General features: G+C 40.2%; 52 protein-coding genes (1 of these 52 running past the window's edge). 31 read left to right on the plus strand and 21 right to left on the minus strand.

Translation table 11 applies throughout. The features are described 5' to 3' along the window. Window positions 1–257: 257 nt before the first annotated feature. Window positions 258–773, plus strand: a complete 516-nt coding sequence (locus FTU02_RS10810) for a pyridoxamine 5'-phosphate oxidase family protein (RefSeq protein WP_180157084.1) — start codon at window positions 258–260, stop codon at window positions 771–773. Between the two features lie 162 nt (window positions 774–935). Here FTU02_RS10810 and FTU02_RS10815 read toward each other — a convergent pair whose 3' ends face one another. From FTU02_RS10815 to FTU02_RS10825, 3 genes are all read right to left on the minus strand, one after another. Beyond that, a complete protein-coding gene (locus FTU02_RS10815; protein WP_180157087.1) occupies window positions 936–2,579 on the minus strand; it encodes an AMP-binding protein in 1,644 nt (547 codons plus the stop codon). 297 nt (window positions 2,580–2,876) lie between these two features. Continuing rightward, window positions 2,877–4,013 (minus strand): acyl-CoA dehydrogenase family protein, encoded by a 1,137-nt coding sequence (locus FTU02_RS10820; RefSeq protein ID WP_078193952.1) that lies wholly within the window; start codon window positions 4,011–4,013, stop codon window positions 2,877–2,879. Window positions 4,014–4,331: 318 nt separating this feature from the next. Continuing rightward, window positions 4,332–5,102 carry a 3-hydroxyacyl-CoA dehydrogenase gene (locus FTU02_RS10825; protein WP_180157089.1) on the minus strand — a complete coding sequence of 257 codons (771 nt, stop codon included), beginning with the start codon at window positions 5,100–5,102 and terminating at the stop codon, window positions 4,332–4,334. 141 nt (window positions 5,103–5,243) lie between these two features. Between FTU02_RS10825 and FTU02_RS10830 the strand changes: the two genes are divergently transcribed. The 4 genes from FTU02_RS10830 to FTU02_RS10845 all read left to right on the plus strand — a co-directional run bounded on the left by FTU02_RS10830 (window position 5,244) and on the right by FTU02_RS10845 (window position 8,947). Further along, window positions 5,244–6,278, plus strand: coding sequence for an AraC family transcriptional regulator (locus tag FTU02_RS10830; protein ID WP_180157091.1), 1,035 nt, complete (start codon window positions 5,244–5,246; stop codon window positions 6,276–6,278). 199 nt (window positions 6,279–6,477) lie between these two features. Beyond that, window positions 6,478–6,831, plus strand: a complete 354-nt coding sequence (locus FTU02_RS10835; protein ID WP_168377729.1) for a hypothetical protein — start codon at window positions 6,478–6,480, stop codon at window positions 6,829–6,831. Window positions 6,832–7,146: 315 nt separating this feature from the next. Then, window positions 7,147–8,115 carry an aliphatic sulfonate ABC transporter substrate-binding protein gene (locus FTU02_RS10840; RefSeq protein WP_180157093.1) on the plus strand — a complete coding sequence of 323 codons (969 nt, stop codon included), beginning with the start codon at window positions 7,147–7,149 and terminating at the stop codon, window positions 8,113–8,115. A 70-nt stretch (window positions 8,116–8,185) separates the two neighbouring features. Then, entirely contained in the window at window positions 8,186–8,947 is a 762-nt protein-coding gene (locus FTU02_RS10845) for an ABC transporter permease (RefSeq protein ID WP_372491147.1), read from the plus strand. Window positions 8,948–9,063: 116 nt separating this feature from the next. On the opposite strand, the gene prmC is transcribed toward FTU02_RS10845, so the two are convergent. Beyond that, window positions 9,064–9,882, minus strand: a complete 819-nt coding sequence (gene prmC / locus FTU02_RS10850; protein ID WP_180157095.1) for a peptide chain release factor N(5)-glutamine methyltransferase — start codon at window positions 9,880–9,882, stop codon at window positions 9,064–9,066. After that, window positions 9,882–10,970, minus strand: coding sequence for a peptide chain release factor 1 (gene prfA / locus FTU02_RS10855; RefSeq protein ID WP_078188570.1), 1,089 nt, complete (start codon window positions 10,968–10,970; stop codon window positions 9,882–9,884). The genes prmC and prfA overlap by 1 nt, the downstream gene beginning before the upstream one ends. A 367-nt stretch (window positions 10,971–11,337) precedes the next feature. Here prfA and FTU02_RS10860 point away from each other — a divergent pair, with 367 nt between their 5' ends. The 5 genes from FTU02_RS10860 to FTU02_RS10880 all read left to right on the plus strand — a co-directional run bounded on the left by FTU02_RS10860 (window position 11,338) and on the right by FTU02_RS10880 (window position 15,311). Next, the gene (locus FTU02_RS10860; RefSeq protein ID WP_078193959.1) at window positions 11,338–11,766 is read left to right on the plus strand and encodes a glycine zipper domain-containing protein; all 429 of its coding nucleotides are present in this window, start codon (window positions 11,338–11,340) and stop codon (window positions 11,764–11,766) included. Between the two features lie 289 nt (window positions 11,767–12,055). Next, complete coding sequence (locus FTU02_RS10865; protein ID WP_168377731.1) at window positions 12,056–12,583, plus strand: hypothetical protein; 528 nt, start codon at window positions 12,056–12,058, stop codon at window positions 12,581–12,583. A 178-nt stretch (window positions 12,584–12,761) separates the two neighbouring features. Beyond that, window positions 12,762–13,769, plus strand: a complete 1,008-nt coding sequence (locus FTU02_RS10870; RefSeq protein WP_180157097.1) for an LLM class flavin-dependent oxidoreductase — start codon at window positions 12,762–12,764, stop codon at window positions 13,767–13,769. 241 nt (window positions 13,770–14,010) lie between these two features. Beyond that, complete coding sequence (gene yiaA, locus FTU02_RS10875; protein WP_373684242.1) at window positions 14,011–14,475, plus strand: inner membrane protein YiaA; 465 nt, start codon at window positions 14,011–14,013, stop codon at window positions 14,473–14,475. Window positions 14,476–14,738: 263 nt separating this feature from the next. Further along, window positions 14,739–15,311, plus strand: a complete 573-nt coding sequence (locus tag FTU02_RS10880; RefSeq protein ID WP_180157099.1) for a flavoprotein — start codon at window positions 14,739–14,741, stop codon at window positions 15,309–15,311. 999 nt (window positions 15,312–16,310) lie between these two features. Here the strand turns inward: FTU02_RS10880 and FTU02_RS10885 are convergent. Continuing rightward, on the minus strand, window positions 16,311–17,147 hold the full coding sequence (locus tag FTU02_RS10885; RefSeq protein ID WP_168377735.1) for a pyruvate, water dikinase regulatory protein: 837 nt from the start codon (window positions 17,145–17,147) through the stop codon (window positions 16,311–16,313). Window positions 17,148–17,300: 153 nt separating this feature from the next. On the opposite strand from FTU02_RS10885, the gene ppsA reads away from it, so the two are divergent. The 12 genes from ppsA (at window position 17,301) to alr (ending at window position 30,148) form a co-directional block, all read left to right on the plus strand. Then, window positions 17,301–19,679 (plus strand): phosphoenolpyruvate synthase, encoded by a 2,379-nt coding sequence (gene ppsA / locus FTU02_RS10890; protein ID WP_180157101.1) that lies wholly within the window; start codon window positions 17,301–17,303, stop codon window positions 19,677–19,679. An 82-nt stretch (window positions 19,680–19,761) separates the two neighbouring features. Next, window positions 19,762–20,544, plus strand: a complete 783-nt coding sequence (locus FTU02_RS10895; RefSeq protein WP_078193966.1) for an RDD family protein — start codon at window positions 19,762–19,764, stop codon at window positions 20,542–20,544. A 301-nt stretch (window positions 20,545–20,845) separates the two neighbouring features. Next, the gene (gene cyoA / locus FTU02_RS10900) at window positions 20,846–21,913 is read left to right on the plus strand and encodes a ubiquinol oxidase subunit II (RefSeq protein ID WP_078193967.1); all 1,068 of its coding nucleotides are present in this window, start codon (window positions 20,846–20,848) and stop codon (window positions 21,911–21,913) included. A gap of 3 nt (window positions 21,914–21,916) precedes the next feature. Further along, window positions 21,917–23,905, plus strand: a complete 1,989-nt coding sequence (gene cyoB, locus FTU02_RS10905; RefSeq protein ID WP_078193968.1) for a cytochrome o ubiquinol oxidase subunit I — start codon at window positions 21,917–21,919, stop codon at window positions 23,903–23,905. Window positions 23,906–23,909: 4 nt separating this feature from the next. Further along, window positions 23,910–24,530 carry a cytochrome o ubiquinol oxidase subunit III gene (gene cyoC, locus FTU02_RS10910; RefSeq protein ID WP_078188581.1) on the plus strand — a complete coding sequence of 207 codons (621 nt, stop codon included), beginning with the start codon at window positions 23,910–23,912 and terminating at the stop codon, window positions 24,528–24,530. Next, window positions 24,530–24,856 carry a cytochrome o ubiquinol oxidase subunit IV gene (locus FTU02_RS10915; RefSeq protein ID WP_078188582.1) on the plus strand — a complete coding sequence of 109 codons (327 nt, stop codon included), beginning with the start codon at window positions 24,530–24,532 and terminating at the stop codon, window positions 24,854–24,856. Before cyoC ends, FTU02_RS10915 begins: the two co-directional genes overlap by 1 nt. A 10-nt stretch (window positions 24,857–24,866) precedes the next feature. Then, on the plus strand, window positions 24,867–25,745 hold the full coding sequence (gene cyoE, locus FTU02_RS10920; RefSeq protein WP_180157109.1) for a heme o synthase: 879 nt from the start codon (window positions 24,867–24,869) through the stop codon (window positions 25,743–25,745). Window positions 25,746–26,265: 520 nt separating this feature from the next. Continuing rightward, the gene (rpsF, locus tag FTU02_RS10925) at window positions 26,266–26,652 is read left to right on the plus strand and encodes a 30S ribosomal protein S6 (RefSeq protein WP_004696436.1); all 387 of its coding nucleotides are present in this window, start codon (window positions 26,266–26,268) and stop codon (window positions 26,650–26,652) included. Window positions 26,653–26,664: 12 nt separating this feature from the next. Next, a complete protein-coding gene (gene rpsR / locus FTU02_RS10930) occupies window positions 26,665–26,892 on the plus strand; it encodes a 30S ribosomal protein S18 (protein WP_004278792.1) in 228 nt (75 codons plus the stop codon). Between the two features lie 9 nt (window positions 26,893–26,901). Next, window positions 26,902–27,348, plus strand: a complete 447-nt coding sequence (rplI, locus tag FTU02_RS10935; RefSeq protein ID WP_078188585.1) for a 50S ribosomal protein L9 — start codon at window positions 26,902–26,904, stop codon at window positions 27,346–27,348. A gap of 238 nt (window positions 27,349–27,586) precedes the next feature. Then, window positions 27,587–29,026, plus strand: coding sequence for a replicative DNA helicase (dnaB, locus tag FTU02_RS10940; protein ID WP_180035272.1), 1,440 nt, complete (start codon window positions 27,587–27,589; stop codon window positions 29,024–29,026). Between the two features lie 48 nt (window positions 29,027–29,074). Further along, window positions 29,075–30,148: an alanine racemase gene (alr, locus tag FTU02_RS10945; RefSeq protein ID WP_180157111.1), complete on the plus strand. Its 1,074-nt coding sequence runs from the start codon at window positions 29,075–29,077 to the stop codon at window positions 30,146–30,148. 80 nt (window positions 30,149–30,228) lie between these two features. Here alr and FTU02_RS10950 read toward each other — a convergent pair whose 3' ends face one another. Genes FTU02_RS10950 through FTU02_RS10965 form a run of 4 tightly spaced genes read right to left on the minus strand, consistent with a single transcriptional unit; the run spans window position 30,229 to window position 33,929 of the window. After that, the gene (locus FTU02_RS10950; protein WP_180157112.1) at window positions 30,229–30,963 is read right to left on the minus strand and encodes a proteasome-type protease; all 735 of its coding nucleotides are present in this window, start codon (window positions 30,961–30,963) and stop codon (window positions 30,229–30,231) included. A 17-nt stretch (window positions 30,964–30,980) separates the two neighbouring features. After that, window positions 30,981–31,760 (minus strand): transglutaminase family protein, encoded by a 780-nt coding sequence (locus FTU02_RS10955; protein WP_180157113.1) that lies wholly within the window; start codon window positions 31,758–31,760, stop codon window positions 30,981–30,983. Then, window positions 31,757–32,359 carry a hypothetical protein gene (locus tag FTU02_RS10960; protein ID WP_180157114.1) on the minus strand — a complete coding sequence of 201 codons (603 nt, stop codon included), beginning with the start codon at window positions 32,357–32,359 and terminating at the stop codon, window positions 31,757–31,759. Before FTU02_RS10960 ends, FTU02_RS10955 begins: the two co-directional genes overlap by 4 nt. Window positions 32,360–32,381: 22 nt before the next feature. Beyond that, window positions 32,382–33,929, minus strand: a complete 1,548-nt coding sequence (locus FTU02_RS10965) for a circularly permuted type 2 ATP-grasp protein (protein ID WP_180157115.1) — start codon at window positions 33,927–33,929, stop codon at window positions 32,382–32,384. A gap of 260 nt (window positions 33,930–34,189) precedes the next feature. On the opposite strand from FTU02_RS10965, the gene FTU02_RS10970 reads away from it, so the two are divergent. After that, on the plus strand, window positions 34,190–35,188 hold the full coding sequence (locus FTU02_RS10970) for a YafY family protein (protein WP_180157116.1): 999 nt from the start codon (window positions 34,190–34,192) through the stop codon (window positions 35,186–35,188). A gap of 577 nt (window positions 35,189–35,765) precedes the next feature. After that, the gene (locus tag FTU02_RS10975) at window positions 35,766–37,436 is read left to right on the plus strand and encodes an FMN-binding glutamate synthase family protein (RefSeq protein ID WP_180035278.1); all 1,671 of its coding nucleotides are present in this window, start codon (window positions 35,766–35,768) and stop codon (window positions 37,434–37,436) included. 450 nt (window positions 37,437–37,886) lie between these two features. On the opposite strand, the gene FTU02_RS10980 is transcribed toward FTU02_RS10975, so the two are convergent. The 4 genes from FTU02_RS10980 to FTU02_RS10995 are packed head-to-tail and all read right to left on the minus strand — an operon-like array spanning window position 37,887 to window position 41,651. Then, window positions 37,887–38,930, minus strand: a complete 1,044-nt coding sequence (locus FTU02_RS10980) for an alpha/beta hydrolase (protein ID WP_111884274.1) — start codon at window positions 38,928–38,930, stop codon at window positions 37,887–37,889. Continuing rightward, the gene (locus tag FTU02_RS10985) at window positions 38,930–40,069 is read right to left on the minus strand and encodes a YdcF family protein (RefSeq protein ID WP_180157117.1); all 1,140 of its coding nucleotides are present in this window, start codon (window positions 40,067–40,069) and stop codon (window positions 38,930–38,932) included. Before FTU02_RS10985 ends, FTU02_RS10980 begins: the two co-directional genes overlap by 1 nt. Before the next feature lie 19 nt (window positions 40,070–40,088). Next, window positions 40,089–41,126, minus strand: a complete 1,038-nt coding sequence (murB, locus tag FTU02_RS10990) for a UDP-N-acetylmuramate dehydrogenase (protein WP_180102511.1) — start codon at window positions 41,124–41,126, stop codon at window positions 40,089–40,091. Window positions 41,127–41,135: 9 nt separating this feature from the next. Then, window positions 41,136–41,651, minus strand: a complete 516-nt coding sequence (locus FTU02_RS10995; protein ID WP_180084814.1) for a low molecular weight protein-tyrosine-phosphatase — start codon at window positions 41,649–41,651, stop codon at window positions 41,136–41,138. Window positions 41,652–41,769: 118 nt separating this feature from the next. On the opposite strand from FTU02_RS10995, the gene FTU02_RS11000 reads away from it, so the two are divergent. Together FTU02_RS11000 and FTU02_RS11005 are read left to right on the plus strand one after the other, a co-directional pair. Continuing rightward, window positions 41,770–42,930: an iron-containing alcohol dehydrogenase gene (locus tag FTU02_RS11000; RefSeq protein ID WP_180084813.1), complete on the plus strand. Its 1,161-nt coding sequence runs from the start codon at window positions 41,770–41,772 to the stop codon at window positions 42,928–42,930. 35 nt (window positions 42,931–42,965) lie between these two features. Continuing rightward, window positions 42,966–43,397 carry a thioesterase family protein gene (locus FTU02_RS11005; protein ID WP_180157118.1) on the plus strand — a complete coding sequence of 144 codons (432 nt, stop codon included), beginning with the start codon at window positions 42,966–42,968 and terminating at the stop codon, window positions 43,395–43,397. A 22-nt stretch (window positions 43,398–43,419) separates the two neighbouring features. Here the strand turns inward: FTU02_RS11005 and dnaX are convergent, their stop codons facing one another. The 5 genes from dnaX to FTU02_RS11030 form a co-directional block, all read right to left on the minus strand. Then, entirely contained in the window at window positions 43,420–45,639 is a 2,220-nt protein-coding gene (gene dnaX, locus FTU02_RS11010) for a DNA polymerase III subunit gamma/tau (RefSeq protein WP_180157120.1), read from the minus strand. 134 nt (window positions 45,640–45,773) lie between these two features. Beyond that, a complete protein-coding gene (locus tag FTU02_RS11015; RefSeq protein ID WP_180157121.1) occupies window positions 45,774–46,223 on the minus strand; it encodes a copper resistance protein NlpE N-terminal domain-containing protein in 450 nt (149 codons plus the stop codon). 84 nt (window positions 46,224–46,307) lie between these two features. Further along, entirely contained in the window at window positions 46,308–47,594 is a 1,287-nt protein-coding gene (locus FTU02_RS11020) for a serine hydrolase (RefSeq protein WP_180157122.1), read from the minus strand. A 75-nt stretch (window positions 47,595–47,669) separates the two neighbouring features. After that, a complete protein-coding gene (locus FTU02_RS11025) occupies window positions 47,670–48,524 on the minus strand; it encodes a MaoC/PaaZ C-terminal domain-containing protein (protein ID WP_180157123.1) in 855 nt (284 codons plus the stop codon). Window positions 48,525–48,692: 168 nt separating this feature from the next. Beyond that, window positions 48,693–50,084 (minus strand): 3-oxoacyl-ACP reductase, encoded by a 1,392-nt coding sequence (locus FTU02_RS11030; RefSeq protein WP_180007894.1) that lies wholly within the window; start codon window positions 50,082–50,084, stop codon window positions 48,693–48,695. Window positions 50,085–50,325: 241 nt separating this feature from the next. On the opposite strand from FTU02_RS11030, the gene FTU02_RS11035 reads away from it, so the two are divergent. Beyond that, entirely contained in the window at window positions 50,326–51,846 is a 1,521-nt protein-coding gene (locus FTU02_RS11035) for an acetyl-CoA C-acetyltransferase (protein ID WP_180157140.1), read from the plus strand. Window positions 51,847–51,901: 55 nt separating this feature from the next. On the opposite strand, the gene FTU02_RS11040 is transcribed toward FTU02_RS11035, so the two are convergent. Next, window positions 51,902–53,047 carry an OmpW family protein gene (locus tag FTU02_RS11040; RefSeq protein WP_180076981.1) on the minus strand — a complete coding sequence of 382 codons (1,146 nt, stop codon included), beginning with the start codon at window positions 53,045–53,047 and terminating at the stop codon, window positions 51,902–51,904. Window positions 53,048–53,251: 204 nt separating this feature from the next. Beyond that, window positions 53,252–53,677, minus strand: a complete 426-nt coding sequence (aceI, locus tag FTU02_RS11045) for a chlorhexidine efflux PACE transporter AceI (protein ID WP_078191799.1) — start codon at window positions 53,675–53,677, stop codon at window positions 53,252–53,254. 116 nt (window positions 53,678–53,793) lie between these two features. Here aceI and FTU02_RS11050 point away from each other — a divergent pair, with 116 nt between their 5' ends. The 4 genes from FTU02_RS11050 to FTU02_RS11065 form a co-directional block, all read left to right on the plus strand. Continuing rightward, on the plus strand, window positions 53,794–54,684 hold the full coding sequence (locus tag FTU02_RS11050) for a LysR family transcriptional regulator (protein ID WP_180157142.1): 891 nt from the start codon (window positions 53,794–53,796) through the stop codon (window positions 54,682–54,684). 89 nt (window positions 54,685–54,773) lie between these two features. After that, window positions 54,774–55,763 carry a transaldolase gene (gene tal / locus FTU02_RS11055; protein ID WP_180157144.1) on the plus strand — a complete coding sequence of 330 codons (990 nt, stop codon included), beginning with the start codon at window positions 54,774–54,776 and terminating at the stop codon, window positions 55,761–55,763. 73 nt (window positions 55,764–55,836) lie between these two features. Further along, complete coding sequence (gene leuE / locus FTU02_RS11060; protein WP_180026435.1) at window positions 55,837–56,487, plus strand: leucine efflux protein LeuE; 651 nt, start codon at window positions 55,837–55,839, stop codon at window positions 56,485–56,487. Between the two features lie 254 nt (window positions 56,488–56,741). Next, window positions 56,742–57,671, plus strand: partial view of a benzoate/H(+) symporter BenE family transporter gene (locus FTU02_RS11065; RefSeq protein WP_180157146.1) — the 5' portion only. Its footprint extends 240 nt past the window's final position; only the first 930 of its 1,170 coding nucleotides appear in the window; it begins with the start codon at window positions 56,742–56,744; the stop codon falls past the right edge of the window.

The following is a 57,671-nucleotide window of genomic DNA, read 5'->3' on the forward strand; positions in this document are numbered from 1 at the left end:
ACTGTGTTTCAGAAAGCTTCTTTGAATCGATATATTTCATCCGCAGATTATGCATGAATATTTAAAATTCTTCGGTACAAATAATCAGCAAGAGACTGTTCGTTTTTTGATTTATGAAAGAGGCTTAGTGAGAATTAAATTGCTGACATAATATGTTCGATAAACTTATGAGCTAACACACATTATTCAAATACTTTGTGCTCAGTCATATTTACCCCTTTATCCCCAAAGTAATTACTTAAAAGTGGAGAATAAAAATGTCACAAGAATACATTGAACAAGATCAACGACAAAAATTATGGAAACTCATTAAAGACGTGCGTTTCACCATGATTAGCCATGTCACTGACAAGCAAGAAATTCATTCTCAACCTATGACAATGCTTAATTCTGATAAGATGAATGAGCATGAAAATATCTATTTTCTTATGAAAGAAAACAATGACCTTGTAGAGGCAGTCAATGCAGGTCGTAATCATCTTGGATTAGCATTCGCTAAACCTTCAGACGATATTTATGTATCAATTAGTGCTCATGGAGAAATCAGTACAGATGCGGCCCTAATCGATAAATTATGGAATCCTTGGGCTGAAAACTGGTTCGATGGCAAGACTGATCCTACTGTTCGCGTTTTGATAGCTAATGCTATTAGTGCAGAATTCTGGAATGTCAAAGACAATAAAGTCACCCATTTATTCAAAGTTTTGAAGGGCAATTTAACGGGTAAAACTCAAGAACTTGATACTGAACATAATACCCTGAACTTAAAATAAATGATTTTATTGATTTGAATGAATGCTTTAATTTTAGGTTAATTTGGATTGTCCCACAGTTAGTCAAGTGCATATATGATCTCGAATGAATGGTTTCACCAGCTCAAACATCAATTTAAAAAAGGCTGCATCAAGCAGCCTTTTTTGTGTATATAAATTGACTCAACTGACCTTTTGAATTAATTGCGCTTTGGCCACTTCTTGTTGCTTCAATAAATTACGTTGGATTTTTCCACTCGATGTTTTAGGCAACCCATCTACAAATTCAATTTCTTTTGGATAAGCATGCTTGGATAAACGAGATCTTACATAGGCTTGTAGCTTATCCATGAGTTCTGAACTTGCTTGATATTGTGGTTTCAATACCACAAAAGCTTTGACCAATTCAGTTCGCTCAGGATCAGGCTTACCGACAACTGCTGATTCTAAAACCTCTTCACATTCTAATAATGTGCTTTCCACATCGAAAGGCCCTACACGATAGCCTGACGTTGTAATGACATCGTCTGCACGACCCACAAAATCAATACCCCCTTCTTCGTTTAAACGAACGGTATCACCGGTTAAATAGTAGTTCCCAACAAAGGCTTTACGGTTATTACCACCATAGCCTGTGAACCACATGAGTGGAGATTGCGACCAGTCTAATGCCAATGTTCCAATCCCACCACGTTCAATTTCTTGGTGGTCTTTATTGAGCACTGCGAAACGATGACCCGGTATAGCAAAACCGGCTGAACCCACTTTTTTGTAGTGTTCTAAAGCGTGATGATTTGCAATCACCATACCGAGTTCTGTTTGCCCATATTGGTCATAAATATTGACGTTTAAATCGTGATTAAACCATTGAATCACTTCGGGCGTTAGTGGCTCTCCTGCACTACTCACAACCCGTAAATGTGATTTTAGGGATTCATCAAATTTTTCTTTAAAACCAAAGAACATACGAAATGCCGTTGGTGAACCGGTCAAATTACTGACTTTATATTTTTTGATGACTTGAAGTGCATGATCAACACTAAAAGCCCGTTCATCCATAATAATGCTGTGTCCTAAACTTAATGGCCCTGCAATTCCATAGTACAAACCATAAGCCCAACCCGGATCTGCCAAATTCCAAAATGAATCTTCATCACGCAAATCAACCGCATGTGTCATATACCCTTTAAATGCCAATAACGCTTTGTGTGGCACAGGTACAGACTTGGCTAAACCGGTCGTTCCCGATGTAAACATCATTAAAAATTCATCGTCAAATGAACGGGGAACTGAGTTAAATGTGGCGTCATGCAATTGCAACTCTGACCAAAAGTCAGGATCTGTTTGAATTGCTTGATCGGCATGTACGTTTAAAATATGCGGTAAATCAATGTGATTAAGTTTTGATCGTTGCTCAGTATTGGTTACAATCAGCTTTGTTCCCGCAGTTTGCACCCGATGCTCAATCGCTTTGGACTCAAATGCCGTAAACAAAGGCTGATAAATTGCCCCTATACGCCATGTTGCCAATACGGTGATCAATAACTCTGCAGTACGGGGTAATAGACCTGCAATGCAATCACCTGCTTTTAGCCCAATGCGCTGATAATAATTTGCCAATTGTGCAGAAGCTAAATCTAATTGCTCAAAAGTCCATTGTTCAGATTCACCATTTTTACCTTCCCAGATCAGTGCAGTTCGATTTTGCCCAACATAGCGCCCACAACATTCATCATAAGCATTGATTGAACTTGGCGTACCGACCAATTGTTCTGCAACCATTTTTTCAAAATTAAAATCACGATATGCTTGTTCTAGTGTCTTCATGACGACAATTCCTATCCTGTTCTCTATGACTCAAAGTGCAAGACTTTGAGGTTTATTAATCTTGTTGTTGTACCGCTGCGTATCCGTGACGATTCCTTTGCCACATCCGCTTTTACTGCTTTTCTATACACCGATTGCAATGTCGGTTTTTTAGTTTTGAAACTTATACTTTGTTAAACAATCTATTATTAGACTGTCTATACCTAGATAACCATGTTTGGATGTGCCCTGCAATTTCCATAACCATCAATACCATTGCAGGGTTTGAACATCGACCAAAGTCTATTTTTTAATCAATCATCCTTTGGTGACTTCACGTGCAATCACCAGACGTTGAATGTCCGATGCACCTTCATAGATTTGGCTGACACGTACATCACGATAAATGCGTTCAACTGGGAAATCAGATACATAACCGTAGCCTCCATGGATTTGAATGGCATCTGAACACACCCGTTCAGCCATCGTCGATGCAAAAAGTTTCGCCATCGAGGCTTCTTTTAAGCATGGAAAACCTGCATCTTTTAACGTCGCTGCATGGAAAATTAACTGGCGTGCTGCCTCAATTTGGGTGGCCATATCCGCGAGGCGAAATGCCACGGCTTGATGCTGAACAATCTCCACCCCAAATGCCTTTCGTTCATTGGCATATTCAACGGCTGCATCTAATGCCGCACGGGCCATACCCACAGACTGCGCTGCAATACCAATTCGACCCGACTCCAAGTTCGATAAGGCAATTTTATAGCCTTCACCCTCTTGGCCTAAAAGACTATCCGCAGGAATACGACAGTCATCTAAAACTATAGTTGCTGTATCGGAACAATGCTGACCCATTTTGTCTTCTAATCGCGATACGATATAACCAGGTGCATCCGTTGGTACTAAAAAGCACGAAATCCCTTTTTTACCTGCAGATTTATCCGTTACCGCAAAAACCAAGGCTACTTGAGCATGTTTTCCTGTGGTAATAAATTGCTTGGTGCCATTTAACACCCACTCATCACCATCACGCTCCGCTTTACATTCCAATGCACTCGCATCTGAACCCACTTGTGGTTCTGTTAGGCAAAAACAACCTAACCATTCGCCTGTGGCTAATTTTTTTAAGTATTTTTCTTTTTGTGCTTCTGTACCATAACGCTGCGTAATGCCACATGGCAGTGAGTTTTGTACGCTGACAATCGTCGAAATCGCACCATCACCTGCAGCAATTTCTTCTAAGGCAACAACCAAAGACACATAGTCTAAACCTGCACCCCCCCATTCGTCCGAAACCGTCATGCCTAAAGCACCCAGCTCACCAAGTTCCTTTAGCTCTTGTGCAGGAAATGCTGCCGTTTTGTCACGCTCTGCTGCCGTCGGTTTCAGTTTTTCTTGCGAATAGCTTCGCATCATATCCTGAACCATTTTTTGTTCATCATTTAAAATCATGAGACTTCCTTTTCTAAATCTTTTATAGCGTGTATAGCTTTAAATTTTGGATAACTGCGGAATTAAAAATACTTTGGCTGTATAAAGCAAAGTTGGATACACGACGACGTCATTTGCAACTGTCTGAGGCAGGACGCCATTAATCTCTAATGATTCTGCGACCTATAAATCAATAAATGCTTGATGACAAATTTTGCAAATGACAATGGTTTTGGTTACTTTTGCCGAAACAAAAGTAACGCGATGAACTACTGTCAACGAAGTTATTCTCGATCAGACTCCGTCGTAGAAGCCTGAATAAGCAGTTTTAATAAATAACTATTTAGGCTGCATACGGATCGCGCCATCAAGACGTATCACTTCGCCATTGAGATAAGCATTTTCAAAAATATGTGTCACTAATTTTGCAAACTCTTGTGGTTTTGCTAAACGTGGTGGGAAAGGCACCATTTGCCCCAAAGCATCTTGTACATTTTGTGCTAAGCTTTTGAGCATCGGCGTTTCCATAATACCCGGAGCAATGGTCATCACACGGATTGATTCTCGTGCAAGCTCACGTGCAAGAGGTAATGTCATTGCAACCACTGCCCCTTTGGATGCTGCATAAGCCGACTGACCAATTTGACCATCAAAAGCCGCAACCGACGCCGTATTCACAATCACCCCACGCTCTTCTTCACCCGCTTTTAATTCATATTTAGCAATCAGTTGTGCCGCATAGCGCAGCATATTGAATGTACCTGAAACATTAATATTTAATACTTTTTGGAACATCGCTAAATCATGTAATCCGTCACGACCTAAAACTTTTGCAGAGGGTGCGATACCTGCGCAGTTCACTAAGCCATTAAGTTGACCAAATTCCACTTCAACTTGTGCAAAGAAAGCGCTTACCGCTTGTTCATCGGTAACATCCAATTGAACAAATTTCGCATGATCACCCAGTTGACGTTGCATTGCTTCGCCATGCTCATGATTCATATCCACAATAATCACTTTGGCACCCAAGCCAATCAGATGTGTTGCTGTCGCAGCGCCTAAACCCGATGCACCACCGGTCACGACGAAAACTTTTCCTTTAATGTCCATAGCATTTCCCTATTTATGATGTCTTGTTTTAAATTCGACTTAAGATGCAGAGTAAACAGAGAATTTATTCAGTACAATTTCCAAATGTTGCATCTTTTCTGATGTATTTGGACAATTCTGAACAAGGACCTATCCGCACATATGCCGAAGCATGGACTCGAATACAGCAAAGGGACGATTTCTATCGACTTGGTGCATGAAGCATTACACGATGCGCAAAAAAAGCACTTTGATATTTCTGCTATTTTGCATAAGTCTGGTATACCCTCAGAGTTACTGCTATCGCGTAAAACCAGAGTTTCTGTTTCTCAATATGCGGCTTTATGGACTCATCTTGCAGATGTGATGGATGATGAATTTTTTGGCATGGATCGGCATGCCATGCGACGTGGTAGTTTTAAGCTACTGTCGAAAATGGTCATGCACAACAGCACCTTGGGTGATGCACTCAAGCAAATCCTACAATTTTTAAATCTGGTTTTAGATGACTTGCATAGTGACTTAACCATTGAAGATCACTTCGCTTATATCGTGATCTATGACCAACAAGCGCCTAAACGCATGTTCAGCTATGCCACATATTTAATGCTTATCCATACGCTACTGTGCTGGCTAAGTGGTCAACGGATTTTATTAAACCAAATCCAATTTAAATGTGATGCACCTATTGATGATCACGACTACAAAGTTCGCTTCTGTGAAAATATTCATTACCAAGCCAGTCAAAACTACATACAGCTCGATGCCAGTTATTTAAGTCTACCAATCAAACAAAACACACGTTCGTGGTATCAATTCTTACAACAAACACCTGGAAACCTCTTGGTGCGCTTTAAAAACCCGTATGCACTTAGCAGCCAAATTCGTAAACAACTGTTAGACGTTTCTCCTGCTGAATGGTTAGAGTTTTATGAGTTGGCGGTCAAAATGAATATGTCGGAAGCCACGATGCATCGCCGTCTTAAAAGTGAAGGTGTGAGTTATCAACAACTCAAAAATGATATCCGACGAGATACCGCCATCGATTTTTTAACCCATACCGATAAAAGCTTGCAAGATATCAGTGAAGAACTGAATTTTCATGATCCGAGTGCTTTCCATCGGGCTTTTAAAAAATGGACAGGCGTCAGTCCCGGTGCGTATCGACAAAATAATGCGCCTGAATTCAAGGCCTAAAATTTGATATTCGCTATTTATAAATTGAATATTCATCTAATTAATAGAAAATCAATAACTTAAAAATATTCAATAAATAGACTGACCATTCATCCTTGAACGATTGCTACTTTAGTCTAATTAGGTTATTTTTCACTCAATTTAAAGCACTTTGCTTATTTTTTTCTAATTCTCCTGCATCTCCTTGAAAGGCTTTCCTATGCTTAAGATGATTGATGTTCTTGAACAACAACTTGTTCAAAACTTTTCAGATTCTCTTTTCACTCAGATTGACGCAATTGATGAACTGTTTCACGAACAGCTTAAAACTGTTGCAGATATCGATTTGCAAAATTTGATTTCACAATTTTTTAGCACTGAAAATGCAGTTGAAGTTGCTCATGCACTGGATATCCAAGCAGATGACATTGAAGCAATTCAAGCAGGTGCAAATCCAAAAGATGAAAATTTAGTCAATGCAACTGCAAAAATTATTGCTTACTGTCTTGCAGTAGAAACATCAGCTTTAGAACAAGTTGAAGTCTCCGATAGCTTACAAGACTACCCAATGTAAGTATTGATCGAATTTAAAAAAGCAGCGAAAGCTGCTTTTTTATTGGAAAGATTATTTTAAGCCTATATTCACTATAATTTTTGAATATTCATTACACTAAAATATCTAAGCATTTTTCATGCAAGCTTACACATTAATTTATATAACAATATTTCAGCATAATTAAATCCAATAAAGTATTTTTATATCAAATACTTATATTTGATTTACACACTTATCTCGTTTTCTATTATTCTTAGCATTTATTCTGTTTTGTTTCTGAAATATTTCCGTCGTATCTATGTGCTCATAATTCAACACTTGATTGTGAACGATATGACTTCCCTATTTAAAAACTCAAAACTGATTTTTTCTACGCTGACGTTCAGCCTATTCAGTAGCTCTATCTTTGCTGCTATTCCTTCGACACTTAAACTGGATTATGCCTACTATGCACCGACCAGTTTAGTGGTGAAGGAACAAAAACTCTTAGAAAAAGCATTACCCAAAACACAAATTAAATGGGTCTTTAGCCAAGGTAGTAATCGCTCACTCGAATATCTGAATAGTGGCAGTGTGGATTTTGCCTCAACGGCAGGACTTGCAGCCGTTTTGAGTCGTGCCAATGGCAGTCCGATTAAAACTGTATACATCCAGTCACAGCCTGAATGGACGGCATTGCTTGTGGCAAAAAACTCTCCGATTAAAAGTCTGAAAGACCTCAAAGGCAAAAAAATTGCAGCGACCAAAGGAACCGATCCCTTCATGTTTACTTTGCAGTCTTTGGAAACAGTCGGCCTCAATAAACGTGATGTGCAATTGGTACATTTACAACATCCTGATGGAAAAACAGCTTTAGAACGTGGTCAAGTCGATGCATGGGCGGGATTAGATCCACTCATGGCATCGGCACAGGTACAATCAGGCGCGCGTTTGCTTTATCGAAATGTGGGTTTTAACAGCTATAGCGTTTTAAGTACCAAACAACAATTTAGCCAGCAAAGTCCTGAAGCCGTTGAAGCTGTGATTAAAGCCTATGAACAAGCACGACAATGGGCCAAAGCCAATCCAGATAAATTAGCCGAATTATTAGCACGTGAGTCCAAGCTTCCATTGGCTGTTGCCAAGCTTCAGTTGAGTCGTACCAACTTTGATCAAAATATCCCAACAGCTAAACACATTGCGGCCTTAAAGAAATCTGGCACGATTTTGACTGAAGAAGATTTAGTTCGTAAAGGAACCAATGTCAATCAAGTCATTGACCAACTTTTTGAAGCACGTTATGCGAAAAAGGTTGTGAAATAACATGTCATCATCACTGACTCAACCCAAAATCGATACAGCGGTTTCGACCGCTTCCGATTCATCAAACCATATAAAACCCAAGTTGATCTTGATTTTAAAAGGTCTTGCTCTACCTGTGGTTTTATTGCTGCTATGTGAAATCTTGGTCAAAAATGGTGTTATCGAACCGTATCTACTCCCCGCTCCGAGTAGTCTTTGGCAGTCATTTATAGAGTTATCTGAAGGTGAACTTTGGCAGCATATCTGGACCAGTACTTGGCGGGTATTTTTAGGCTTTTTTATTGGTAGCGGACTTGCTCTGATTTTTGCACTCTTAGTCGGTTTGAACAAACAAGCCGAAGCATTTTTGGAACCTACATTTTCAGCAATTAAATCTATCCCCAGTTTGGCATGGATTCCCTTACTGCTCTTATGGTTAGGTATTGATGAATCATCAAAAATCACCCTCATTGCCATAGGTGCTTTTTTCCCGACCTATACCAATACCGTTGCAGCAATTCAAGGTGTAGACCGAAAACTCATTGAAGTTGCTCAAGTTTATCGTTTGAAATATTTCAGGCAGATTCGTGAGATTATTTTACCTGCAGCATCACCGGGTATACTTACAGGCTTACGCAATAGTTTAAGTTTGGCGTGGATGTTTATGATTGCAGCAGAGTTGATTGCAGCCACGCAAGGTATTGGCTATTTGCTCAGTGATGGTCGTGAAACCTCACGTCCAGATATCGTAATTATTGCCATTATTCTATTGGCGCTCTTAGGGAAAATCACCGATAGCCTGATGAAATATCTAGAACAATACCTATTGCGTTGGCGTGATGTGGTGAAGTAACGTATTTTTCCACACTTGCAAATGCACACATGCAAATATTCACATGTGAATTGAAAAAAAAATAAAATAAAGCGCATTCAATGCGCTTTATTTTTGACTATTTCTCTAACACCAAATCAGTGTTGCCACTGGCCTAAACTGACACGGTCATTGCCACCATAATCTTTTACAGTCCGAACATTTCGATACCCAGCTTGTAAGAACAAATGTCTGACTGCTTCCCCTTGGTCATAACCATGTTCGAGCACCACCCAACCATTCACGGTTAAATGTTTTTTGGCTTGAAGAATGATTTGTTCAAGATCAGCAAGCCCATGATTATCTGCAACCAAAGCACGTTCAGGCTCTGTTGCCAAATCCTTCATGTGTACATCATCAGCATCGATATACGGCGGATTTGACACAATTACATCAAAGAAAGCACGACCAAAGGGTTTCAACCAAGAACCTAAGACAAACTGCACATGTTCAAGATCATGCTTTTTGGCATTAAACTCAGCGACTTCCAATGTAGGTTCGTAAATATCTGAAGCCACAATTGACCAATCTGGACGTTCACTGGCTAATGATAACGCTACAGCACCAGTTCCTGTTCCTAAATCGACCACACGAGCATCTTCAGGAAGTTCTAAACGCAGTACAGTTTCAACAAGTACTTCCGTATCAGGACGTGGCACCAAAGTATCTTTAGTCACTTTTAAGTCTAGCGTCCAAAATGGCTGAGAACCTGTGACGTAAGCCAAAGGCTCACCTGCGGTAATACGTGTAAGACTTTCAACATACAGTTGTTCTTGCTCAGCTGTTAATTCTTGATCCTTTTTCATGATTAAATCAAAAGAATCTATCTTGGTGATATGCTCTAACAACCACGCATTTTCCTGACGTTCATAACTCTCAGGTTCACCACGATAGGCCAAAGCCTGTGCAATATTCATTAGCCACCATTCTGCTGTGCTAATAACGCCAACTGATCGGCTTGATATTCACGATGCAAACTATCTAGCAACTCAGTCAAATCACCTTCCATCACTGCATCCAACTTATACAGTGTTAGGTTAATACGATGATCAGTCATACGACCTTGTGGATAGTTATAGGTACGAATACGCTCAGAACGGTCACCAGAACCCACCAAGTCACGACGCATTTCAGACGTCGCGGCATCTGCCGCTGCGCGTTTGGCATTTTCTAAACGAGAAACCAACAGCGCCATCGCTTTGGCTTTGTTTTTATGCTGTGAACGTTCGTCCTGACATTCTACAACTGTACCCGTTGGAATATGGGTAATACGTACAGCAGAGTCAGTTTTGTTAATGTGCTGACCACCCGCACCAGATGCACGATAGGTATCAATACGTAATTCTGAAGGATTAATTTCAACACTGGTGTCTACATCAATTTCCGGCAAAATCGCAACAGTACATGCCGAAGTATGAACACGACCTTGTGACTCTGTTGCAGGAACACGCTGTACACGATGTGCACCACTTTCAAATTTCAAACGACCATATACGCCTTCACCATTGATGAGGCAAATCACTTCTTTATAACCGCCATGTTCGCCGTCATTTTCAGACAGCACTTCAATACGCCAACCTTGTGATTCAGCATATTTACTGTACATTCGATACAAGTCACCAGAGAAAATTGCAGCTTCATCACCACCTGTTCCGGCACGAATTTCTAAATAAGCAGAGTTCGCATCATTCGGATCTTTTGGAATCATCAGAATGTTTAAGTCTGCTTCAAGCTGACCGATCAAAGCTTTATTTTCTTTGATTTCCTCAACGGCCATCTCTTTAAAATCTGGATCCGTCATCATTACTTCAGCAGTCTCAATATCTTCTTCAGCTTGACGGTATTTTTTCCAAACTTCAGTGATTTCAGATAAATCACTATGCTCACGTGACAACTGACGGAAACGTTTGTTGTCTGAAATGACTTCTACATCTGCGAGTAATGCATTTAATTCTTCGTGACGGTCAGAGAGCTGATCTAATCGTAAACGTAACGATTCTTTCATTTTTCAAAAAATCTCAATACACAGGCTCTACCGCTAAACTTTCACGGATATGCCAAAATTCAAAATAATGGCGCTAGTGTACCGATAATGGGTCTGAAATGACATATATATTGTTTTTTGGCCTATCAATGACCCTAAATATCAAAGTGTGAACTTCATCACTCCTACCTTTCTCCACAAAGTCGTACAGATTTTCTGCATTCGACCATTTTTTTCACAATATTAATAAAACTTATACAAACTAGACACTCAAATCACCAAATAAAGAGAAAGCTCTCCATATTTATAGCGAATAGTTTTGTTACATTTACTGCCATCGAAATGATTAAGAAAAGTCCTCGCGTTTATGAAGGACATGGAGTGAACTATGAAACTGAATACTCTTTTAATGACAGCCACTCTAGCAACTGCTTCTATGTTCACTGTGTCTGCAAATGCAGATAGTACAACACGCGTTGCTGCAGCTAGTGCATTAGGTAGTGTTGCAGGTACTGCAATTGGTAAAAACATGGGCGGTAATACCGGCGCTACAATTGGTGCCGCTCTTGGTGGTGCTGGTGGTGCTGCGGTAGCAAGTAATAAACGCAACCGTACAGAATCTGCTATCGGCGGTGCTTTAGGTGGTGGTACAGGTTATACTGTTGGTAAAAGCATGGGCGGTACAAACGGTGGTTACATCGGCTCTGCACTAGGTGCTGCTGGTGGTGCTGCTCTAGGTAATAAAATCTCTAAAGATAAAGCTTACGACAAACACCAAGAACGTAAATACAAAAAACGTTACCGTCGTCGTCACTAATTCAAAATTAGTGAGTCCTTATTGAATAGTGAAAATAGCACCTTCGGGTGCTTTTTTTATGTATCGCCTTTTTTCAAATGATAAATACAACTTTATTTATTGCTCCTGATAAATATTTAGATTTGCCTTCCCTCCAACCAAGTCATCAATCATGTAGAAATAAAGTGCAAAATTTACATTGCAGCAACGGAACACGTATTTTATTTCACATCACGCTCCAAATATTCGCTATGTGTTTTCATATATTGATATCAACAGATAAACATCATGCTTCGTAAGGAGTTTAAAAATGAAAATTAATAAAATTCTATTCAGTGCAGCAATTGCCGCTTCAGCGCTTACTATGACTGCAACACATGCAGGTAATAGCACCAATACTGCATTAACATCTGCTTTAGGTGGTGTTGTTGGTGCAGCAATCGGTAACCAAGTTGGCGGCCAAACTGGCGCAATGATTGGTTCAGCTATTGGTGGCGGTGCAGGTGCTGCAGCATCGGCGAACAAACGTGACCGTAATGGTGCCATCATTGGTGGCGCACTTGGTGGCGCAGGTGGTTATACCGTAGGTAAAAACATGGGCGGCACAAACGGTGGTTATATCGGCGCTGCACTTGGTTCAGCAGGTGGTTCTGCACTAGGTAAAAAAGTGTCTGAAGACCGTCGCTATGATGACCGCTACAATGGTCGTTATGATGATCGCTATGACCGTCGTTATAACAACCGTGGCTATCGTACCAATAATTATAGCTACAACGACCGAGGCTACCGTGGAGACAATGGTCGTCACTTAGGTTGGTACAAAAACGGTAAACGTTAATCGATATATTTCAATGGAAAAAAATCAGCACCTTCGGGTGCTTTTTTGTATATAAAAAAAGTTTAGATATATCTAAAGTTGTCTTTTTACACCGCCCCACAACTATATCGAAATAATACGATATACATTCAGCTTTTTATATCGTATTATTTCGATATAAAGATCTCTGAGAGAAAACATGCGTACTCTAGCCGATACAAAATTTTCAATACTTGAACTCGCACCTGTTCGAGATGATAAAACCATCGAATTTTCACTCAAACATGCACTCCAGTTAGCACAGAAAGCAGAACAACTTGGCTATGAGCGTCTATGGTTAGCCGAACACCACAATATGGACGGCATCGCAAGTTCTGCAACTGCGGTTTTACTCGGTTATCTCTTAGCAAATACACAATCTATCAAGCTCGGTTCAGGCGGGATTATGTTGCCTAACCATGCGCCGTTGGTTGTCGCTGAACAATTTGGCACGCTTGAAACGCTATATCCTGGCCGCATTGAACTCGGCTTAGGTCGGGCACCAGGTACCGACCAAACCACCATGCGCGCTTTACGCCGTGGCCGTCAGGAAACCGAAGATCAATTTCCACAAGATGTCCTTGAGATATTGCAATACTTTAAAGCACCTGAGCCACAGCAGCGCATCATTGCTACACCGGGACAAAATACACATGTTCCTGTATGGCTTTTAGGTTCAAGTCTGTTCAGTGCACAACTCGCTGCACGTTTAGGTTTACCCTATTCTTTTGCTTCACATTTCGCACCACGCATGCTTGGACAAGCGATTCAGCTCTATCGTGAGAATTTCCAAGCATCCGAATATTTAGATCAACCTTATGTTTCTATGGGCGTACCAACGGTTGTCGCCGAAACAAATGAAGAAGCAGAATATCTGGCAACGAGTGCTTATCAACGGGTTTTAGGTTTAATGCGCGGTCAAAGTTTAAAACTCAAGGCTCCAGTCGACAGTATGCAAGGCTTATGGTCTGCTGCAGAAAAAATGTCTGTTGATAATTTCTACGCTATGGGACAAGTCGGTTCAAATGCAACCGTTCGAGCAGGTTTAGAAAACCTACTCACTAAATATGACGTTGATGAATTTATTTTCACCTGCGACATTTACGATACCGATAAGCGCATTGAAAATTTCGAACGTTTAATGCAAATCAAAAATGATCTGGCTTAAGATTCTCAACTTAATGATCTAATCCAAGCGTTTAATCCGTCTAAAGCCAGAATTGCGATTACGTCTTTTGTGGCTCTTTTAGACGGATACAACCGAGAACAATGCTTTGGCTAACATTTACTAAAGCTACACTTAAAAACCATCATTGCCTCAACGAAATAATTGCTTTACTCATTTTTATTGCTGTATAAATATTAAACATAAGCAAAACAAAGAGAAAAATAAGCAGATGAGCTAATATATTAATAAACCCACACCCGCATTTATCGCAGCAAGTTGGTGTGCACTGATCTTAGGTGCTGTGGTGTTTTGCATAGGTTTATTCAATGCAAATATGATGCTGAATGAAAAAGGCTTTTATCTCATTTTATTGCTCTATGGATTATTTTCATCGGTTTCATTACAAAAAATCATTCGTGACCGTTTAGAAGGAATGCATGTCACTGCAATCTACTTTGGACTGTGCTGGGCATCCGTCATTATTTGCCTCGTACTTCTTGCCATTGGCCTATGGAATGCTGAACTGGCATTAAGTGAAAAAGGTTTTTACATGATGGCTTTCCTAATGAGTTTGTTTGGTGCAGTTGCTGTACAAAAAAATATTCGTGATATGGACTATTTACGTACACATACCGACCAACCCGAACTTAAGCATTCAACCCCGAGTCAGCTTGACTATAGCTCACCAGATGATGAGCCACTTTAAACTTCGCCACATCTATAGATCTCAAAAGCCGTTCATGCAGGTCGCTCATTGTTTTATCGATCTGCTTGAGCGATACATGAACTTCAACGCATATAAAAATCAGTTCACTCCTAGAAATCTATAAATGACAAGGGCCAAGCAAATCAATTCTAGACAAATTGCATGACTCATCAGACTGAAAAAACGCTTTACCCCAACTGGCCCATCACAGAATATATTCCTATCTAAGACTCAACTAAAAAAAGAAAAGACAAGGAATAAATATGGCCAACAAGCAGGATGCAACCCACCATATTTTTAATAATCATCTAGAGGATTTTGAACACTTTCGTGGAACGATCATCAGTTCAGAACAGATCAAAGATTATGATTTTAAGAATCAAAAAATCGCCATTATTGGGATAGATCAGCATGTGGTGTCTGAACTGCATCATCTATGTCAGGTTGCAGATAACATCATGGTCTATCAAATCAAACCGCAATTTGTATTACCACGCACCGAACGTCTACTGAATAAATTAATCCAGCACCCACTGATTGCAAAAAATCGACGTTTGTTTAGCAATCGTATTAAGAGTATTTTGGCGATTCGGTTTTTAGAAGATCAAGTACCGAATCATTGGTTAAGACATTTACTCAGTCCAAATACCGCAATTCAAAATAAAACTTTTCTAAAATCTGATCATTATTATGCTGCATTACAGCAGCCCAACTGCATCTTAAACACTTGGCCGATTGCTAAAATTCAGAGTAATTCAATCACGGCTTTAGATGAACATACGTTTGAGTGTGATGTCATTGTGCGCAGCGAATCTAACCAGCCTAAAGAAACGTAATTACAATGAAATGATTTTCACATAACATTTACTATAATTTATCCGATTGATCAAAACTCACAACACCAAAAGCCATCTCTGGCGGCTTTTGGTAGCTCCCCTACTATATTGGATACTTTCATTCGATAAGGCTAAGGATTCTTAAAAATCCATAAATGAAAATAGCTTTAATCGTGCTACATGCTTTTTCAGCTCTCAGACTTAAATCATGCTTCCGACCTGCACCAGCAGCTACAGCGAGTTTATAGACGTGCAATTTTGAATAGTTATGATCAATTCTTCATGAAAATTTTATTTCAAACTAATAAATTTTCAGTCGCTTAATTTTGTCTTACACAACTCTTTTAATCCCTAACTATAAGTTAGAAAATTTATACCGATGCTCATGTTCAGCCAACATTTACTTATGTTCTAATCTATATTCAATAGGAAAATAACAGCTAAAAATCCAATTTTAATATTACTTCATATCAGCTTTTAAAGCCTGAATGTTATCAATTTGAATATTTTTCACTCACATCAATTAAATAAATGGTGCCATTTCTTTATATTTAGCACCCAAAAGCAACTGTTTGATTATTTTTTATTCTATTTTCTGCCTATTTTTTTAGCATTTAAATCAGTATTTTTGAAAAATTGATTAAATATTAAACCATATCAGCTAAATCTTGTATTTACACAACTCATATCAAGTGGATTATTCAGGCTTAATTCATAGATAAAAATACAGCAAAACACGGATTTTTATAAAAGATTTGTGCTGTCAATTTGGCCATATTTTATAAATTTTTAGGCAAAGAAATTTATCGAATTGGTACACAAATGAATGCAAAAATTGCTTAAAATTTAAGCCTAAATATTGAGGAAAATTTTCATCAATATCTTAAATATTTATCATTCATTAAAAGTATGACAAACCAGAAATTAATACTATTTTTATATAATTTATACGGTAATTTATTATTATCAGAAGAGCCACCAAAGTGGCTCAATTTACACTTAACCAATGCGACGCTTCAGTCCGGTCATTTGTAAAACACGTGTTGAAATTTCTTCAATCGACATTTCAGACACGTTTAAGTATTTGATTCCCTCAGAAATATAAATACCTTCAATCGCACGTAGTTCCATTTGGCACTGACTAAAACTTGCATAACGACTATTGGCCTTACGCTCTGAACGAATTGCTACAAGGCGCTCTGCATCAATCATCAAGCCAAACAACTTATGTTTGTGCTCACGTAAAACTGCAGGTAAACGGTTGTCATCCAAATCTTCTTCTGTCAAAGGATAATTAGCTACACGAATACCAAATTGCAAAGAGAGATAGATTGAAGTTGGTGTTTTACCCGAACGTGATACTCCAATTAAAATCAAATCTGCTTTATCATAATGACGAGTACGTGCCCCATCATCGTTATCTAAAGCAAAATGCACCGCATCAATACGTGCTTTATAAGACTCAGAATCTGTAACTGCATGGGTTTGACCGACTAAAGTCGTAGGAGCTGTACCCAACTCGTCCGACAATTTACTAATAAGCCCTTCAAAAACATCAAGATTTACTGCATCTGCCGTATTAATAATGTCACGCACATACGGGTCAACAAGGGTATCAAACACCAAAGGCTTTTGACCGTCTTGCTGCGCTCTAAGATTGATCTCTGCAACCACATTTGTAGCCGCTTCTTCAGAGGTAATATAAGGAATAATATGAATGTCAAAATCTACATGAGGGAACTGGGCTAACAGTGAGTGACCAAGCGTTTCTGCGGTAATCGCGGTACCATCCGAAACAAAGAAAACACTACGCTGAATCTGTTTACCTTCTGACATTAAAATTCTCCTCCAAAATTTGTCTTAGTGCTATATAATCTTTATAGTAAACCATCTTACATGACTGTCACTTAGTAAATTTAGAATGCTAAGTAATTTGTTATAATTTCATGCCAAGATAGTGATTAATACTGCAAAAGTGGAGTAACAACTTTGGAAGCGCGCGTAATTGGTCTAGAAAAATTAGGGAAACACGACGTAGAACTCGTGGGTGGTAAAAACTCATCATTAGGTGAAATGATCAGCCATCTCGCAAATGCTGGTGTATCTGTTCCTGGTGGTTTTGCTACTACAGCTCAAGCATATCGTGAATTCCTCGAGCAAAGTGGCCTGAACGCTAAAATTAACGCTGAACTTGCTGCACTTAATGTTGACGATGTAAATGCACTTGCTGAAACTGGTGCGAAAATCCGTCAATGGATTGTAGAGACTCCGCTGACTGCTGAACTTGAAAAAGAAATTCGTGAAGCTTTCACTGCTCTTTCAAACGGCAACCCTGAAATCGCGGTTGCCGTTCGTTCATCTGCAACCGCAGAAGACTTACCAGACGCTTCATTTGCCGGCCAACAAGAAACTTTCTTGAACATCCGCGGTATCGACAACATCCTTGTTGCGATTAAAGAAGTATTTGCTTCACTTTATAACGACCGCGCAATTTCTTACCGTGTACACCAAAACTTTGCACATGACGTCGTTGCGTTATCTGCAGGTGTTCAACGCATGGTTCGCTCTGAAACGGGTGCTGCTGGTGTAATGTTTACACTTGATACAGAATCTGGTTTCCGCGACGCAGTTTTCATCACAGCATCTTATGGCTTGGGTGAAATGGTTGTACAAGGTGCAGTTAACCCTGACGAATTCTATGTATCTAAACCACTTTTAAATGCAGGCAAACACGCTGTATTACGTCGCAACCTTGGTTCTAAACACCAAAAAATGATTTATGGTGAAGAAGGCGCTGCTGGTAAATCAGTGGTTGTTGTAGACGTTGAAAAAGCAGATCGTCAACAATTCGCTTTAAATGACCACGAACTTCAAGAACTTGCTAAACAAGCATTGATCATTGAAAACCATTACGGTTCAGCAATGGACATCGAATGGGCGAAAGATGGCGATGATGGCCAAATCTATATCGTTCAGGCACGTCCTGAAACTGTGAAGAGCCGCCAAAACGTGGGCACAATGGAACGCTACCTTCTTAAACAAAAAGGTAATGTTATTTGTGAAGGTCGTTCAATCGGTCAACGTATTGGTTCTGGTCGCGTTCGTATCGTGACTTCGATCAAAGAAATGGACAAAGTTCAAGACGGCGACGTACTTGTATCTGACATGACTGACCCAGATTGGGAACCAGTAATGAAACGTGCAGCTGCGATTGTCACTAACCGTGGTGGCCGTACTTGTCACGCTGCGATTATTGCACGTGAGCTTGGTGTTCCTGCAATCGTAGGTTGTGGTAATGCGACTGAAGTATTGACTGACGGTCAAGAAGTGACTGTTTCTTGTGCTGAAGGTGACACAGGCTTTATTTACGAAGGTGCTTTGGACTTTGAAATCCAACGTAATTCTATCGAATCTATGCCTAAACTTCCGTTCAAAATTATGATGAACGTAGGTAACCCTGACCGCGCATTTGACTTTGCTCAAATTCCTAACGAAGGTGTTGGTCTTGCTCGTCTTGAGTTCATCATCAACCGTATGATCGGCGTACATCCTAAAGCATTGCTTAATATTGACAGCCTACCACGTGAAACTCGTGCTGCTGTAATGTCACGTACTGCGGGTTATGCATCTCCTATCGAATTCTATGTTGAAAAACTAGTTGAAGGTATTTCTACACTTGCTGCAGCGTTTGCTGACAAACCAGTGATTGTTCGTATGTCTGACTTTAAGTCAAACGAATATGCAAACTTAATCGGTGGTAAGTTATACGAACCTGAAGAAGAAAACCCAATGCTTGGCTTCCGTGGTGCAAGCCGTTATGTGTCTGACAATTTCCGTGACTGCTTCGAACTTGAATGCCGCGCACTGAAAAAAGCACGTGACGAAATGGGCTTAACGAACATTCAAATCATGATTCCTTTCGTACGTACTGTTGCTGAAGCGAAACGTGTTATTGAATTGTTAGCACTTAACGGCCTCAAACGTGGTGAAAACGGTCTTAAAGTGATCATGATGTGTGAACTTCCAACTAACGCATTATTGGCTGAACAGTTCCTTGAACACTTCGACGGTTTCTCTATCGGTTCTAACGACTTAACTCAGTTAACACTCGGTCTAGACCGTGACTCTGGTATCGTTTCTCACCTATTTGATGAACGTGATCCAGCCGTTAAAGCACTTCTTTCTATGGCAATCCATGCTTGTCGTAAAGCTGGCAAATACGTAGGTATTTGTGGTCAAGGCCCTTCAGATCACCCTGACCTAGCTAAATGGTTAATGGAACAAGGCATTGAGTCTGTTTCGCTTAACCCAGACTCAGTATTAGACACTTGGTTCTTCCTTTCTGAAGAAAAAGCTCAACAAGCTTAATAAACTGTGTTAAAAAAAGACCCACATGTGGGTCTTTTTTTTTATTTATACTTTTACAGACGTTTTTTGAGATTTTAGTTTTATGCAGATTTACTTGGCACGAAATAACCAACAAGCTGGTCCCTATACCCTAGAACAACTTAACCAAATGCTCGCGAGCCAACAAGTGTTACTCACGGACTTGGTTTGGCACCAAGGTATGACCGAATGGAAAGCTTTGGGTGAACTCACTCAAGGTCAGTTGGTTTATATGCCTGCAGGATATATAGCACCGACAGCATTCGAATCAAATCAAACTACAACTACGCCATCAAATACCTACACACAACCTCAGGCTGTACAATTGCAAACTAGCCTAGCAAGTATTCCTAAACGTGTTTTGGCTAAGATCGTCGATTTACTGCTTTGGATACCGGCAACTTTTATCTTAACGGCATTTTTTAATCCAAGTGAAAAGACACAATTTGCCAATCTAAATGAACAGTTTATGCAAGCTGTGATGACCCCAAATGCTGACCCTAATGTTTTACAAGCACTACAAACACAAATGGTTGAGATGTTTCCCAACCAAGCTTGGATTGCAATGTTTGCTTACCTCTTCATTATGCTTTTCATTCAAGCGTATTTGATTGCTAAATCTGGTCAAAGTATTGGTAAAAAAATCACCAAAATTAAAATCGTAGATGCTGAAACCAGCCAACCTGTAAACCTCATGCGTGGCTTCACTTTACGTAGTGTTTTATTTATTTTTCTGAACTTTTTATCGATGCCTTTAAGCGCAATCATTGATTCCGTTTTTATTTTCGGCAAAAAGCGTCAAACTTTGCATGACAAGTTAGCAAAAACCAAGGTAATAAACCAATAACTTTCACTTTTATTGAGGGATGAATTTCTCATCCCTTTTTTGTGCATTACATTGAAATTAAAATAAAATTCAGATAAAAAAAACACAATCCCGACCAACAAAATAGGGTTTTAATACAGTCATTTAAAGCATCTTTATGTATAGCTTAGTTTGCCGATATCAGGCATAATGCCCTACAACGTAGCGGTGTCACATCATTGTGAACTTTTTTTCATATCTGAAAAATCACAATCATGCGACACTTTATTCGCTATCCCAATTTTAAAAATTAGGGAATGGGACTCTTCACCGAGGTTGTAAAATGAGACAAACAATTTTAGCTGTATTGTCTTTATCTGCGATCGCTGCACTCTTAACTGGGTGTGGTGGTGATATGGTACTTCTAAACTCAAAAGGTCCAGTTGCTGAAGGTCAGTCAAACCTCATGCTTACTGCGATCTACCTAATGTTGTTGGTAGTTATTCCATCAGCACTTATGGCTCTTTGGTTTGGTTGGAAATATCGCGCGTCAAATAAAGATGCAGACTATGCACCTACTTGGGCACACTCGACTGCAATTGAAGTTGTAGTTTGGGGTATTCCCGTAATTATTATCGCTATTTTAGCTTGGTTAACTTGGTGGGGTTCCCACAAGTATGACCCTTACCGTCCACTCGAGTCAGATAAAGCTCCTTTAACTGTTCAAGTTATTGCTGAACAATTTAAATGGATCTTCATCTACCCTGAACAAGGCATCGCGACTGTAAACGAGATCCGCTTCCCTGAGAAAACTCCTGTAAGCCTTCGTTTAACATCTAACTTCACAATGAACTCATTTTTCATTCCGGCGTTAGGTGGTCAGATTTATGCTATGGCAGGTATGCAAACTCACTTGAACTTATTAGCTGATGAAACTAGTCCTGCTGAAGGCTTCCGTGGTTTCTCTTCTAACTATTCAGGTTATGGCTTCTCACAAATGCGCTTCCGTGCACATGCTGTGACTGATGCTCAGTTTGCTGAATGGGTTTCTGCTGTTAAAGCTGGTAATGGTTCTTCAGTTAATCCTGAAGCGGTTCAAAAAACTGTTTTAGACCAAGCTGAATTTGCAACCTTACGTGACGGCAACCGTTCTAAACACCAGATCGAAGTTTTAGTTGCCAAAGCAACTACTCCTGAAGAGAAGGCTCTAGCTGAAGCAATGAAGCCTTACCCTACTAAGCCACACCCAGTGACTTACTATTCTTCAGTTGAACCTAAATTGTTCGAATCAGTGATTAACAAATACATGAGCAACTACCACGGTGCTGATCATACAGCTACTGTTGGACACGAAGCTGCTGCTTCTGAAGCTCATGCAGGCGTTGAACATGCGACTGTTGCAGGGGAATAAGACATGAGCTTATTAGGTAAGTTAGGACCAGATGCAATTCCACACGACCCAATCGTGTTGGTTACTGTTGCAATGATGATCCTTGGCGGTATCGCAATTGTTGCTGGTATCACCTACTTTAAAAAATGGGGCTACTTGTGGAACGAATGGTTCACATCTGTAGACCATAAAAAAATTGGTATCATGTATATCCTCGTGTCAATTGTCATGCTTGTGCGTGGTTTTGCCGATGCGATTATGATGCGTCTTCAACTGTTCCTTGCAAAAGGTGGCGGTGAAGGTTACTTACACCCAGAACACTATGACCAGATCTTTACTGCCCATGGCGTAATCATGATCTTCTTCGTAGCAATGGGTCTAGTTGTTGGTTTAATGAACGTTGCTGTACCACTTCAAATTGGTGCACGTGACGTAGCATTCCCATTATTAAACTCTCTTAGCTTCTGGTTATTCGCCGGCGCAGCGGGCTTAATGATGGCTTCTCTTGCAATTGGTGAATTCGCTGCAACAGGTTGGATGGCTTACCCTCCACTTTCTGGCATCGAATACTCTCCAGGTGTAGGTGTAGACTACTATATCTGGGCACTTCAGGTTTCTGGTCTAGGTACGCTTCTTACTGGTGTTAACTTCTTCGTTACCATCATCAAAATGCGTGCGCCTGGCATGAAACTTATGGACATGCCTATTTTCACTTGGACTGCATTAGTTACTGTAGTGCTTATCGTTGCAACATTCCCAGTTTTGACTGCGACTATTGCAATGCTTTCACTTGACCGTTACTTCGGCTTCCATTTCTTTACAAATGACATGGGTGGTAGCCCAATGTTGTATGTAAACTTGATTTGGACTTGGGGTCACCCGGAAGTTTACATCTTGGTATTACCAGCTTTTGGTATTTACTCAGAAGTTACTGCTGTGTTCTCACGCAAAGCGTTGTTCGGCTACAAATCTATGGTGTACGCAACTGTAGCAATTGGTGTTCTTTCACTAGTTGTATGGGTTCACCACTTCTTTACAATGGGTGCTGGTGCCAACGTTAACGCGTTCTTCGGTATCATGACCATGATCATTGCGATCCCTACTGGTGTGAAAATCTTCTCTTGGTTATTCACCATGTACAAGGGCCGCATCACCTATACAACTCCAATGCTTTGGACACTTGGCTTCCTTGTGACTTTCGGTATTGGTGGTTTAACAGGCGTATTAATGGCAGTTCCACCAGCGGACTTCTTAGTACACAACTCTTTATTCCTTATCGCTCACTTCCATAACGTAATTATTGGTGGTGTAGTGTTCGCAATGTTCGCGGGTATCATTTTCTACTGGCCAAAAATGTTTGGTTGGAAACTGAATGAAACTTGGGGTAAAGCAGCGTTCTGGTTCTGGTTCTTCGGTTTCTACTTTGCATTCATGCCACTTTATATCCTTGGTTTCATGGGTATGACTCGTCGTTTGAATACATATGACAACCCTGAATGGGATCCGTACTTAGCAATCGCTTTATTTGGTTCTGTATTAGTTGCTATCGGTATCTTCTGTTTTGTTATGCAAATCGTTGTTGGTTTCCTTCAACGCAAAGACAACATGGACGTTACTGGCGATATCTGGGATGGTCGTACTCTTGAGTGGGCTACTTCATCTCCTTCGCCATTCTATAACTTTGCTTATCTTCCAAAGATCAATGGTATTGATACTTTCTGGACTGACAAAGAAAATGGTGTTGCTTACGCTAAGCCAACTACATACGAAGACATCCATATGCCTACAAACCGTGCGGCAGGTTTCGTAATTGCAATGTTTATTACAGTTATGGGCTTCGCATTAATCTGGCATATCTGGTGGTTAGTCGTTGTAACTTTCATTGCTTCAATTATCAGCTTCATCGTTTCTTCTTTCACAAAGAAAGTGGACTACTATGTTCCAGCTGCAGAAGTTGAACGTATTGAAAATGAACGCTACGCGCTTCTTGAAAAACATTTGAAGAAGGACTAAGACAATGGCTGAAGTACTTCATCACGACAACCACGGACATGACGAACATCATCATCACGATGATACTGACATCACTGTCTTTGGTTTCTGGACTTACTTGATGAGTGACTTGGTTCTTTTCGGGACACTCTTCATCGCGTTCGCTGTATTAAGTAGCCACGTTCCAGTGGGTACGCCAAGTGCACAAGAGCTGTTTGGTGAATCTTTAGGTTTCGTTTTAACTGAAACTTTCGCCCTTCTTATCTCTTCTGTAACTTTTGGTTTTGCTGTTCTTGCAGCATACAAGAAAAATGTTGGTCAAGTTTTAACTTGGTTAGCAGTTACTTGGGTATTTGGTGCAGCCTTCATTGGCATGGAACTTTATGAGTTCAATCATTTAGTTCATGCTGGTCATGGCCCAAGCACAAGTGCGTTCTTATCTGCGTTCTTTACTTTAGTTGGTACGCACGGTATTCACGTAACTTCTGGTTTGGTATGGATGCTTGTGTTGATGTTCCAAATCAAGAAATATGGTTTGACACTTCCAAACACTCGTCGTCTTGCTTGCCTAAGCTTGTTCTGGCACTTCCTTGACATCGTTTGGATCTGCGTATTCAGCGTTGTTTACTTGATGGGAGTTATCTAATGAGTCACGATCATAACTCTGCTGGTGCAGCTCACGGTAACGTTAAACAATATACAATCGGATTTATCCTTTCTGTTCTACTTACCGTAATTCCATTCGGTATGGTAATGGCAGGTGGTTTTAGCCGCGGTCTATTGGTTGCCGTAATCGCGATTACTGCAGTTGCTCAGGTTCTTATTCAGTTAGTTTACTTCCTGCATATGAACTCTTCTTCAGAGCAACGCTGGAACGTGATTGCATTTGTTTATACAATCCTCACAATTGCTATCCTTTTAGTAGGTTCTGTGTGGATTATGAACTACCTTCACTTCAACATGATGATCTAAACTGGTCGTCATGCTGAAAAAGTATTTATTCCTGACTAAACCAGGAATTCTCTTTGGTAACTTTGTTACCGCTTTGGGTGGCTACTTTGTAGCTGCCCAAGGTTCTGTAGATTTCCTTCTGTTGCTTCTTACCCTCTTAGGCACCCTCTTTGTGGTCGCTTCTGGATGTGTAATCAATAACGTTATTGACCAAGACATCGACTCAAAAATGCAACGCACACAAAATCGTGCGATGGTTAAAAAATCAATTTCGATTCCTGTTGCTTTAGTTTTTGCTTTAGTTTTAGGTGTAATTGGTTTTAGCATTTTATGGTTCTGGGTAAATGCTTACGCTTTTCTTTTTGCTGTTATTGGTTTTGTCGTATACGTTGGTTTTTATAGCTTATGGACAAAACGAACAACAATCCATCAAACCATTATCGGCAGTCTTTCTGGCGCAGCGCCACCTGTAATCGGGTATACGGCTGTTGCAAACCAGTTTGATTTAGGTGCATTACTGATTTTTATTGGTTATGCATTTTGGCAAATGCCTCATTCTTGGGGAATTGCTGTTTACCGATTTGATGACTACAAAAATGCAGGTATTCCAATTTTACCTGTAGCTCGTTCAATTCACCGTACCAAAGTTGAGTCTTTGGTTTATGTGTTTTTGTTCTGCATGACCATGAATGGTTTATTCTTTTTTGGTTATGCAAATTGGATTTATATGATTGTCCTGAATGCCTTAAGTCTGTATTGGATTTATCTGACCATTCAAGGATTCAAAGCTGAAGATGATCAAATTTGGGCAAAACAATATTTCATGTTTTCAGTCAAATTGATCACAGTGATTAGTTTAATTTTTAGTTTTACTTCCACTGCTCCTCTAAAGCCAATTGTATTTTTTTAAAGAAGATAGAGTTTTACTCTATCTTTTTTTATTTCTAGGCATCTTCAATGCAAAGCAAAAAATTTAAAACGAAATACTACTATACACACTAAAACTGTTTTAACGCTGATTCTCCCAATATCTACCCATGTACAATAGATTTCAGACAAGTACAAAAATATTTCATATTCGTATTAGCATTCAAATCGATATCTACAATCAAATATGACAAAAGATCTTTAATTTAAATCAAATTTATATCATTACAACGTCTATATGATCGTAACTCATCAAATACAAGATAAGCTCCCCGCAATTAAAAACATATCTCCTATTTTACAATCTGCATCCGATTCTAGCTGTGTATTAAAGATAGTCATTAAACCACAAAATAATTAAGCCTTTTTAGGTGTATGCCTTGTATTTCAAACCTAAACGCTCTAAAATTCACGCTTCGCAAACTTTGCGACACAACTTTAGTTGTGACTCCTTGCTTCAATCAATTAATGATTGGGGCTGCCTAAACCGTAAGGAGCTGACAATGCGTCACTACGAAATCGTACTATTGGTACATCCAGACCAAAGCGATCAAGTTGTGGGTATGGTAGAACGTTACCTAACTCACATCAAAGAAGCTGAAGGTCAAATCCACCGTCTTGAAGACTGGGGCCGTCGTCAATTGGCTTACCCAATCAACAAGATCCACAAAGCTCACTACATTCTTATGAATGTTGAGTGTGGTCAAACTACTCTTGATGAGCTAGAAGAATTGTTCCGTTATAACGATGCAATCATTCGTAGCCTTATCATCCGTCGTGAAAACGCTATCACTGAAGAGTCACTATTGGCTAAGAGTGCTGAAGAAAAACGTGCGCGTAAAGCTCAACGTGAAGAAGCACAACAAGCTCAAGACTCTGCTGAAGCATAAGGAGAACATAACATGGCACGTTTTTACCGTCGTCGCAAGTTCTGCCGCTTTACAGCTGAGAACGTTACGTACATCGACTACAAAGATATCGACACTTTAAAACAGTACATCACTGAAAACGGCAAGATTGTTCCTAGCCGTATTACAGGTACTAAAGCTCGTTACCAACGTCAATTAGCGCTTGCTATCAAACAAGCTCGCTACTTGTCTTTGATCCCTTACACTGACAATCATAAGTGAGGTTGAGCTGTGGATATTATCTTATTACAACGCATTAAAAACCTTGGTAAATTAGGCGATAAAGTTTCAGTTAAAGCTGGTTACGGCCGTAACTTCCTTATCCCTCAAGGTAAAGCAGTTGCTGCTACTGAAGCTAACACTGCTGCATTTGAAGCTCGTCGTGCTGAACTTGAGAAACAAGAAGCTGAAGTATTAGCTGCTGCTCAAGCACGTGCTGACCAATTGAACGAAGTTAACATCGTGATCACTGCTAAAGCTGGTGACGAAGGTAAACTATTCGGTTCTATCGGTACTCGTGACATCGCTGACGCGTTAACTAATGCTGGTCTTGTTGTAGACCGCGCAGAAGTTCGTTTACCAAATGGTGCGCTTCGCAACACTGGTGAATTCAACATCGCAATCCAATTGCATCATGATGTTGTTGCAGAAGTTCTAGTTACTATCGTAGCTGAGTAATTTCTTGCAAAGAAAAGAGCATGCTTACGCATGCTCTTTTTTTATCTGTAAAAAATAGTGCTCCAACTTTTTTACATTTTCAACTCTTCATTCAATTCAATGTGTGACGAATTAATCGGAAATACTTGTTCGCATTTCTGTAGAAAACGCCTATCATTTCAGTTCAATGAAGAGTTGAAAAAACTGTAATTAGCACCCATTTCCATCACATTAAATGGTTTCAGCATCAGGGATTTTTATGTCACAGGCGAATGCCATCAAGCCAAACTCTACGCCAACAGCAAAAACCACAGAACAAAGTTCGTTGAAAGAGTTTCGTACCCCACCCCATAACCTTGCGATTGAACAAGCCGTGCTTGCTGCACTGATGACCGTTGCAGAATCTTTTGAGCAAGTGGGTGATGTACTGACTGAAGCTGATTTTTATGCGACCCGTCATAAATATATTTTCCGTGCCATCGATCAACTGTCAAAAGATAGCTCACCTTATGATGCGGTCTTGGTCAATGACTGGCTGATTAAACAAAACTTGCTCGATGCTGCTGGTGGCGAAGAATATCTGATGCAACTCATGTCAGATTCACCTTCAAGTTTCTATAACCTTGAAACGTATGCTGCAAAAATTAAAGAATTTTCCACTTTACGCAGCATGATTAAAGTCAGCTCAGAAATTTTACAAAATGCCTATGACACCAAAGGTCGTACGGTCAGTGAAATTTTAGATCTGGCAGAAACCAATATTTTCTCGATTGCCGAGCAACACAACAACAACGCCAAAGCACAAGGCCCTAAAGCTATTAACTCTGTCGTTGCTAGTGTTTTTGATAAGTTGAATGAACTTTCACAAACTGAAGGCAGTATCACGGGTTTAACCACTGGATTTGTTGAACTAGATAATAAAACCTCAGGTATGCAAGCAGGCGATTTGATTATTGTGGCGGCCCGTCCATCGATGGGTAAAACCACTTTTGCCATGAACTTGGTTGAAAGTGTACTGTTTAATAATAACCTGCCCGCTCTAGTTTACTCTATGGAGATGCCCGCGGACTCGATTGCGATGCGTTTGATATCCTCGTTCGGTCGTGTACACCAAGGACATTTACGTTCAGGTAAAATGGATGCTGATGAATGGTCAAAAGTGACCAGTACTATTGTGCATCTACAAGAAAAGAATTTGTATATCGATGACTCGTCTGCACTACCTCCAACTGAAGTACGTGCCCGTGCGCGCCGAATTGCCAAAATGCATGGCGGTAAACTTGGCTGTATCATGGTCGATTATTTGCAGCTTATGAAAGTACCCGGTATGGGTGATAACCGTGTTGGCGAGATCTCGGAAATTTCTCGAAGCTTAAAGGCACTGGCTAAAGAAATGCACTGCCCAGTAATTGCACTGTCACAGTTGAACCGATCACTGGAAAACCGTCCTAATAAACGCCCAGTGATGTCCGACTTACGTGAATCGGGTGCGATCGAGCAGGATGCCGATTTGATCATGTTTATTTACCGTGATGAGGTTTATAACAAAGAGTCGAAAGAAGCAGGAACTGCAGAAATTATTATTGGTAAACAGCGTAACGGTCCAATTGGTACTGTGCGTCTTGCCTTCGAAGGTCAATACACCAAATTTAGTAACCTCTCCCCTGAGTTTTATGCTCAGTATGATGATGAAGAGTAAAGACTCTTTATCATCCATTAATTCATCGACCCTGTAGGAGTATTTAGGGTGCGCCAAGCTACAGTTTATATTGATCAACAAGCACTTCAATATAATTTAAACCGTGTCAAACAACTTGCCCCAACCGCTAAAATTGTAAGCATGGTAAAAGCCAATGCTTATGGACATGGAGTTAAAGACTGCTTAGCAGCCTTAAAAGACAGTGATGCCTTCGGTGTTGCCTGCCTAGAAGAAGCTTTAGAAATTCGAGAGTTGGGTTATGAACAGCCTATTACATTGATTGAAGGCATTTTCTCAGATGATGAAATGCAAATTATCATCGATAAAAAAATTGAATGTGTGGTACATCATCAGCAACAACTAGATTGGTTACGTGAGCATAAAGATTCCTATATCGCTCAAGGTCTGAAAGTTTGGGTTAAACTCAACAGCGGTATGAACCGTTTAGGTTTTAAAGTGCCTGAAATTATTGATGTTATCAATGCATTAAAGGCGGAAGGTTTTACTTGCGTACTGGCTATGCATTTTGCCAATGCTGACGCAGAAAATCACCCACTAAATGACCAACAACGTGAACAATTTTTACACGTAAAAGAAGCCTGTGCGCCAATCATGGGTTCGTGCTGTAACTCAGCAGCGATTTTCAAATGGCCAGAACTGAATTTTGATTTTGTTCGCCCAGGCATCATGCTTTATGGCGCGACACCTTTCGCAGATCGTTCTGTAGAAGCCTTAGATCTTAAACCGGTGATGACCTTTACCGCTGAAGTGATTGCTTTAAATACCATTCAAGCTGGTGAATCTGTGGGTTATGGATCGACTTTCGTTGCAGAACAAGAAATGGATCTTGCGATTGTGTCGATTGGTTATGGTGACGGTTATCCACGTGCCTTCCCTAAACAAAACTATGTATCTATTCAAGGACAGAAAACACGTGTGATTGGTCGTGTTGCCATGGATATGATTGCGATTGATATCACTGGTATGAATGCACCAATAGGCACTGAAGTTGAGCTTTGGGGTAAAGACCGTTTAGTTGATGACGTTGCAGAAGCGAACGGAACCATTGGCTATGAATTATTATGCCGTATGAGCGCGCGCCCTGTACGTAAATTAGCGTAATACCGCCAAATCAAAAAGCCCAGATCAATTCTGGGCTTTTTTATTGACTTTTTTTATTGATCTATTCGTAAATTAAATCATTATTGAAAATAGTCAGCTGTTGGTTTTGCCAATTCGATTAAGCCCTGACGCAATGCTTCTGACCAGCCTTTACTGATCATGGTGAAGTATGGGTCTTCTTCATAAATGCGTTTACCAGTAGGTATTTCTAAACTGTCTTTCTTATAGACTAAAGCATCTAAAGGCATACCTACAGACACATTTGAGCGTATCGTTGAATCAAAAGAAATTAAACTGCAGCGCATTGCTTCATCGAGCGGCATATCGTAACGCAAAGTTCGGTCAAGTATCGGCTTACCATATTTACTTTCTCCAATTTGAAAATATGGGGTATCCGGTGTTGCACATATAAAATTACCTTGCGGATAGATATTATATAGCTGCATATCAGCGCTACCAATTTGACCACCTACTAATAAACTACAGTAATAATTACTTTGTTCTAAAATATCTGAGGTGACATCAGAGATAACTTTTTTTAAGGTATTTCCGACCAGTTCTGCCACTTCAAACATCGTATTTACACTATATAGATTCGGCTCTTGTTTGACTTCTAGTTTATTTTGTAAATGCCCGATGACCGCTTGTGTAGTAGCTAAATTCCCAGAGGTTTGGATGGTAATAAATCGCTCACCCGCAACACCAAAGGTATAAAGTTTACGAAAAACTGAAATATGGTCAACTCCTGCATTTGTACGTGTATCACTGACAAATACCATGCCATCTTTTAATCGTAATGCACAACAATAGGTCATTTTTTTCCCTCAAATGATTAACAACTCAACACTTGTACAATTGAGCTCATAGACTCAATACCACCTTTATCACGAACACCTCGAACAGGAGCTACATCCCAGTAATCCCGCCCAATCGCGACATAAATATGTGATTGTGGTGTAAATAGCTGATTACTTACATCAAAACAATACCATTTATTTTCGATATAGACTTCTACCCAAGCGTGACTAGCAAGATGGCTACTATTCGGTACAAATAAATACCCAGAAATATATCGTGCAGGAATACCCAAATAGCGACACATTGCGATCATGACATGAGTATGATCCTGACATACCCCTTGTTTATAATGAAAAGCATCTATTGCAGAAGTACGTACAGATGTCTGATTCGAAACATAGGAAATATGCGTCAAGATCGCTTCAGCCAAACGAATCAGATTGGAACGATTGATACGAGGGACATAACAATCGGCAAAACTTTTCATGTGAATATCGCACTGCGTACTCGGCGTTGGCTGTAAAAACAATTTCGGGTTTAAATCATCCGCATTTGAATCATTTGAACTCAAATTCATCTCTACGATGCCCTGCGCCATAATGGTCATTTGAAGATAAGGTTCGCTCTGCGTTGTGGTCAACCACACATTACCAAAAGTATCCAATTGCATATCACGTTGCCCCGGCACACTCACATCCCAATTTTGCACCTGTTGATGCGCATTGGTGGACGGGGTCATTTTGATATATTGAATGCTTCTGCTAACCACATCAGTGTAAACATAATGGGTCTGATGGTTGATCATGAGCCTCATACAGCCACCTCAAACATATTTTGGATATGATCACTGAAATGGTAAAAATTTTGGCTATTCGGTTGTTGCTTTAGTGCCTGCCATGCCTCTTGCACGCTTTCCCAGCCAAACTGAACCAAAGCGATTACGATATATTCAATCTTCGCTAGGGTGTATTGAATCTCCTGCTGCATGCGTAACTGGCGATCAAGCTGCTCTATGGCTTGTCCTAAACTAAAAAATAAAAATACATCTTCAGATTCGGACTCTAAAACATCTTGGCAATCTGTTACCACGTCACAGATATAACCCGGGTTATCACTCGCATTGCGAATTAAACGGCTGAGTTCTGCATAACTTTTTGCTGAAAGTACACCCCTTAAGTCCTGTATATTACTTTGCGCATATTTAAATTGGCTGTAAAATGACGCCGGTTGCTCTGCATTTAAGACCAATTCATTCATTGAGTCGACATCGAAGGCTGGTAAACAAAAAGCATGTGCATAGTTCAATGCCATATCGACATCTTGAAATGGAAAAATACTGCATAAATATTGAGTGCGTGCTAAATAACGTCCCAACCAAAAAATATGTTCTGCATTACTGTTTAATAAAATCATGTTTTGCTCCTTCACTGAAGTGCTATGAGCGTAAATCGTCTACAACCCATGTATCTTTAATCCCGCCGCCTTGCGAAGAATTCACCACCAATGAACCTGCTTGCATTGCAACACGAGTTAAGCCACCCGGTACAATCTCAGTTCGATATGGAGAGCTCAGTACAAATGGACGCAGATCAATATGGCGTTCCGAAACACCCGCCTCACTTAGGGTTGGGCTGACAGATAAATTTAAAGTCGGCTGTGCAATATATAAATGTGGTGCTGCGGCCACTTTATCTTTAAAGCTATTTAATTCTTGTAAAGAAGCTTGTGGACCGATCAGCATGCCGTAACCACCTGAACCCTGTGCTTCTTTGACCACCAATTTTTCGATATTCGACAGCACATAGTCCAAGTCGTTCTGCTCACGACATTGATAAGTCGGCACATTTTTCAGGATCGCTTGTTCGCCTAAATAGAAATGAATCATTTTATCCACATAAGGATAAATCGATTTATCATCTGCTACGCCTGTTCCCGGTGCATTTGCAATGACCACATTATGTTGCATATACGCTGACATGAGCCCTGCTACGCCCAAAGTGCTGTCAGGTTTGAAACATAATGGATCGAGGAAAGCATCATCCACACGACGATAAATTACATCAACCTGTTGTCGGCCTTTAATGGTTTTCACATAAACCTTATCGTTTTCTACATAAAGGTCACGCGATGTCACTAAGGGTACATCCATCTCTCTTGCCAAAAAGGCATGTTCATAATACGCACTGTTAAAACGCCCTGGGGTTAAAACCACGATAAACGGGTTATCGACGTAGGCATTTTCTGCAAGAATTTCACGTAAAAGCTGCGGATACTGCTCAATCCCCATGATGTTGCTTTGCTGGCAAAGTTCAGGCATCAGTTTTTGACTAATTTTACGGCTTTCCAACATATATGACACACCCGACGGTGTTCTGAGATTATCCTCAAGGACGTAAAATTCGCCTGATTGATCACGGATGATATCAATGCCACTGATTTGGCTATAAATTTTACCTTTTAGCCCATGCATATACATTTGTGGCAAATAGGCTTCATGGGTTAAGACTTGCAGTTCAGGAATAATTCCTGCTTTTAAAATATCTTGTTGATGATAGACATCATGTAAAAACAGATTGAGTGCTTTCACGCGCTGTGCACAGCCTAGAGATAAATTATTCCATTCCTTTCGTGCAATCACACGAGGAATAAGATCATAAGGTATGGTGCGTTCAATGCCCTCATCTTCGCCATACACTGTAAAGGTAATGCCTTCATAGAGAAAATGTTGTTTTGCAACCTGATTCAGCTGCTTCAATTCATCAAGCGTATGCTGTGATAACCACTGCTCTATCCGTTGGCATGATTCTTTAGCTACCGTTTTGCTGTCGCGCATTTCATTAAAAAAATCCGAATTGAATTGATTAAACAGCGCATATCCTCGAGCAAGTGGTAAAGTTTTTAATGTAGAGACAGAAATATTAACCAACTTTGCCTCATAACCCTCAATTCCATTTGAAGTTGTATTACGATTTTCTTTCAGCATAGCAACTCCATGTTTTTGTCATGTTTTGTAAATCAGATAAAGCAATATATATGCCATCAATACATATGCTGCTTCTCTTTGATTATTTATGCATCATTTTTGCAAAGTGGTACAGCATGTAACTGCTCAAGTTGTGTCAAATTGCGTTATTAAAATCATCTTAGTTTTTTTAGATGAAGACTTGCTTAACGCAGGAAGATTTCTTATTGTGTCCCACAGCATCATTTTATTCATTTAAGTCCAAGTTCAAGCACTAGATTATGTCTTCACAAGAAAAAGAAACGTCGAACAGCCTCTATCGTCAGTGGCAAATTCTTTCACGACTGTCCACAGGTAAGTGGATGGGTACGCGTGAATTACAAGAAATACTGAACCGTGAAGGCATTGATATCAGCCTACGCACTATTCAGCGTGACTTAAATCAAATTTCTCTGCGTTTCCCAATTGAGAGTAGTAAAACAACTCCACAAGGCTGGCGTTGGCGTTCCGATGCACCAATTCAAAGCTTGCCTCATATGACTAGCTCACAAGCGGTCACCTTTATGATGGTTGAGGAGCACTTAAAACATTTGCTTCCACCGAGCTTAATTGAAGAAATGAATCCTTGGTTTGACCTCGCACGTCGGAGCCTGTCGTCACAAAATAATGTCCGTCAGTGGATTAACCGCGTGCGAATCGTGCCAGCAACTCAGCCATTGATTCCTCCTGTGGTTGAAAAAGCTGCACAGCAATCAATTTATGAAGGCTTACTACAAGACAAACAACTCGAATGTCTTTATCAAGGTCGTGGACAACAAAGTGAAGAAAAGACCTATATTTTAAATCCACTGGCTTTGGTCCAAAAAGGTGCAATTATCTATTTGGTTTGTACACGTCATGACAAAACAGACATCCAAACCTTTGCTTTACATCGTTTTAAATCTGCTACGGTCTTAAATTCACGTGCATTACACCCTGTCGATTTTGATATCGATGCCTATATTGACTCTGGAGCGCTTGGCTTCCGTGTGGACTTCAATAAGCCGACTGAAATGATTCAGCTCAAATTAACCATGTCTGAAGCAGAGGCTGTTTATTTTGAAGAAAGTCAACTAAGTAAAGATCAAGTGATTCAAAAAACCGAAGATGGCTGGATGGAAGTTAGTGCAACAGTACCTTTTACCTCTCAGTTAACATGGTGGCTGCGTAGTTTTGGTAAAAAGATTCAGAAAATTGAACCTGAAGAAGTCGCTATGGTTGTACAACAACGCAATGACTAAACCGATCTCAGACTTTCTGCTACCTGAAATATTAAATTTGAGGTAGCAACTTTTATTTCATAATAAATATTTAGCACTTAATTTTTTGCTTAGATTTTCACTTAAATTATCAACACATAAAAAAGTCCCAACGCTGGGACTGGATAATTTCTTAGAATATTTTTGTAATTTTAGTCATTTAGGTCAAAGGAACTACAGCATAAGTATCTGCTGAATACCTTATGCCATAGCGCTAATTTCTCATGGCTATAATCAATTACTGACATAGGCAGGCTAGGTCGGCATTATTATAACGAATAGATTTCATAGTCATATTCAGCACCTCGTGTTTAGAAAGTAAAATCACTTTAACCTCCATTTTGCGTACTGTGAAATAACAAGAACCGCACTACTTTTCACAAATTTTCTTAAAGAACATTCCTGCTTTTCTTATCTGATTTGGCTTTAAATGAAAATTTCATCCAACTTGAGTGCTGCTTTTTATAAATGCTACACTGAATCAACAAATTAAAGCTTGAGCATTGTGCATAAACTCGGCAAATTATGAGCAAATGAGCTGAATAAGATTTTTCAAAATATGGCCAGTCCAGCGCAAACTATTCGCCACAAGCTACTAAATACTTTTTTTTCTCGGCATTCCATTTGGTTTGCTTGTATTTTTATCTTCCTACTCATTTCGAGTTTTCATTTAGGTTATTCCCCTCGTTATATTCAATATTTTATTCCACAAACCTTATTGAATAGTATCTGGGTCATTACTGGGCTTTTAAGCTTATTGGGTTTGTATGACGTCATACAAAACAAACATTCGATTTTAAAAAATTACCCTATCATGGGGCACTTTCGTTTTCTATTTGAAGAATTTCGACCTGAAATTCGCCAATATTTTATTGAATCTGATCAAGATGCACTGCCCTTTTCTCGTATGCAACGTAGCTTGGTCTATCAACGTGCAAAAAACCAAAATGCAGATAAACCATTTGGTTCAATTGTTGATGTTTACCAAAATGATTACCGCTTTATCAATCACTCCTTGTCACCTTGCATTCCTGCCATTCCTGAAACATTCCGTATTAACATCGGCAATGAGCAATGTAAGCAACCGTATAGCGCATCGATATTAAACATCTCTGCGATGAGCTTTGGTAGCTTAAGTGCCAATGCCATTCGTGCCTTAAACTTAGGCGCAAAAATGGGCAATTTCTACCATGACACCGGTGAAGGCAGTATTAGTCCTTATCACTTGGAAAATGGTGGCGACATTGTTTGGGAACTCGGTAGTGGTTACTTTGGCTGCCGTACGATTGATGGTCAATTCGACCCTGTACGTTTTGCTGAACAAGCCAAGCACCCTCAAGTCAAAATGATTGAGATCAAATTATCTCAAGGTGCAAAACCAGGCCATGGTGGCATTTTACCTAAAGACAAAATTTCCGAAGAGATTGCTCAAATCCGTGGTGTCAGCCGTGAACATGACTGTATCTCTCCATCTAGCCATCCTGCCTTTAGCACCCCTATTGAAATGATGCAATTTATTCAGCAATTGCGCGAACTGTCAGAAGGAAAACCTGTGGGTTTTAAACTGTGTATCGGGCAACCATGGCAATTTATGAGTATCGTAAAAGCCATGTTACATACAGGGATTACACCCGATTTTATCGTGGTAGATGGTTCTGAAGGTGGGACTGGCGCAGCGCCAATTGAATTGATCGATAATATGGGTACGCCACTGCGTGAAGGCCTACTCTTTGTCAATAACACCCTGATTGGTGCAGGCTTACGTTCAAAAATTAAAGTCGGTGCCAGTGGTAAAATTATTAGTGCTTTTGATATTGCCAGTACCATGGCAATTGGTGCAGATTGGGTGAACTCAGCTCGTGGCTTTATGTTTGCAGTCGGGTGTATTCAAGCTCAAAGCTGTCATACCAACCAATGTCCAGTTGGCGTTGCAACGCAGGACAAAGACCGTCAAAAAGCCATCCATGTTCCGACCAAAGCAGAGCGTGTTTTTAATTTCCATAAAAACACCATGCATGGTTTATCTGAACTTATTGCCTCTGCGGGTTTACAACATCCATCAGATATCCGTGCGCACCATCTAGCGCAGCGCATTAACAACCGTGAAATTAAAAACTATGCACAGCTACATTTTTGGTTAAAGGATGGGGAGTTACTCAGTTGTGAAAATAAAGATGAAGAAAACTTCTATTTCCGTATGTGGAATATGGCTCATCTAGAAAAGTTCTGATTCCTACCGCATAAAAAAGAGGCAACTACGCCTCTTTTTTTTCGTCTAGATCCATCACACTGATTAAGGTAAGCTGTGCTCAATCGTCAATTAGTAACTGATGTTACGCGCGTAAAAGTAAATACGCATTTTTAAAATAATTTTTAAGCCTATTCGACGGAGTCTTACATCTAGGGCTTAAATAAAGGGATTACCCTTCGGCTGGAGGTACTCTTACGAAACGTTGTTTCTCATTTGGTAAAATGAGAAGCGTGCTTCGCAAGGAAACCTTCTTGCGGTGCAATGCACCTCACCAACAAAACTCGTTCACTAGCGTCAAATTATTCAAAGTATTGCAAAAACATTTTTGATTAGGAGTAGTCCAGCCTCAAACACTTGCGGATGACCTTCTCGCGTATCGTACTTTTATTTAAATCAAATTACGCTCCTGAGGTTAGTGCGTAACATCAGTTAGTAATAAGACTTACTGTTGGATTGAGCATGCAAGAATGCCGGGATCAAACCTGTTAATGCAGCACGAATATCGGCACGTTCATTAATCAGCTGATGCGAACCTTCTTCAAGCATGAGAAGCGTCTGTAAACGAAATTTACGACGTATAAACTCAATGTTATAACGCCAATCTACAGTTTGATCCTGTGCGCCTTGCGCTAACCACACCGGAATACGACAAGCTGGGCGTTCCTCCATCTCCTGCATCCATTTTGACATGGCCAAAATCCAATCCATCCCCATCATTCGTGGTTGTAGAGGATCTTTTAAGCGGACAAAACGTAAAAACTCAGGATTATGATTATTCCGTCTAAAATGACGTGGCACTTCACGTTTAATACGACGAATAATGCCTAATCCAACCGAGTTATGCCACCATGCCGTTTTTGCAGGGCGAATCAGCGGAGATAATAATAAAACCCGTTCGACATAAGGGTTTTTGCGATGTTCAGCAAAATCTAACAGATGATGCAGCCAAATCGCACCACCCGTGCTCTGCCCAATCCCTAACCATGGGGTTGGTAGTTGAGCCGCATGTTTCACATAACGATATACTGCTTCCAAAACTTGTTGGTAATGATCAAAGTTTTGAATACTGGCTGGCGATCCATTACTTAGACCATGCCCCGGTAAATCATAGGTTAAAACACTAAAACCTTGATCTAAGAGTTCACGAATAATCGGCTGATATATTCCACTATGCTCTAAATAACCATGCAATAAAAATACTGTGCCTTTAATGACATCCGTTTCAGTCTTCAGTTTCGGTTGAAATACTTGTACATGTAATTTGAACAAAGGCATTTCTACATAGCCTTGCCAATGTTCACAGTTCAAGGCATCTAAACCATAAAGTCGTCTATAAGACTGTATTTCAACACTAGGCTCAAAAGGTCGATTTAAATTTAGCGGTTCTAATACTTGTGGGGTTAATTCTCGACTTGGAACAGGAAGATCTAATTGTTTAAGGATCGAAGGATTAAGAAATGGGATATCTGACATTATGGGACCTCCCGACAGTCACTTGAGCCAAACCAAACATCACGTAAGGTGGCTAATAATTCATAATTAGCACGACGACTATGGTCATAATTTTTTTCACTTGGTCGCCATGTAGTTAATGTTGTTGGCATAGGTGCAACAACAGGAATGGTTTCGATACCATTTAATGCAAATAAACGACGTGTTCGAGGCATATGATATTGGTCGGTGATTAAAATAACCGTCGGTGCTCCGCCTTTTTTCTGTAAAAGCAACGAACTAAAACGCGAATTTTCGCATGTATTCATACTACGGTCTTCTAGCAATTTCGCATCGACATCATATTGCTTTAACCATGCTTGCATATACGGTGCTTCTACACCACTCAGTACAATCGGTAACTTATTGACACGTTCGACATCGAGTGTTTTTTCCAGTCGAAGTCTCGTATAGTCATTCACTACGATATCTTTATCATTTTTATCTAAGGTTAAACCACCACCTAACACCACAATCGCATACGGCTCTGCGGTTGGCTGCTTTAATGTTTTATCTTTCATTTTGGCAAGATCAAGATAAGTTTCATCATCGATCGGTTCCGCTTCTGAAGCCGCTTGCTCAATTTCATGGGTTTTTAAGAACTCGGTATATTGAGTCATTAGTCCTTTATTTTCCGCACTATTGAGCTCAAGCAGCTCTTTCATTTTTTGAGCAGGATTTTCCGCCAATGCTTCAGAAGAAGCCGCCTCGGACGCAGAAGGATTCAGCAGAGGTACTTTCGGTGTATCCTTTTGACTATCATTCTTCTCCTTTTCATGTTCTTCTTCAATGAGCTGCTGTAACGCCTTATAACGTGCTTGTATAAGGGTTAAATCTTGAGGCTCATCAGACTGTATGGCTTGCTCCATGAGTTTTAAATACGCTTGACGCGCTATCCATAAGTCAGAACCCGGCTCATAGTTATCATCATCACTTAAAGCGCCGAGTTTTTGACTTTGCGCTGCGAGCTGATTGACTTCTACAGGAACGAAATAATTTAAACTTTTAACGATCAATTTAGAATAAAACGGCGTATAGATAAAAATCATTAGACAGCCCAAAAGTACAAATAGCACTGCGGCAATTTGTACTAAGCGAACCATCCAATGTGTTTTATGCATAAATCTAAAACCTATGTTTTTATTGATCTGCGTGAGATCGAATCAAGCCATTTGTATCAAATAATACAGGCTCAGGATGTAGTTCAATATTAAATTTTTCAAAAACATCATGTTGTACAGCTTTGTAAGTTGTACGTACATCTTGCAGCGTGGCGTCTTGGTAATTGACCAATACCAAAGCTTGCTTATGGAACATACCCACTGAACCCACAGATTTCCCTTTCCAACCTGCTTGGTCAATCAACCAGCCCGCTGCCAGTTTTACCGCATTATTCGGTTGTGGGTAATGGGGTAAATTGGGAAATTGCAGCGCAATTTGGTCAAAGGCTTGCTGGCTAATCACAGGATTTTTAAAGAAACTTCCGACATTTGGAAATTCTTTCGGATCTGGGAGTTTGGTTTGACGAATATGAATGACTTGTTGTTGTAGGTTTTCTGCACTTAAGTCTTCACCTACCGCCTGCTTTAAATCACCATAATTTAATTTTAAATCTGCATGTTTTAAAAGTTTAAACGTGACATGCGTAATAATAAAACGCTCTGGCTCATCTTTAAAAATACTATGGCGATATGAAAAATGACAATCGGCAGCGCTAATACTACTTTGCTGTTCTGTTACTCGGTCATAGACCTGTACAGATTCAATAAACTCACCCGCTTCAACACCATAAGCTCCAATATTTTGCACAGGTGAAGCACCGACTAAACCGGGTATCAATGCTAAATTTTGTAAGCCATAAAACTGGTGTGCCGTCGTCCATAGCACAAAGTCATGCCACACTTGCCCTGCACCCACTTTTAAAGTCTGTGTATCGGCATCGTCTTGTACATATTCAATACCTTGAATATCCATGTGCATCACTAAAGCATGTATTTGCTCAGGCAACAGCATATTACTGCCTCCTGAAAGTACCAATACATTTAATTGCTCAGCTTTTGCAAAGTCGAGCGCTGCTTGGATATCTTCTACCGATTGAACACGTACATAATGAGATGCTACAGCATCGAGGCTTAATGTATTAAATGGCTTAAGCTGAACCTGTGTTTGAATTTGCATTCTTAAACCTTAATTTTTTTGCTGTGCTTGTAACTGAGTTTTTAAATAATTGACCCAAGCCTGACTGCTAGATTCGCATTGATCTAATACATGTTCAAACCCTGCATCACCACCATAGTACGGATCTGGTACTTCTTGTTGCGGATATTGGTGATCATGTTGACTCATCAAAGACACTTGGGCACGTAGCTGCCCCAATTGTTGCTGCGCTTTTTGCATGAGGTTTTGAATATTGTCTAAATTTTCGTAGTCCATGGCTAAGATCAAATCAAATTCAATAAAATCATGAACCGTTAACTGACGTGCACGTAATGCAGATAAGTTATAGCCACGTAATTTTGCATGCTGTTGGCTACGTAGATCAGGCGCTTTGCCCGGATGATAATTGCTCGTACCCGCAGAATCGACGTGAATATTGAGTTGCGCTTCATCACAAAAATGTCTGAGAACCACTTCAGCCGTAGGTGAACGGCAAATATTTCCTAAACAAACACACAACACCTTATATGGCGTGCTGGATGACATAACAACCTCAAGACTACTTTTATTTCAAGCGTCTTATGTTAAGTTATTTATAGGATGAATCCTATATCAACACTCAAGAATAATGTTTATTTGGATATAAAAAATTAGGGATAAGCCAATGAGTCAATTTCAGTTTCAAACCGTCAGCAATATTATTTCAGGCTTAGGCTCTATTTCCCAACTGAGAGAGATCCTAGGCGACTTTCAAGCCAAACGTGTCATGCTTGTGACCGACCCCGGTATGTTGCAACAACAATTACATTTACCCATTTTGGATATTTTAGAAAGTATCCATCAAGACTATGTAATTTATTCCAGTATTCAAGCTGACCCTGCAGAACATATAGTTTTGGATGCAGTTCAATTTGCCAAGAATGAAAAAGTAGATTTGATTATTGGTTTTGGCGGAGGCAGTTCAATGGATGTGGCTAAAATTATTGCGATTTTGGCTCATCCTAAGCAAACACAGCAGATCAGTGATTTATATGGTGTAGCTAATGCAAAACGACCACGCTTACCGCTCATTTTGATTCCGACAACGGCAGGGACCGGCTCTGAAGTCACACCAATCTCTATCGTCACTACAGGTGAAACCACCAAAACAGGTATCGTCTCCCCTGTACTGTATGCCGATGTCTGTATCCTCGATGCGAACTTTACATTAAATCTTCCCGCACACATTACCGCAGCAACCGGTATCGATGCCATGGTGCATGCCATTGAAGCCTATACATCAAAAATTAAAAAAAATCCGTATGCGGATATGCTTGCTAAACAAGCTTTGCGTTTATTAAATAAAAATTTAGCGCTGGTTTTACAAGATGGACATAACCTCGAAGCGCGTCAGCACATGCTAGTCGGTTCAATGCTTGCAGGTCAGGCCTTTGCTAATGCACCAGTTGCAGCGGTGCATGCACTCGCCTATCCACTCGGTGGACACTTTCATCTCTCGCATGGTCATACCAATGCACTGGTTCTCGCTGAAGTGTTAAAGTTTAATGCACCTCAGGCCAAGCAGCATTATGCAGAACTCATGAGTTGGCTAGATCCATACAGTACGGGCTGTACCGATGGTTTATGTGATTTATTTATTGATCATATGCAAAATCATTTAGATCAGAGCGGTTTGGTGCTAAAACTCAGCCAACTCAATGTGCCTGAAAATATGCTCGATCGTTTAGCAGAAGACGCGTTATTACAAACGCGACTATTACAAAATAATCCGCGAGAACTGCAGTTTGAAGATGCTCGCCAGATTTACCAATCGATCTATGCCTAAAGTTCACTCATTTTGAAATAAAGAAAATACCAACGATGAAACCTAAAACTAAACGCCGCCAAAACTATCGATTTTTATTTCCAATCCAAACACGTTGGGCAGACAACGATATGTATGGTCATGTCAATAATGTCACTTATTACAGCTATTTTGATACCGCTGCAAATGCACTCTTGATTCAACATGCCTGTTTTGATTTGCAAAATACCCCGATCATCGGTTTAGTGGTCGATTCAGCCTGCAGTTTTTTACAAGAACTGTCCTATCCAGAAATCATTGAAGTTGGGGTTGCGATTGAAAAAATTGGTAATTCTTCACTGCGCTATGACTTGGCTATTTTTAAACAAGGACAAAATGAGGCTGCAGCCCAAGGACATTTCGTACATGTGTTTGTCGACCGCCAAACACGAAAAAGCACCTCGATACCCGATGATATGCGAGATGCTTTAACCCAGTTTTTACTTTAATTTTTAGAATCCAGCTTAGAACTTATTTGAGCTGGATATTTTGCAACTCACCATCAAAGCTTTTGAGCAAATCTTTAACAACAGGCTCTGCATGTAATAACTCATTTGCACGTGCAAAGGCCTTTTCCTTGCGGACATGTTGTAAAGCATACGGTGTGGTTTCTTCGACATCTTCAAAGCTGATATGGAAACGACATTTTGACCATTGTGCATGAATGGCTTGTTCCAATACATGCTGTAATTGAGTCACTAAAGCTTCGTATCGCTTTGGAATATGGAAAGTCGATTCACCGTCAATCGTACCTCGCATAATGCCATGCTGAGCCAACTCTTGTACCGCAGGTGAAAGTTGACTATTTCGGAACCAATACTCCCACTTTTCGACCGTCCACTCACCTTCAAGGGTTTGAGGCTGTAAAGTCAAAATATCTTGTGGCATCAAGGGAGAAGATGAACCCGTTTGAACAGCATCCGAAGAAACGGAACTTTGCGTAACTTGTGGTGGAGCTAGATCAAAACCATTGTCGCCTTGAGCACCCGAAACTGATTCATTCACCTCATGCTGTGGCTCAACTGCATCTGTCAAATTTGGCTGAGTCGTTTCAGCCTCTGTACTTGTTGACTCTAAAGCTGTTAACTCTAAAGGAGCAATATCTTCAAAATTTATAGCGCTCACATCAACTTCTTCAGTTTCAGTACTCGGCGTCGGATCTAAATCAAATAATGTATCTTCTGCCACGGCATCCATAACAAGCGTGTCATTTTGCTGTGTCGATACAGACTCAACCGGTGCAACCTCTTGCGTATCTAGAGTGCCATTTGCTGTAGATGCTGTAGAAGTTTGGCTAATCACATCCTCTTCAGGATCATCTAAAAAATCATCAGATGAAGGTTCATCGACTGCAGGTGCAGAAACATAGCCATCATCGTCATCATAATGTGAATCATCAAAATCATCGAAAGCTGGCGATGTGTCTACAGCGGGTACAGCTTCAGGCTGCTCAACAGTGGCAACCTGTGCAGCAGACTCAACAACGGTATTGGGTTGCTGCAAAGACTGTGTTTGAGTCGGCTGAACTGTTTCGGCCTGATTTTGAGCAAGCTGTGGCTGTGCGGCTGACTCTTGCTGTACGGCAGAGACCAACATTTCGTTTGGCTGTAATGGTCGGAATGCTAATAGACGCAGCACACACATCTCAAAACCTTGCTCTTGCGTGACTGCCAACTGCAAGTCTGCCCGACCTTTGCATGCGACTTGATAATACAACTGCAAATCTTGAGCTGAAATTAACTGCGACAATTGCATAATTTTTTGATTGATCTCAGCGCTATATTTCAACGCCAAGTCTGGCAAGTATTGTAATAATGCCAATTCATGTAACGTTGAAATTAACTGATCTAATACCAGCGACACATCCAGTGCTTGTTGACGGAATTGCATGAGTAAAGCACTCACGCGTTCACGATGATTTTGATGAATGGCTAAAATCAAATCATAAATAATCGTGCGGTCAATTAGGCCCAACATGTCTTTAACATCTTGGTGCTGAATTGAACCTTGACCATAGGCAATCGCCTGATCAGTTAGTGACAATGCATCACGCAGTGAACCTTGAGCCGATTCAGCAATTTGCCAAATCGCATCTTGCTCCGCTTGAATTTGTTCTTTTTGTAAGATATCTGTCAAATGCGATGTGATTTCATCCACCGCTAAAGGACGCAAAGTAAATTGCAGACAACGTGAGATGACAGTAATCGGTAATTTTTGTGGATCTGTAGTAGCAAATAAGAACTTCACATGCTCTGGCGGTTCTTCTAGAGTCTTTAATAACGCATTAAATGAATGCGTAGAGAGCATATGCACTTCATCGATCAGATAAACCTTGAAGCGACCTTGGGTTGGTGCATAAGGAACGTTATCGAGTAGTTCTCGCGTATCTTCAACTTTGGTCCGTGATGCCGCATCGATTTCAATTAAATCAATAAAACGACCTTCATTTACTGCTTTACACGTTGGGCAGACTTCACACGGCGTTGAGGTTACACCTGTTTCACAGTTCAGACATTTTGCCAAAATACGGGCAATAGTGGTTTTACCCACACCTCGAGTACCTGTAAATAAATACGCATGATGTAACCGACCACGTTCTAAGGCACTGGTAAGTGCGCGTGACACATGGTTTTGTCCCACGAGTTCAATGAAATTTCGTGGACGGTATTTTCGTGCAAGTACTTGATACATGTATGCTCCTTTTTACAGGTGTAAGCATACTGTTTTTTTGTCTAATAGTGAAATAAATGGCAGAGTTTGGACAATAAAAATTCGATCTTGGACTCTCCCAATGATCAGGTAAATTTAATAAAAATTACCAATGCTTAAACTGCTTTATTTAAAAGGAAATCACTCTGCATTTGATAGCGTTTCGCCGTGTGGTCTTCACGAATTTCGAGCAATTGCTGATCCAAATCTACATACAATAGATTGCGCGTTTGCACATTCATAAGTTCTAGCTGCTGCTTTGATTCATCTTTAAAACGAATTACACCTTTTAGCACTTCTACTTCGTTATGACCACTTAGACTTTCACGAGTGAGTGTATAGGTTTGGTCTTCACGTAGCTCAAGAGCCACAGCCATGCCGGGACAATCTTCACAACGAGAAAGACAGCCCATACAAGGTGTTATGCCTTTAAAATTACCGACCCATGCTGCATGCTGTTTTTCAGCAGTAATTGCTTCTATCTCCTTTGATTTCGTTTGAGTTGAATCCTGACAACCCAACATTGCCGACGTTGCTACTAAGGGAATCAAAACAACTTTTTTCATAGGGATATCACAGCAGTCTAAAACTGCGAGGGAAAATAGCATATTTTTCACATTTCCCCAATTTCTGTTTTATCCCAAAGACTCTTAAAGCCAGCCCTTACGTCCTTTAAGTGCTTTGTCTGCACAGCGTAGCGTTTCTTGAGTTAAGCCCCATAAGCGATAATCGCCGGTGATTGAACCCGTCGCAAAGTTATGTGTATATGCAAAACTTAAATCACGCTGCGGATCACACCAGGCCCCAGAACCATTAAAACCTATATGTCCAAAACCTTGACTCGATTTGCCTAAAGTTAAAATGCGGTGATATCCCAAACGCCAATTCATTGGTAAAGGCATAATACGATCACGCTTTTTATATTGAATTTTACTTAAAGATTCATAAACTTGTGGTGTAATTAAGGTCTGTCCTTGCCACTGGCCATGATTGGCTAGCATTGCATAGATTTTCGCTAAACTATTGGCACTAAATACGCCTGTTGCCGCAGGAATAATGGCTTGCAAACCCTCATCACTAAAAAATGAAAACTTGCGCATCCCTTTTGGAATCATACCATCTTGAAAGTCTTGCAAATTTTGTCCTGAAATTTGCAGGAACTGATCAAAGATTGACGGTTTTCGTGTCTCGGTCTTTTTTTTCGTTGTCTGCGCTTGGGTATTTTCTTGAACAGAAGCATCTATAGTGCGTTCTTCTTTTTTCTTTTTCGGAATCAAGCGTGCAACCTTACCAAGTTGATGCTCTGGTACACCAAAAAAAGCATGATCCAACTCTAAAGGTTCAACCAAATACTGTTGCATCAATTCTGTAAGCGGTCGACCTGTGGCCTTTTCAAGTACACCACCGACTTGCCAACCGAAGGTTAACGGTTGATATGCTGCATCAGTTGATGGCTCAAAACGCGGCTTAGCTTGTTCGATGACTTTAAGCATATGTGGCCAATCAGCCATTTCAGATGCTGTTTCGATGATATTACGGATATCGTATAAACCACTTTGATGACTCAGCATGTGCCTTAATGTGATATCCGACTTACCATTTTGAGCAAACTCCGGCCAATATGCGGCAACGGGAGTATCGTAATCTAGAAAGCCTTCGCTCACTAAGATATGTGCAAGCGTTGCAAGTACGCCTTTACCCGTGGAATAACAGACTGAGGGTGTATTGGCCTGCCAAGCTTCTTCGGCTGACTTTTTACCAGTCCAAATATCTACGACTTTTTGACCTTTAAAATACACCACTAAGGCGGCTCCGCCTAAGTGGGTTCGAGCATCCTGCATACGGCTAAATTGCGCCGCCAAATCTTGAAACGCCTCGTCAACCGTACCTTGATAATTATTCTTCTGTGCAAATAGATATTCTTTGAGCGCCTGCATCATCATTCCTTTGAATATGAATCGCTTGAGATTAAAACAAAAAAGCCTAAACCGATATCGATTTAGGCTTAAGTCTTACAGTGCTTTCACACTTCCCGCGACATGCGGTTTTTTGTTTTTGCTATTTCGAATTGCAAACTCGGTATCTTGTCCAGTTTGAGCCGTTAAAAACTCAACTTGTGATGGGAGATACATCGGCAGTTTAAACCAGACATCTGCTTCATAGGCATCTGGTAAAGTTAAGCTCGACAAAGCTTTGGCTTTACTCCACATACCATGTGCAATGGCTTGTTTAAAACCAAACGCTTTAGCGGTTACAGCATGAATATGAATCAAGTTAAAGTCACCAGAAGTCAACGCATAACGGCGACCGGTATTTTCAGAAACATTCCATTCAGCTTGAACTTGCAACTCAGCTGACTTTGTTTCGGTAGATTTTGCCGCAGCTTTGTTCTCTGTTTTTTGACGTGCTAAATACGTGGTTAATGATTCTACAACCACTTCATCGCCCACTTTTGCAGTGGTAATAAAGTCAAATTGCACACCTTTATCATGTGGCTGTAATTCACCAAATTTGCATGACAATGACAGTGTTTCATTCACACCAACTTTGCGATATTGCTTCACTTGGTTACGAATATGTACCAAACCTAAGATCGCAAATGGAAAAGCTTCCGTAGTCATCATATGCATTTGCAAACTTTGAGAAAGCACAGCCAAATAAATCGCTGGGATATATCCATTGTTTTTAAAGCCACAGACTTCGTTATAAGCTTTTAAATGTTTTTGATCGACCTTAAATGAATCCACCACATATTCAACTTGCGGCAGCACTTTTTCAGCTTTAGGCTTTTTAAAAATCAAGCCTTGAATCACTTTTGGATAGGCTAAATAAGGTTTTGGAAGTTGACTAAAATGGTGAGTATTCATACTAAACCTTTGGAAGTTTTTATTTCAATGTTTTAAAAGCATCTTCTCTTGCGCCATATATAGCTCAAGGAGAAGGCTAGAATGAGGGTTAGACCCATTCATTTATAGCAAATTTTTACCTCTCCCTAGCCCTCTCCTAAAAGGAGAGGAAATTTTAAGAGGAATGTATTAAGCCCCTAACAAGCTTTGACCACACACACGTACCACGTTACCGTTCAAGCCAGTCGACGCAGTTGAAGCAAACATCGCAATCGTTTCTGCAACATCTACAGGTAAACCGCCTTGACTCATCGAGTTCATGCGACGACCTGCTTCACGGATTGCAAATGGAATCGCAGCAGTCATTTGCGTTTCAATAAAGCCTGGAGCAACCGCATTAATGGTTACACCATTTTTCAATAATGGAGCAGTAAATTTAACCACACCAATTACACCTGCTTTAGAAGCAGCATAGTTGGTTTGACCTAAGTTACCTGCAATACCTGAAATAGAAGATACGCAAACAATACGACCATTTGCATTGAAGCCATCATTTTCAAGAAGGTAATCATTTACACGCTCAATCGCAGACAAGTTAATGTTAATCACCAAATCCCAAAGCTCAGGCTTCATATTGGCCAAAGTTTTGTCACGGGTAATTCCGGCATTGTGCACGATGATATCCAAACCACCTTGAGCAGCTGCCGCAGCTTTGATTTTTTCACCGGCATCGCTTGCAGTAATATCAATCGCGAGCGTAGAACCGCCAATTTCACCTGCAACACGGTCAAGGTCAGCTTGCTGCTGTGGAACGTCTAAACAAATGACATGCGCGCCATCACGTGACAATACATGTGCAATTGCTTCACCAATACCACGGCTTGCACCTGTTACTACAGCTGTTTTGCCTGCAAGCGGTTTATTCCAGTCAACATCCACAACATCTGCTTTCGAAACACGAATCACCTGACCCGATACATAAGCTGAACGTGGTGAAATCACAAAACGTAATGCAGATTCTAAGTTTGCTTCAGCACCTTCGTCCACATAGACTAACTGTGCAGCAATCCCTTTCTTAAACTCTTTACCGACTGATTTTACAAAACCTTCTAGTGCACGTTGTGCAATGGCTTGTTTTACAGTTTTCGCAGTTTCTGGTGTTGTACCAACAACGACAACGCGACCAGACGCCTGAATTTGACGCGCGATTGGGTTAAAAAATGCATATAAGGCATGCAGTTGTTCTGAGTTTTGAATACCGGAAGCATCAAATACCACAACTTTAAACTTAGACTCTTTATCGCCTTCGTTAAATGCGCTTAAGTTTAGACCTGATTTTGCCGCAGCTTGTTGTAATTCAGCATTATTGCCTGCATAGCTATTGGCATGAATATTTGCCAAAACTTGTGCAATAGCACCAGACAATGTTGAAGCAGGCGCTGCACCGAATAAAACCGCACCTTTAACTACAGGTGTTGCAGACTCAAAACGCTCTAAAAAAGTCGGTGATGGTAAACCTAAATTTTTGATGACAAATTTACCAATAGGAGATTTTGCAAATGTTTGGTATTGATCAGTCATGTTTATTATCTCTCATACAGATTAATTTTTGATGGATCTGAAGATATCCCTTTAACTTCAAGATGATGTCAGATACTTATATTTCAATAGTTCCATCAGTTTCCATGGAATCATACTTGAGTTAAACCGCAGATGGCTTGACCTGAATGCTTTAGCGAATGTCATTTTAGTCAATTTACCCCTTTGGTGAATATGCTAATGTAGCCGTCAAGAAGATCATCAACATGCTTGGAAAAGCCTTATGAGCAAAACAACTCAAGAAAATCCAGCAGTCGAAAGTCCGACTACGGAAACTGTGTCAAATACATCAAAGAGTACGCCACGTACCGCTAAAAGTACGGGCACAGCAACCAAGTCTACAAGTGATGCCGCTAAAATAAGCCGTCCTCGTCGTGCATCTACACGTACTAAGACACCCGCTTCAAACCCTAAAACAGCTTTAAAATCAACAACTCAAACGTCTGTTCAACAGGATAATACCATGAGTCAAAACACAGTTCGCCGCGTTGCTATTATCGGTGGTAATCGTATTCCTTTCGCTCGTTCTAACGGCGCTTACTTCACTGCATCGAACAGCGATATGTTCACAGCTGCATTAAATGGTCTTGTTGAACGTTTCAACCTTCAAGGTCAACGCCTTGGTGAAGTTGTTGCTGGTGCCGTGTTAAAACATAGTCGTGACTTTAACATGACCCGTGAGTGTGTACTCAATACCGAACTTGCTCCTGAAACACCTGCTTACGATATTCAACAAGCATGTGGTACGGGTTTACAAGCTGCTTTCTTAGTTGCTAATAAAATTGCTTTGGGTCAAATCGAAGTGGGTGTTGCTGGTGGTGTAGATACAACCTCTGATGCACCGATCGCTTTTGGTGATGGCCTACGTAAAGCTTTACTTGAGTTGAACATTGCTAAAACGGGTAAAGACCGCCTAAAAGCATTAACTAAAATTAATGTTAAAGATTTGATGGATGCACCGAAGAACGGTGAACCACGTACAGGTCTTTCTATGGGTGACCATCAAGCGATTACGACACTTGAATGGGGTATTTCTCGTGAAGCGCAAGATGAACTTGCAGCATCTTCACATCAAAAAATGGCAGCTGCATATGAAGAAGGTTTCTTCGATGACCTGATTACGCCATTCCTAGGTTTAGAACGTGACAACAACTTACGTGCAGACTCTTCTGTAGAAAAACTTGCGAAGTTAAAACCAGCGTTTGGTAAAGGCGATGCGCGTACGATGACTGCGGGTAACTCGACTCCACTAACTGATGGTGCATCATGTGTCCTTCTTGCCTCTGAAGAATGGGCAAAAGCAAACGGTCACGAAGTTCTTGCTTATTTAACTTTCCAAGAAACTGCGGCAGTTGACTTTGTAGAGAAAAAAGAAGGCTTATTGATGGCGCCTGCGTATGCAGTGCCTCGTATGCTTGAACGTGCAGGTATTACGCTACAAGATTTCGATTACTATGAAATTCATGAAGCGTTTGCATCTCAAGTATTGTCTACACTGAAAGCATGGGAAGATCCTAAATTCTGTAAACAACGTTTAGGCTTAGATGCACCATTGGGTTCAATTGATCGTTCTAAATTGAACGTGAAAGGTTCATCTCTTGCTGCAGGTCACCCATTTGCTGCAACTGGCGGTCGTATTATCGCAACTGCTGCAAAACTATTGAACCAAAAAGGTTCAGGCCGTGTACTTGTATCGATCTGTGCTGCGGGTGGTCAAGGCGTAACAGCGATTATTGAAAAATAATTAATCTGCACTATAAAAAAACCGCTCATATGAGCGGTTTTTTTATACCTATACATTAGAAGCGGTAACCCACACCCAAATAAGTAATTAATGGATCAATATCCACTTTTGTAGATGAATGAATCATCTGTTGCCCAGTCGTTTCATTCAAAACTTTAATCGTTGCCTGATTATTAAGTTTTGCATATGACACTGATGCAACACCATACCAGCTAGGAGTAATGTCATAGGTAAAACCAGCGGTTACAATTGGTGCGATAGCCGTATCGGTATCTACATCAACTTTCATGCGATAGGCATCACCATTCGCATCAGTACTCACTTTACGATCTAGAGCTGCGCCACCTTTTCCATCTAACATATTTTGGATCATATGACCCGCCACTTGTAGATCTGCCTCAATGCCTTTATCTAATTTAATTTCGTTAAAGTAAGCATACATAATGCCCGCCCCTACATATGGACGGAACTTATTCACACCTGATTTTCCGAATTGATACTGAACTTCAAGCGCCGGTGTCCAAGCACGCGCTGTAGAAGCTTTTTTACGTGCCCCAAGATTGGTAATTTCAATAGCTTGTGCTAATTCAAACTCAGATATACCCGCTATCTGTAATATAGAAGTTGGTGGCAATATTGCAGTTCCAGATAATGGTGCATTAATAATACCCACACCTTTAATATCGACTTTAGGTGGAATCCCGCCAATCATCTGTAATGAAACATTATCATTAATATAATAATTAAATGTTAAACCTAAAGTATCTACATCATCTGCTTCTAAGCCTGTACCCTGATTAGTCCATTGATCAAGCCCTCTAATTTCAGCATCTCCTGATTCTGTAGCAACTAGATTACCATCCTCATCCAAAAAACCCAGTGCATACCAATCATCAGGCTGGTCTAGCATTTCCTCAAATACTGGAAATAATATGTCTTTGCCTGTCATACCCTCTGGTAAACCTGGAACTTGTGCATCCCCATCTATTGATCCGAGTAATGAACCTAGAGAAATAGTACCAACAGGAATTGTAGTCACTGGAGATACAGCAGTACGAATATTAAAAGGATTCGCCTTGCCTTGCGGCATCACATGCATCCAACCCGCAGATACAGAAAAACGTTTAAAGTTACCATCTGCAAATGTAAATTGTGTAAGCCCAAGTAAAACAACAGGTGTGACAATTTTTATCAATTTCATATGCTAACTCCTTGTCTTGCATATTTTTTTAATTAAATCCTAAAAACATTCTTTGTTCTTATATTTAAAAGTTATGTAATTAGTATAATTTTTTATAGTTATATTATGTTTTTATATATTGTTATTTGTAAATTTTTGCACTATTTTAATGCAAAAAAGGCCTGTACTTATCAATACAGGCCAATGTGATTTTCTTATTGAAATTTAACGATATTGTGGTTGGTAACCTAGGTACGCTTCGATCTGGTCATAGCACCATTGGAAAATAAATGTGTAGACTAAAATACACATGGTCATACTAAAATCGAGCAAAATCGCCTGCCATAAGGTCATATGCATGGCATAAGCCACCATTGGGATGGTTGCAAGCATTAAGCCGCCCTCAAATCCAATCGCATGCAAAACACGTACACCAAAGGTTCTTTTTAACTTTCTTTTTGCTTCAAATTTTTCAAAATAATGATTAAAAATCATGTTCCAAATCACAGAAGTGACCGCCATCGCAATACCTAGCGTACCTGTCACCTCCATCGGAACTTTAAAAATAAAACTTAAAGCAATAGCAATGATCACCAATAGGATGATCTCATAGCTTAGCGCATGAATAATCCTTCTCTTGGAAATCGTCATTTTGAAACACTCTATCATTTGTAAAAAACTTATTTTATTTTTATATTATTGATTAATCGAGTCAGGTTCTTTCAATATTATTGAAAGGTTGTATTCCTTTATTTTTCTATATGCACATGAATATTAATCAAGAACAACTGATGATTTTTAAAACAGTCATGGAAACAGAGTCATTTTCCGCAGCTGCCAGACAACTCGGCAAAGTACCTTCGGCTGTCAGCATGTCCATTGCCAACTTCGAAATTGATCTCAACCTTAAACTGTTTGAGCGGGTTGGTCGTGAACCTGTGCCCACAGCTCAAGCGCTAAACCTGTATGAAAAAACTGAACAATTATTGATAGAAATCAATCAATGGAAACAGCATGCAATTGCACTGAGTCATGGTTTAGAGTCTTCACTGAATATCGTGGTGGTATCAGAACTGCTACATACACAGTGGACCGACTATATCTCTTTGCTAGAAACTCATTTTCCATCTTTGCAAATCAATATTTTTTCTGCGCCTCAAGAAGATGCTCAAAAGATGTTATTACAGGGTCAAGCGCAGCTTGCTCTAATGTTTGAACGTGAACAGCTTGAGAGTTATGAACAATTTGTCGAATTGAAGCGTGAAGCATTGGTTCCTGTTGCTGCGACAAAACATGCCCTATCGAAATTTAAGCAAGTCAGTTTTGAGCAAATTTTGCAAAGCCGGCAAATCGTGGTTGCAAGTCGTGATAAAAGCATCAAACCAGAGTTGTTATTTTCCAAACACAGTTGGCGTACAGATAATCACCACTCTGCCTGTTCTATGATTATTCAAGGTCTGGGTTGGGGTGTGCTTCCCCTCGAGATGTTTAATGAAAATCCGACGCTCAAAGATCAACTCAAAATCTTAAGCTTTCAAGATTTCACACCTAAATTTGAATATTTCGTCGACTTGGTCTGGAACCGTGAAAAACCACTGGGCTCGGCTGCTCATTTTTTGATTAATCACATCCGAAATTCACGAAAAACTACGATTTAGACCGCCTAATTGGGCAGTTTTTGGTTGGGTTCTAAACAGATTGTGTTATAAAAGTATGTAGACCAAGAACATTAAGAACTAGATTTCAAATGACTCAAAATGCGTTAAACCAATTAAAAAGCCTAACAACGATTGTTGCTGACAGCAGTGATTTAGCTGCGATTAATACATTCCGTCCATTGGATGCGACCACAAATCCATCTTTAATTACAGCAGCGGCAAATCAACCTGAAAATAAAGAACTGATTGAAAGTGCTTTTGAACAAGCGCGTAAAGAAGGTTATCAAAACGATGAGCTGATTGAGCGCACTATCGATATCCTTACGGTCAAATTTGGTGTAGAAATCTTAAAATTGATCAAAGGACGTGTCTCTACAGAAGTCGATGCAGCCTTGTCCTATGATACTGATGCCACCATTGCAAAAGCTAAAGAGTTATTGGCTTTATATGCACAGTATGGTATCGATCAAAACCGTATCTTAATTAAAATTGCCTCAACGTGGGAAGGCATTCAAGCCGCTAAAGCCCTTGAAGCTGAAGGCATTCACTGTAATCTGACTCTGTTGTTTGGTTTGCATCAAGCTCAAGCCTGTGCAGATGCTCAAGTCACGCTGATTTCGCCATTTGTTGGCCGTATTTTAGATTGGTACAAAAAAGCTGAAAATGTGGATAGCTACCCGATTGAGAAAGATCCAGGCGTGTTATCAGTTAAGCAGATTTACCACTACTACAAACAACATGACATCAAAACTGAAATTATGGGTGCTAGCTTCCGTAGTATTGATCAAGTGCTCGGCTTAGCAGGATGTGATTTATTGACAGTTTCACCAAATTTATTGGCAGAACTGGAAAAAGATCAGCGTACCGTTGAAGTGCAACTGTCTAATCATCATGCGCATGCACACTGTCAACACGATGTACAAGTGCTCGACAAGCAAACTTTCAAAGCTGAAGTTGAAAAAGACTTAATGTCTTTCCAACTATTACAAGGCGGTATTGATGGTTTTATTAAAGCCCGTGAGCAATTAAGTAGCTTACTGCGTCAAACTTTTGGCTTAGATGCTGAAATAAAAGCATAAATTAGAAATTTTCAGTTTCATCTAGAACCGAAGTTGTATACTACAGCTTCGGTTTTTTATTTGAGTGTCTTCAGTGTTTGGAATCACAGACTTAACGACCTTTATTATTGGTACGATATTAATTGTGATTTTACCCGGGCCAAATTCACTTTATGTCATGTCTGTTGCTTCTCGCTATGGCATTAAGGTCGGCTATTTAGGCGCTTTTGGTGTCTATACTGGCGATTTGATCTTAATCTTACTCACCGCTCTCGGCGCTGCATCCTTACTTCATGCCTTCCCTTGGTTATTCTTATTATTAAAAATTGTGGGTGCGCTGTATTTAAGTTATTTAGGTATCAAACTTTTCAAGGCTGCCTACCAAACTTGGAATGCCGTTCAAACGCCAGAACAACTCGACACCAAACAACTGAGTTTGAGCGAACTGAAACCGTTTAAGACTGCATTAACCATCAGTATTTTAAACCCTAAAGCCATTCTTTTTTACTTATCGTTCTTTGTACAATTCGTCGATCCTGCATATCCATATCCTGCGATTACATTCACCGTACTCGCGATCGTATTGCAAATTATCAGTATGAGCTATTTAACGATTTTGATCTTTTCGGGTGCAAAACTGGCTACCTATTTTAGCCATCGCTATAAATTTACGGCATGCTGTGTAGCAGCAGTTGGTCTTCTATTTTGTGGATTTGGTCTAAAGCTTGCGACATCTACCATGTAACCGACATGGGCAAAGTATTTCTGTTTTTTTACTTAAAAATCTATATGCCTTTAAACTTTTGAATGGATGAAACATCCACAATCTATGTTTTCGGTTCGTACTATTAAAGTGCCTTTTATTAAAGTGTCGTTCTTGAATAAATAAAGTATTTCCCTAACATCTTGTTAAGCACTTTTACTGTACAGGACTTGAGCGTATCATCCTGAAAAATGACATCCTAAATCTGCGCCAACAATAGTCATAGCTCGATCATTATGCAAAAACTACTCCAAGACTTCTCCATTCCAGCTGCTTTTGCAGGTTTTATTACGTTCTTAGTCGGGATCAGTGTCTCGGCTGTTTTGGTGATCCAATCTGCACAACTGCTCGGTGCCAACACAGCAGAAATAACCTCTTGGTTTTGGGCTCTAGGTTTGGGTATCGGCTTAAGCGGGCTGATTCTGTCTTGGAAATTTAAATATCCCGTTGCGACTTCATGGTCCACTGCAGGACTGGCACTGATTTTAGCGACTGCAAATGGTTACAGCATGAATGCCGCCCTAGGTGCTTTCTTGGTCTGTGGCTTATTGACAGCAATACTTGGATTTTTAGGCATTTTTGAAAAAATACTGCGCTATATCCCGCAAAGTCTAACCAGTGCAATGTTGGCGGGCGTACTTCTAAAATTTGGTATTGAATTATTTGTCAGTTTACAAAATGAATGGGCATTCGTTCTGGGTTTACTCGCGGCTTATGTCATCAGTAAACGACTGTTACCACGTTATAGCATTGTCATTACGGTGATCATTGGCATCATGCTTTGCCCATTATTACTTGGTTTTCAATTACCGGCGCTTAATTTAGAACTCGCACAGCCTGTTTGGGTTACACCTGAATTTTCGATCTCAGCAATACTGGGTTTGGCGCTGCCCCTCTTTGTAATCAATATGGCATCTCAATATTTACCTGGTTTAGCCATGATTAAAAGTTATGGCTATCAACCCCACGTTAATCAACTGATCGGTTGGACTGGGACAGCCCAAACGCTACTCGCGCCATTTGGATGTTTTAGTGTCAATATTGCTGCGATTAGTGCTGCCATCAGTCTAGATGACCAAGCCCACCCCGATGAGAAAAAGCGCTATATCGCAGGTATGACCTGTGGCTTCTTTTATATTTTGATGGGCCTGTTTGCAGCCACTTTA

The sequence above is a fragment of the Acinetobacter sp. YH12045 genome (assembly GCF_013419925.1).
Lineage (GTDB): Bacteria > Pseudomonadota > Gammaproteobacteria > Pseudomonadales > Moraxellaceae > Acinetobacter > Acinetobacter amyesii.

Coding starts and splice junctions, on each gene's coding strand:
- FTU02_RS10810 (WP_180157084.1), top strand. CDS start 258: ATGTCACAAGAATACATTGAACAAGATCAACGACAAAAATTATGGAAA.
- FTU02_RS10815 (WP_180157087.1), bottom strand. CDS start 2,579: ATGAAGACACTAGAACAAGCATATCGTGATTTTAATTTTGAAAAAATG.
- FTU02_RS10820 (WP_078193952.1), bottom strand. CDS start 4,013: ATGATTTTAAATGATGAACAAAAAATGGTTCAGGATATGATGCGAAGC.
- FTU02_RS10825 (WP_180157089.1), bottom strand. CDS start 5,102: ATGGACATTAAAGGAAAAGTTTTCGTCGTGACCGGTGGTGCATCGGGT.
- FTU02_RS10830 (WP_180157091.1), top strand. CDS start 5,244: ATGCCGAAGCATGGACTCGAATACAGCAAAGGGACGATTTCTATCGAC.
- FTU02_RS10835 (WP_168377729.1), top strand. CDS start 6,478: ATGCTTAAGATGATTGATGTTCTTGAACAACAACTTGTTCAAAACTTT.
- FTU02_RS10840 (WP_180157093.1), top strand. CDS start 7,147: ATGACTTCCCTATTTAAAAACTCAAAACTGATTTTTTCTACGCTGACG.
- prmC (WP_180157095.1), bottom strand. CDS start 9,882: ATGAATATTGCACAGGCTTTGGCCTATCGTGGTGAACCTGAGAGTTAT.
- prfA (WP_078188570.1), bottom strand. CDS start 10,970: ATGAAAGAATCGTTACGTTTACGATTAGATCAGCTCTCTGACCGTCAC.
- FTU02_RS10860 (WP_078193959.1), top strand. CDS start 11,338: ATGAAACTGAATACTCTTTTAATGACAGCCACTCTAGCAACTGCTTCT.
- FTU02_RS10865 (WP_168377731.1), top strand. CDS start 12,056: ATGAAAATTAATAAAATTCTATTCAGTGCAGCAATTGCCGCTTCAGCG.
- FTU02_RS10870 (WP_180157097.1), top strand. CDS start 12,762: ATGCGTACTCTAGCCGATACAAAATTTTCAATACTTGAACTCGCACCT.
- FTU02_RS10880 (WP_180157099.1), top strand. CDS start 14,739: ATGGCCAACAAGCAGGATGCAACCCACCATATTTTTAATAATCATCTA.
- FTU02_RS10885 (WP_168377735.1), bottom strand. CDS start 17,147: ATGTCAGAAGGTAAACAGATTCAGCGTAGTGTTTTCTTTGTTTCGGAT.
- FTU02_RS10895 (WP_078193966.1), top strand. CDS start 19,762: ATGCAGATTTACTTGGCACGAAATAACCAACAAGCTGGTCCCTATACC.
- cyoA (WP_078193967.1), top strand. CDS start 20,846: ATGAGACAAACAATTTTAGCTGTATTGTCTTTATCTGCGATCGCTGCA.
- cyoB (WP_078193968.1), top strand. CDS start 21,917: ATGAGCTTATTAGGTAAGTTAGGACCAGATGCAATTCCACACGACCCA.
- cyoC (WP_078188581.1), top strand. CDS start 23,910: ATGGCTGAAGTACTTCATCACGACAACCACGGACATGACGAACATCAT.
- FTU02_RS10915 (WP_078188582.1), top strand. CDS start 24,530: ATGAGTCACGATCATAACTCTGCTGGTGCAGCTCACGGTAACGTTAAA.
- cyoE (WP_180157109.1), top strand. CDS start 24,867: ATGCTGAAAAAGTATTTATTCCTGACTAAACCAGGAATTCTCTTTGGT.
- rpsF (WP_004696436.1), top strand. CDS start 26,266: ATGCGTCACTACGAAATCGTACTATTGGTACATCCAGACCAAAGCGAT.
- rpsR (WP_004278792.1), top strand. CDS start 26,665: ATGGCACGTTTTTACCGTCGTCGCAAGTTCTGCCGCTTTACAGCTGAG.
- dnaB (WP_180035272.1), top strand. CDS start 27,587: ATGTCACAGGCGAATGCCATCAAGCCAAACTCTACGCCAACAGCAAAA.
- FTU02_RS10950 (WP_180157112.1), bottom strand. CDS start 30,963: ATGACCTATTGTTGTGCATTACGATTAAAAGATGGCATGGTATTTGTC.
- FTU02_RS10955 (WP_180157113.1), bottom strand. CDS start 31,760: ATGAGGCTCATGATCAACCATCAGACCCATTATGTTTACACTGATGTG.
- FTU02_RS10960 (WP_180157114.1), bottom strand. CDS start 32,359: ATGATTTTATTAAACAGTAATGCAGAACATATTTTTTGGTTGGGACGT.
- FTU02_RS10965 (WP_180157115.1), bottom strand. CDS start 33,929: ATGCTGAAAGAAAATCGTAATACAACTTCAAATGGAATTGAGGGTTAT.
- FTU02_RS10970 (WP_180157116.1), top strand. CDS start 34,190: ATGTCTTCACAAGAAAAAGAAACGTCGAACAGCCTCTATCGTCAGTGG.
- FTU02_RS10975 (WP_180035278.1), top strand. CDS start 35,766: ATGGCCAGTCCAGCGCAAACTATTCGCCACAAGCTACTAAATACTTTT.
- FTU02_RS10980 (WP_111884274.1), bottom strand. CDS start 38,930: ATGTCAGATATCCCATTTCTTAATCCTTCGATCCTTAAACAATTAGAT.
- FTU02_RS10985 (WP_180157117.1), bottom strand. CDS start 40,069: ATGCATAAAACACATTGGATGGTTCGCTTAGTACAAATTGCCGCAGTG.
- murB (WP_180102511.1), bottom strand. CDS start 41,126: ATGCAAATTCAAACACAGGTTCAGCTTAAGCCATTTAATACATTAAGC.
- FTU02_RS10995 (WP_180084814.1), bottom strand. CDS start 41,651: ATGTCATCCAGCACGCCATATAAGGTGTTGTGTGTTTGTTTAGGAAAT.
- FTU02_RS11000 (WP_180084813.1), top strand. CDS start 41,770: ATGAGTCAATTTCAGTTTCAAACCGTCAGCAATATTATTTCAGGCTTA.
- FTU02_RS11005 (WP_180157118.1), top strand. CDS start 42,966: ATGAAACCTAAAACTAAACGCCGCCAAAACTATCGATTTTTATTTCCA.
- dnaX (WP_180157120.1), bottom strand. CDS start 45,639: ATGTATCAAGTACTTGCACGAAAATACCGTCCACGAAATTTCATTGAA.
- FTU02_RS11015 (WP_180157121.1), bottom strand. CDS start 46,223: ATGAAAAAAGTTGTTTTGATTCCCTTAGTAGCAACGTCGGCAATGTTG.
- FTU02_RS11020 (WP_180157122.1), bottom strand. CDS start 47,594: ATGCAGGCGCTCAAAGAATATCTATTTGCACAGAAGAATAATTATCAA.
- FTU02_RS11025 (WP_180157123.1), bottom strand. CDS start 48,524: ATGAATACTCACCATTTTAGTCAACTTCCAAAACCTTATTTAGCCTAT.
- FTU02_RS11030 (WP_180007894.1), bottom strand. CDS start 50,084: ATGACTGATCAATACCAAACATTTGCAAAATCTCCTATTGGTAAATTT.
- FTU02_RS11035 (WP_180157140.1), top strand. CDS start 50,326: ATGAGCAAAACAACTCAAGAAAATCCAGCAGTCGAAAGTCCGACTACG.
- FTU02_RS11040 (WP_180076981.1), bottom strand. CDS start 53,047: ATGAAATTGATAAAAATTGTCACACCTGTTGTTTTACTTGGGCTTACA.
- aceI (WP_078191799.1), bottom strand. CDS start 53,677: ATGACGATTTCCAAGAGAAGGATTATTCATGCGCTAAGCTATGAGATC.
- FTU02_RS11050 (WP_180157142.1), top strand. CDS start 53,794: ATGAATATTAATCAAGAACAACTGATGATTTTTAAAACAGTCATGGAA.
- tal (WP_180157144.1), top strand. CDS start 54,774: ATGACTCAAAATGCGTTAAACCAATTAAAAAGCCTAACAACGATTGTT.